The organism is Pseudomonas sp. PDM10, assembly GCF_014852295.1.
In the GTDB taxonomy this organism is placed as follows: Bacteria; Pseudomonadota; Gammaproteobacteria; order Pseudomonadales; family Pseudomonadaceae; genus Aquipseudomonas.
The window spans coordinates 115,344-173,014 of the sequence record NZ_JACVBJ010000006.1; the positions used below are offsets into that span (position 1 = coordinate 115,344).

Sequence of the window (57,671 nt, forward strand, 5' to 3'; positions counted from 1 at the left end):
TAGAAGTAGCGAATGTCTTTGGATTTCTTGATGGTGTTGCCGTAGCTGATGCGATCCGGGCCGACGCCCTGGTTCATCACTTTGTCGAGCTCGTAGATCGAAGCGATGTCGAAGTTCGAGCCTTTCTCTTTGAGCAGGTCGATGATTTCGACGGCCGGGTTGGCCTTGACTGCGTAGTAGACCTTGGCGAATTCGAAACCGGCGCGCAGGTCGTCATAGGCCTGGCTGATCATCGCGGTGTCGATCACCACGAACGGGGTTTCTTGTTTGTCGGCGAAGGCCTTCATTTTGTTGAAGGTATCGCGCGCGAAATAGTCTTCGACGTTGATCGACATGCTGGGAACTCCTACTGGCAAACTGAAATTAACAATGGGTGCAAATGAACGTCCTCCGTATCCCCACTTTGGTTCGCCTACTTCCCAAGGCATGTCGCCGAAAGCAAAAAGGCCATGGGAAGCGGTGCTTTCCCTTGGCCTTGCTGTCTCGTCGTCAGTACTTGAGCCGGATGGATCGTTTCCAGCATGGACGTTCGGCGCGAACTTTAGGGCGTGAGGGGCTTGAGATCAACAAAAAATGTCGCGTTTTTACACGCATCCGTCGTGCGGTCCCGGACAGCTACTGATGTAACCGACCTGCATGACAGTGTGATGTTCCCCGAATGGGTATGCACCGCGTCCATTGTGGCGAGGGGATTTATCCCCGTTGGGCTGCGAAGCTGCCCCAAAAACTGCAACTACGGTGTGCCTGATACACCGCATCAGTAGTTTTTGGGCTGCTTCGCAGCCCAACGGGGATAAATCCCCTCGCCACAGGTTTCATCAAGCCTCAGGCGACCGCAGTCTCAGCCGGCGAAACAATGCTGGTCTTGCCCCCACGGGACTTGCCGGAGCTCAAGTACTCGGCAATCGATTCCTGAGTCACTTCACCCAGGAACACCCGCTCCGCATCCATTACCGGCAACCACGAGCGGTTGAACTCGTACATGCGCGACAGCAGGATGCGCAAATGTTCGTCATAGACGGCGGTGGCGTTGAATTCGCGCAAATACTGCGCGCAAGTACCCGTCTGACGGTGCAGGTCGCGACGTCGTACGTAGCCCAGTGCTTTATTGTCGGCGCAAGTGACCACCACATAGCGACGGTCCAGTTCGTCCATCAACTCCAGGGCTTCAGCCACCGGCGTTTCCGGGCTCACCGACGGCGCGTTGTCCGCCGCGTCTTCGGCTTTCACCAGCAACAGACGCTTGAGCGTACTGTCCTGGCCGACGAAGTTGCTGACAAAGTCGTCCGCCGGGTGCGCCAGCAGCGTATCCGGGTGATCGATCTGCAACAGCTTGCCGGCGCGGAAGATCGCGATCTTGTCGCCGAGCTTGATCGCTTCGTCGATGTCATGGCTGACCATGATCACGGTCTTGTTCAGCGCACGCTGCATCTCGAAGAACTCGTTCTGGATCATCTCGCGGTTGATCGGGTCGACCGCGCCGAACGGTTCGTCCATCAACAACAGCGGTGCATCCGCCGCCAAGGCACGAATCACGCCGATCCGCTGCTGCTGACCACCGGACAATTCACGCGGGTAGCGATTCAGGTACTGCTTGGGTTCCAGCTTGATCATGCTCATCAACTCGCGGGCGCGGTCGTGGCATTTCTGTTTGTCCCAGCCCAGCAGGCGCGGAACGATGGTGATGTTTTCCTCGATGGTCATGTTCGGGAACAGACCGATCTGCTGGATCACATAACCGATGTTGCGGCGCAGGGTCACGGCGTCGAGGTCGGTGGTGTCTTCGCCGTTGATCAGGATCTTGCCGGAGGTCGGCTTGATCAGGCGGTTGATCATTTTCAGCGTGGTGCTTTTGCCGCAGCCCGATGGCCCGAGGAACACACAGATCTCGCCTTCATTGACGGTCAGGCTTACCGAGTCCACGGCTTTCACATCTTTGCCGTTGCTTTGGAAGGTCTTGCTGAGGTTTTGAAGTTCGATCATTTGAGGAGTCCTTTTGGAGTCAGCGTGCGTTGCAGCCATTGCAGAAGCAGGTCGGCGAAGATGGCCAGGAGACTGACCAGCACGGCGCCGACGATCAGCATCGACATGTCGCTGCGGCTGATTGAAGCGAGAATAAGTACACCCAGGCCACCGGCGCCGATGGTGGCGGCGATGGTCATTACACCAATGTTCATGACCACGGCGGTGCGCACACCGGCGAGGATTACTGGCACGGCGATCGGCAGTTCGACCATGCGCAGGCGTTGGCCGAAGGTCATGCCGATGCCGCGGGCGGCTTCGCGAATGCCGGGGTCGACGCCGGTCAGGGCGAGGTAGGTGTTACGCATGATCGGCAGCAGCGAGTACAAAAATACTGCGGTGATCGCCGGCATCGGGCCCAGGCCCTGGCCGAATTTGGAGTAGAACGGCAGCAGCAGGCCGAACAGGGCAATCGACGGAACGGTCAGCAGCACCGTGGCGCTGGCTTGCAACGGGCCGGCGAGGGTCGGGAAGCGCGTCATCAGGATGCCCAGCGGCACGCCGACCAGAATCGCCAGGGTCACGGCAATGCCGACCAAGGTGATGTGCTGCCCGGTCAATTGCAGGACCAACGGCCAGTCGAGATGGGAAAAGGCGTTCAGAAATTCCATGTCTTTTCCTCCTTATTTGATTGGATGCTGGCGCAGGAAATCGGCGGCAACGGATGAAGGACTTTCGTGATCGACATCGACCCGCGCATTGAGCTGACGCATGGTGGCGTCGTCGAACAGTTCGGCCAGCGGCTTGAGCTCTTCCGCGAGTTTCGGATGGGCGTCGAGGTAGACCTGACGCACCACCGGCGCAGCGGTGTAGTCCGGGAAGTAGTGTTTGTCGTCTTCCAGCAGTTTCAGCTTGAAGGCGTTCAAGCGACCGTCCGTGGTGTAGACCAGACCGGCGAACACCTGACCATTGCGCAGGGCGGTGTAGACCAAACCAGCATCCATCTGCCGGATGTTTTTGCGGGTCAGGTTCATGCCATAGAGGTCGACCATGCCGTCCAGACCGTCGGAGCGGTTGGCGAACTCGGTGTCTAGGGCGACGAGGTGATTGGTCTTCGCCTCAGCCTGCATCACCGTGTTCAGCTCGCTGATGGTGTTGATCTGCGGGTAAGCCTTGGCGGTGCTTTCTGGCAGGGCCAGGGCGTAGGTGTTGCTGAATTTCGACGGGGTAAGCCAGATCAGGCCTTTTTTCGCGTCGAGTTCTTTCACCTTGGCGTAGGACTGAGCGCTGTCGAGCTTGTCAGTGATGTGGTTGTAAGCCACCAGCGACACGCCGGTGTATTCCCACATCAGGTCCAGCTGACCACTTTCGTGGGCGCTGCGGGCCAGGTTACTGCCCAGACCGCCGGTCACTTGAGTGTCGTAACCCTTGGTGCGCAGGTATTGGGAGGTGATTTCCACCAGCAGGGTTTGTTCGGTGAACACCCGGGCGCCGATGCGGATTACCGGTTTTTCAGCGGCTTGGGCAAATCCTGCGAACAGCAGGGCGCAGCCTAGTAAAAAGCTAAATGTCTTCATAAAGATTCCTTTGCCGAGGCTTAAGACGGGCGCAAGCCGCGTTCGAGCCAGAGGCGGCTGGCGAGTGTCACCAGGCCGTCGAGCAGCAAGGCCAGCAGGGCGGTGCAGGCCGCGCCGAGCAGCAGTTGCGGCTGATTGTTCAAGGCGATGCCAGGGAAAATCAGGCTGCCCAGACTGTTGGCGCCAATCAGGAACGCCAGCGGTGCGGTACCGACGTTGATCGCCAGCGCCACGCGCACGCCACCGATGATGATCGGCACGGCGTTCGGCAGTTCGACCCGCCACAACACCTGAGTCGGTGTCATGCCGATGCCGACGGCCGCTTCCTTGAGCGAACCCTGGACGTTTTTCAGGCCTTCATAGGTGTTGCGCACGATCGGCAACAGCGAGGCGAGGAACAGGGCGAAAATCGCAGGGCCGCTGCCGATGCCGAGGATACCCAGGGCGATGGCCAGTACGGCAAGAGGCGGCACGGTGTTGCCGATGTTGAAGATCTGCATGAAGCGTTCAGCGCGGCCCACCATGGTCGGGCGGCTGAGAAAGATACCGGCGGGTATGCCCACAACAAGGGCGGCCAGCATGGAAGCGAGGACAAGAATCAAATGGGCTTGCAGGTAAAACAACAAATCGTCGCGGTAATGTTCGATCGTGTTGATGCCAATCCAGTGGACCAGCAGGGCCAGGAGGGCGACGACAACCGCACCTCCTATCAGCCCCTTGCCATAGCGAATAGCCACAGGCGGACTCCTTTTTTCTTTGTCGGCGAACGCAGTCCCGAGTGGCAAGGCCATTCCTGGCTGCCGGGATGATCAACGTTCGCGAGAAGCAGCTCTTCATGCTGATAAAACCGCATGAGATCGAGCCATAAGCGCAGCCTCGTCAGGCCAACTTGCTGATTTTTCAGCCCCTGGTACGAGTGCCGTAACAGGGGAGTGGACGTCTGCACCTTTTAAAAGGTTCCATATTTAGCAGCAATTAGCCACCCATGATCTCCCTTCTGGCCCATCCTTCGCCATTGGCGACAGGGCGAACGGTGGTCCGTAGAGGTCGGTTTGCGCTATACTCGCCGCCCTTTTTTGAATCACCTGCCAGGCGATTTCCCATGACCAAACAGGCCGCCGAAGTCGCGAAACGCCGCACTTTCGCCATTATTTCCCACCCCGATGCCGGTAAAACCACCATCACCGAGAAGCTCTTGCTGATGGGCAAGGCGATTGCGATTGCTGGCACGGTGAAATCTCGCAAATCTGACCGCCATGCCACCTCCGACTGGATGGAAATGGAAAAACAACGGGGTATTTCCATTACCACGTCGGTCATGCAGTTCCCGTATCGCGACCACATGATCAACCTGCTCGACACCCCGGGCCACGAAGACTTCTCCGAAGACACCTACCGCACCCTGACGGCAGTGGACTCGGCCTTGATGGTTCTCGATGGCGGTAAGGGCGTTGAGCCACGCACCATCGCGCTGATGGACGTCTGCCGTCTGCGTGACACGCCGATTGTCAGCTTCATCAACAAACTCGACCGTGACATCCGCGACCCGATCGAACTGCTCGACGAAATCGAAGCGGTCCTGAAGATCAAGGCGGCGCCGATCACCTGGCCGATCGGCTGCTACCGCGACTTCAAGGGCGTCTATCACCTCGCCGACGACTACATCATCGTGTACACAGCTGGCCACGGCCACGAGCGCACCGATGTGAAAATCATCGAGAAGCTCGACTCCGATGAAGCCCGCGCGCACCTCGGTGACGAATACGATCGCTTCGTCGATCAGCTGGAACTGGTGCAGGGCGCCTGTCACGAATTCAATCAACAGGAATTCCTCGACGGCCAACTGACTCCGGTGTTTTTCGGGACTGCATTGGGCAACTTCGGTGTCGATCACGTGCTTGACGCCGTGGTCAATTGGGCGCCGAAACCGCTGGCCCGTGTCGCCAACGAGCGCACCGTGGAACCGGTTGAAGAGAAATTCGCCGGCTTCGTGTTCAAGATCCAGGCGAACATGGACCCGAAACACCGCGACCGTATCGCCTTTATGCGTATCTGCTCCGGCAAGTACGAAAAAGGCATGAAGATGCGCCACGTGCGCACCGGCAAAGACGTGCGGATCGGCGATGCGCTGACCTTCTTCTCCTCCGAGCGTGAGCAACTGGAAGAAGCGTTTGCCGGCGACATCATCGGCCTGCACAACCACGGCACCATCCAGATCGGCGACACCTTCACCGAAGGCGAAGTCCTGGGCTTCACCGGTATCCCGCACTTCGCCCCGGAACTGTTCCGTCGCGTGCGCCTGCGTGATCCGCTGAAATCCAAGCAACTGCGTCAGGGCCTGCAGCAACTGGCGGAAGAGGGTGCCACTCAGGTGTTCTTCCCGACGCGCAGCAACGACATCATCCTCGGCGCCGTCGGTGTGCTGCAGTTCGATGTGGTCGCCAGCCGTTTGAAAGAGGAATACAAGGTCGAGTGCTCCTACGAGCCGATTACTGTGTATTCCGCGCGCTGGATCGATTGCAGCGATAAGAAGAAGCTCGAAGAGTTCAGCGTCAAGGCTGTGGAAAACCTCGCCATCGACGGCGGCGGTCACCTGACCTACCTGGCCCCGACGCGGGTCAACCTGGCGCTGATGGAAGAGCGCTGGCCGGACGTGAAATTCCGTGCGACGCGTGAGCATCATTAATTTGTAGGCGCCGGGGGCGGTTAGCCCTTGCTGGCGATGGCGGTTTTGAGATTGCCATCGCGAGCAAGCTTTGCTCCTACGGATTGTGTGGTGCACCCGAAAGCCCGTGGCGAAAGCTGCGGGTTTTTTTTGATTTTTTTTTAGCTCCAGGCGATCGGAGTGTGAGGTTTTTCTGTAGGTCTTTTTTCCTGACTTTGTAGCTTGCCTCTGTTTTTTCGTGACCAGGGTTTTTACCCGTGACAACGCAATTGTTGGGGGCTAGTGTTCGGAGGACCTTTCGCAAACAGCGATTTTCCACGGAGCAGGAGCACAAGGGATCAATGGAATGACCAGTCGGCTTACTCACCTGCTGCGGCTGGACGGCTATTTCTGCGTAATGGCCTGGGTGCTGGCGGCGCTGTTGTTCATCAATCGCTTGAGCACCATGGTCAAGCTGTTCATGGCGTTGTACTTGCGCCAGGAACTGGGGCTTGCGATTGAAACCGTTGGCTGGTTGTTATCCGGATACGGGGCCGGCTTGCTGATCGGGTCAATGGTCGGCGGACTGCTCAGTGATCATTTCTCCACGGCGCGGCTCACTGCCGCGTTGTTTTTTGTCTCGGCATGGGTATTGGTCTTGTTGGGGCTGGTGACTGACGTGCCTTTGCTGGCTGGGTTGCTGCTGTTCAGCGGTGTACTCGATGGAGCGATTCGCACCCTTCATCAGCGGTTGATCATGGAGTATTGCCAGGTTGCGCAGCGTGCTCGTGCGCAGTCTTTGAGTCGTGTTGCCAGAAACCTGGGCATGGCGGTCGCCGGGGTGGTGGGTGGGGTGCTGGCGCAGACTGATTTTCGCTGGGTATTTTTTGTCAGTGCAGCCATGACGCTGTTGGCGTTTTTGTGGTTTGTCCGAACGACATTTCATCGACCGGTCTTGATACCGGATGAGGTGCCTGAAATTGCTTCAGGTTCATGCGTACCGTATCGAAACAAACCGTTCCTGTGGTTGTTGGCGGCTGCCGTCGTGCTCGGCCTGGCCTTTGACCCGGTCTACAGCATGTTGGGCAACTATTTACTCGAGTATTACCGGTTGAGCACCGAGGTCATTGGGTGGCAATTTGCACTCAATGCGATGCTGGTGGTGCTGCTGCAAATACCGTTATCACATTGGAGTGAGCAATGGGGCGTACGTCGGCAACTGGTGGCGGGGAGCCTGTTATTGGCCTGCGGGCTCGGGATGTTGCCGTTGGGGGCCGGGGTGCTTTTTGTCTGCCTGTCGACCGTGATTTGGACGCTTGGCGAAGCTCTTTTCATGCCGCCCCTGAACGTGCTGGTCATGCAGCATGCGCAAGGAGGAAAAAGCGGGCATTACTTTGGTCTTTTTTTCATGTGCTGGAGTGCAAGTGCCCTGCTTTCGCCTGCGCTTGGAGGCCAGCTCTATGGTCATTTCGGTGGGCATAGCGTCTGGCTCGCCAGTGCGGCTCTGGCGGTCCTGTCCATACCGCTGATTTATCAAGCGACTCGCTTGTCAGGACAGCAAAAGGTTCTTCCAACAGCGCGCGCCGAGCCTGCTTCACTTAGCTGATCCGGTTATAGACGTTATTCAAAACCAATCTCCCCACCAAGGGCATTCCGTCCATCCGTTAGCGTCCTATCTGGAGAACCGAATCAATCGGAACTAGATTCTATTCAACGCCAGAGAAGGCATCGCTGTTTCACCTACAAATGGATGGAATCGGCTATGAACAGGTTGCTACGCGTTTTATTGATGTTGAAAGTATTGGTAATGCTGACCCTCGGCAGTTCGGCGGTCTGGGCCGAGTGCGAGAATCACGATACCCAGGCTTCGAGCGGGCAGGTCGGGCAGGGTGAATTGATGCTCGCCAAGTCCGAATCGGAGCCGGGCGATCAGGGGCAGGGCGGCAGCGCAGACGATGACGACTCGACCACTGACGAACCGGACGATGAGGATGAAGGGGCTTAAGTGACAGACAAAAGAAAACCCCTCCTGCCCGACTGATGCGCAGCCGAAGCAGAAGGGGTTAGTGAACAGGTCGTCTATCCCTGTGGGAGCGAGCAGGCTCACTCCCACATTTTTATGCCGCGCCGTCGAGGAATTGCTCGGCGTAGTGGCAAGCCACCTGGCGGCTGTCGAGCAGGCGCAGGGCCGGCTCTTCAGTGCTGCAACGCTCGGTCGCGTACGGGCAGCGCTTGTGGAAAGCGCAACCCGATGGCGGGTTCAACGGGTTGGGCAACTCGCCGACGATCTTGATTTTCGGCTTGTTCGGGTCCGGGTGAATGGTCGGGGTGGCCGACAGCAGCGCCTGGGTGTACGGGTGCAGAGGACGCTCGTAGATGTCGTTCTTCGGGCCCATTTCTACCGGGCGACCGAGGTACATCACCATCACGTCATCGGCGACGTGTTGCACCACCGCCAGGTTGTGGGAGATGAACACGTAAGCGGTGTTGAACTCTTGCTGCAAGTCCATGAACAGGTTCAGCACCTGCGCCTGAATGGACACGTCCAGCGCCGAGGTCGGTTCATCCGCTACCAGCACTTTAGGCTGCAACATCATCGCGCGGGCCAGGGCGATCCGCTGGCGCTGACCGCCGGAGAACATGTGCGGATAACGCTGGTAGTGCTCAGGACGCAAGCCCACCTGCTTCATCATCGCCTGCACTTTCTCACGACGTTCGGCGGCGCTCAGGTTGGTGTTGATCAGCAGCGGCTCGCCGAGCTGGTCACCGACCTTTTGCCGCGGGTTCAACGACGCGTAAGGGCTCTGGAACACCATCTGCACGTCTTTGCGCAATTGCTTGCGTTCAGCTTTGTTCGCGCCGGTGACTTCCTGCCCGGCGATTTTCAAGGAACCGGAGGACGGCTCTTCGATCAGCGTCAGGGCACGGGCCAGGGTGGATTTGCCGCAGCCCGATTCGCCGACGACAGCGAGGGTCTTGCCGGCTTCCAGTTCGAACGACACACCGTTCAGGGCGCGAACGGTCGCATGGCCCTTGAACAGGCCACGGGACACTTCGTAGTGACGGGTCAGGTCGCGGGCGGTAAGTACGACGGCCATTACGCCACCTCCTGATTCAACGGGTAGAAGCAGCGGGCGAGGCTGTTGCTTTTCGGGTCGAGGGTTGGACGTTGCTGACGGCAGGTCTCCTGCACGTACGGGCAACGCGGCGACAGCAGGCAACCCTGCGGACGGTCATAACGACCGGGAACGATGCCCGGCAGCGTGGCCAGGCGCGTGGCGCCGAGGCTGTGTTCCGGAATCGCCTTGAGCAGCGCTTCGCTGTACGGGTGCGCCGGAATGTCGAACAGCTGAGGCACCTGACCCACTTCGACCGCTTGGCCGGCGTACATCACGCACACGCGCTGGGCGGTTTCGGCCACGACCGCGAGGTCGTGTGTGATCAGCACCAGGCCCATGTTCTGCTCTTTCTGCAGGGCCAACAGCAGGTCCATGATCTGCGCCTGAATCGTTACGTCCAGTGCCGTGGTCGGTTCGTCGGCGATCAGCAGTTTCGGTTCGCCGGCAATCGCCATGGCGATCGCAACACGCTGGCTCATACCACCGGACAGTTGATGCGGGTAAGCATCCATACGGCTGGCGGCGCCCGGGATTTCAACTTTTTCCAGCAATTCGATGGCACGTTTGCGGGCTTGCTTGCCGGACATTTTCAGGTGCAGGCGCAGCACTTCTTCGATCTGGAAACCGACGGTGTAGCTCGGGTTCAGCGCGGTCATCGGGTCCTGGAAAACCATGGCCAGGTCTTTGCCGACGATCTGCCGACGCTGACGGTTGCTCAGTTTGAGCATGTTCTTGCCGTCGAAATTCAGGGCGTCGGCGGTGACGATCCCCGGATGTTCGATCAAGCCCATCAGCGCCATCATGGTCACGGACTTGCCGGAACCCGATTCGCCAACGATGGCCAGAACTTCGCCCTTGTCCACGGTAATGTCGAGACCGTCGACCACCGGAACGGCGTTCTTGTCGCCGAAGCGAACGTTGAGATTCTTGATTTCTAACAGTGACATTTGAATCTCCTCAGGCGGCGTTCTTGAGTTTCGGGTCCAGCGCATCGCGCAGGCCGTCGCCCATCAAGTTGATTGCCAGCACGCTGAGCAAAATGGTCAAACCAGGCAGACTGACGACCCACCAGGCGCGTTCGATGTAGTCACGAGCCGAAGCCAGCATGGTGCCCCACTCAGGGGTTGGCGGTTGAACGCCAAGGCCGAGGAAGCCCAGTGCGGCGGCATCGAGAATCGCCGAGGAGAAACTCAAGGTCGCCTGAACGATCAGCGGCGCCATGCAGTTAGGCAGCACGGTGACGAACATCAGGCGTGGCAGACCGGCACCGGCCAGGCGCGCGGCGGTCACGTAGTCGCGGTTCAGTTCGCCCATCACCGCGGCGCGGGTCAGACGAACATAGGACGGCAACGAAACCACGGCGATGGCAATAATGGTGTTGATCAGGCCAGGGCCGAGGATGGCGACAATCGCCACCGCCAGCAGCAGGGACGGCAGGGCCAGCATGATGTCCATCAGACGCATGATGGTCGGGCCGAGCAGGCGCGGGAAGAACCCGGCGAACAGACCCAAAAGGATGCCCGGAATCAGCGACATCACCACCGACGACAAGCCGATCAGCAGGGACAGGCGCGAACCGTGGATCAGCCGCGACAGCAGGTCGCGACCCAGTTCATCGGTGCCGAGCAGGAACTGGAGCTGCCCACCTTCCAGCCAGGACGGCGGGGTCAGCAGGAAGTCGCGAAATTGCTCGCTCGGGTTATGCGGTGCCACCCAAGGGGCGAACAGGGCGCAGAAGATCACCAGCAGCATGAACAGCAGGCCGGCGACGGCGCCTTTGTTCTTGGAGAACGCTTGCCAGAATTCTTTGTAGGGAGACGGATACAGCAGGCTTTGATCGACTGCTACCGGTGTAGTGAGAGTGGTCATGGTCTTGATCTCAGCGCTGATGACGGATGCGTGGGTTGGCAAAGCCGTAGAGGATGTCCACCACGAAGTTGACCAGAATCACCAGGCAGGCAATTAACAGGATGCCGTTTTGCACCACGGGATAGTCCCGTGCGCCAATGGCTTCGATCAGCCATTTGCCGATGCCGGGCCAGGAGAAGATGGTTTCGGTCAGGACCGCACCGGCCAGCAATGTGCCGACTTGCAGGCCGACCACGGTCAGCACCGGAATCAGCGCGTTACGCAGGCCGTGGACGAACACCACGCGCGAGGGCGACAGGCCTTTGGCGCGGGCGGTACGGATGTAGTCTTCACGCAGCACTTCGAGCATCGAAGAACGGGTCATCCGCGCGATCACTGCCAGCGGGATGGTGCCGAGCACAATGGCCGGCAGGATCAGGTGATGCAGGGCATCGAAGAACGCACCGACGTCATCGGCCAGCAGTGTGTCGATGAGCATGAAACCGGTCCGCGGCTCGATGTCGTAGAGCAGGTCGATCCGCCCGGACACCGGGGTCCAGCCCAGGGATACCGAGAAGAACATGATCAGGATCAGGCCCCACCAGAAGATCGGCATCGAGTATCCCGCCAGGGAGACGCCCATCACCCCGTGGTCGAACAGGGATCCTCGCTTGAGTGCCGCGATCACCCCGGCCAGAAGGCCCAGGATGCCGGCGAACAACAGGGCGGCCATGGACAGTTCCAGGGTCGCGGGGAATAGAGAAGTGAATTCGCTCCAGACACTTTCACGGGTACGCAGGGATTCGCCGAGATCGCCGTGGGCCAGTTTGCCAACGTAATCCAGGTATTGGGCATACAGGGGTTTGTTCAGACCTAGGCGTTCCATTGCCTGAGCGTGCATTTCGGGGTCGACTCGACGTTCGCCCATCATTACTTCCACGGGGTCGCCTGGAATCATGCGAATCAACGCGAAAGTCAGCAAGGTGATGCCGAAGAACGTGGGGATCAATAACCCCAATCGGCGGGCAATAAAACTAAACATCTTGTGGTGTACCTCATCAGCCGGTTAGGCGTGCCTGGCGTCCCTGGGGTCAGGGACGCCGGGAGTTTTCTTATCTACTTCACCTGGGTGGTGGCGAAGTTATTAGTGGTGAGCGGGCTAATGTGATAGCCCTCTACGTTGTTGCGCATTGCGGTGAACATACGGGTGTGCGCCATGCTGATCCATGGCTGGTCCTGATTGAAAACCTCTTGGGCTTGCTCATAGAGCGCTGCACGTTCCGCCGGGTTCACTTTAGCCCTGGCTTCATCGATCAGCGTCTGGAACTTCTCATTGCACCAGCGTGCGTAGTTTTCGCCGTTTTTGGCGGCCTCGCAACTGAGCATAGGCGTCAGGAAGTTATCCGGGTCGCCGTTATCGCCCGCCCATCCGGCAGAAACCATGTCGTGCTCGCCGTTTTTCGCGCGCTTGAGCATTTCGCCCCACTCCATGACGCGAATATCGACCTTGATCCCGACCTGGGCCAGATCGGCCTGCATCATCTGCGCGCCGAGCATCGGGTTCGGGTTGGTTGGACCGCCGCCGTTACGGGTGAACAGGGTAAACGTAGTGCCATCCGGTACGCCGGCTTCCTTGAGCAAGGCACGAGCCTTGTCCAGATCACGCGGCGGATTCTTCAGGGCATGGTTGTAGCCCAGCAGGGTGTCCGGGTACGGGTTGACCGCCACGGTCGCATTGCCTTTGCCGAACAGCGCGTTGACGTAGGCGGCTTTGTCGAAGGCGATATCGATGGCTTTACGTACGCGCACATCGCTCATGTACTTGTGCGAGGTGTTCATGGCGATGTACGAGACGGTCATCGCGTTCAGTTCATCGACACTCAGTTTGGCGTCTTTCTTGATGCTCGGAATGTCATCTGGCTTGGGATACAGCGCAATCTGGCATTCGTTGGCTTTCAGTTTTTGCAGGCGCACGTTGTTGTCGGTGGCGATGGCCAGGATCAGCGAATCAGCCGGTGGCTTGCCACGGAAGTAATCCGGGTTGGCCTTGAAGCGGACTTGAGCGTCCTTGTTGTAACGCTGGAAAACGAACGGGCCGGTGCCGACAGGCTTGTTGTTCAGGTCGCCAGTCTTGTTGGCCTTGAGCAACTGGTCCGCATATTCGGCGGAGTAGATCGAGGAGAAGGCCATGGCGATGTCGGCCAGGAACGGCGCTTCGCGGCGGGTCAGGGTGAAGGTGACCGTGTTGTCATCGATCTTCTCGACACTTTTGAGCAGTTCCTTGAAGCCCATGCTTTCAAAGTACGGGAAGCCCACGCTCGACAGTTTGTGCCATGGGTGATTCGGGTCCAGCTGACGCTGGAAGCTCCAGACCACGTCGTCGGCGTTCATGTCGCGGGTCGGCTTGAAGTAGTCGGTGGTGTGGAACTTGACGCCTTTGCGCAGGTGGAACGTGTAGGTCAGGCCGTCCTCACTGATGTCCCAGGAATCGGCCAGTGCCGGAATCACTTCAGTGGTGCCGGGCTTGAAGTCCGCCAGACGATTGAAGATGGTTTCGGCCACCGCATCGGCGGTGACTGCAGTCGTGTACTGGACCATGTCGAAGCCTTCCGGACTGGCTTCGGTGCAGACCACCAGGGGTTTGGCCGAGACGCCAACAGCGACACTCAGCAACGCGGCTGCAATGGCCGCACGTAGGGGAAGCATTTTCATCAAAGAACCCTCTGCAATCAGTTTAAGGATTAATGCCCCACGGCTGATTCGTCACTGAATCAGCCGTGGGGCAAGTGCATTACAGGATGTTGAATGGAATCGTGGTCACGAGACGGAACTCGTTGATGCTGCCATCACCCTGGTTTTCGCTGGCACGGTGAGCGGTGTAGGTCGCGCGCACAGTGGTGGCCTTGAGTGGGCCGCTCTGAATGGCGTACGTAGAACCGATGCCGTATTCGTAGTGGGTCTCGCCGTCCATGTTTTTCACGTCATAGGCGGTACCGGTGTAGTGAGTACCGTCGATGCCCCAGCCACGCGCCTGGTAGATGTTGAACTTCAGGCCTGGCACGCCGTATTCAGCCATGTTGAGGCCGTAGGCGATCTGGAATGATTTCTCGTTCGGGCCGTTGAAGTCCGACAGCAGGGAGTTGGCCAGGTAAATGCCGTTGGTTTCGTGCAGGTAGTCGAAGTACTCGTTACCGTTAATTTCCTGGTACGAGAAGCTCAGGGTGTGAGCCTGGTGAGTCAGGCCGAACGACAGGGAGCCAGCTTGGTTGTCGATTTCGCCCAGCAGTTTTTTGCCTTCGTCGACGGTTTTGTAGTAGTTCAGGCCAGTGGTCAGGCTCAGAACCGAGCTGTCACCCAACACGTGGCTGGCGCCGAAGTAGTACTGGTTCCACAGATCTTCAGCCTGGGTGCCCCAGAGGCTGGTGGTCAGGCTGGCGAACGGCTGGTAGGTGATGCCGCCGGTGTTGACGTGATCGGTTTCAGCGTTGGAGTCGCCGTATTCGGAGCGGAATTTGCTCAGGCTTTCTTCGGTACGCGGCGAAACGCGGTCAAAGGTCCCCAGATCGAAAGCCAGGTTATTCAGTTCTTCGCTGTGGATCGCGACACCTTCGAAGCTCGAAGGCAGTGGGCGGTTGCCGATCACATCGACTTGCGGGCTGCTGAAGTTCATGCGGCCGGCGGTCAGGGTGGTGTTGGAGACACGGGCCTTGATGTTGGCCAGGCCGATTTTGCTCCACTGACCTTGAGCGTCGCCGCCTTCTTTGGTCAGGGTACGGTTGTTGCCCGCGCCTGGGCGTGTGCCCGGTGCGCCGCCGTTGTTGGACGCCAGGTTCTCGCGGTCACGTTCCAGAGCAATGGCGTTGTAGGCCGCTACTTCTGTGCTGAAACCCACGGTGCCTTCGGTGAAGCCCGAGTTGTACTTGACGATGGTGCCCTGGAGCCAGTTGATACGACGATCAGTCGGGGTCGCTACACCGTCTTTACGGTAAGTGAACTTGCCACCACGTTTCAGTTGTTCGTTGGCGTACCAGTTACGCGTGCTGCCGGTGACCGTACTGCCTTCGATAAAGCCGGTTGCATCGGCTTGAGCGCTTTTGGTGTTGACCGTAACCGGGGTGAATTCCTGGCTCTGGGTTTCTGCGTACGCCGAGGCGGTTACGCTGCTGATGGCCAAGGCCAGTAACGCGGTGCTGCTCAGTTTCATGGGGTGACGCTCCTTTCTTTCTTTTTTTAATGCCGGTCTTTTTTGGTGATCCGGCTATTTGGTTTGGAACTCATACAAGGCATCGCAAACGTTTGCTGTAGGCCGGATTGACGAATTACGGCAATACGCTTGCGTGAGGGCGGAATCCGCCCCCAGCGTTTCTGGCTAATCGGTTATTTTTCTATGCTGACGCCCGAGAACACGTTACGACCGAAAGGACTGACCTTGAATCCTTCGATTTTGGCGCTCAACGGCTGGTTAACCGTCGAGTGGGCGACTGGCGTAATCGGCACCTGCTGCTTGAGGTACTGCTGCGCCTGTTTGTAAAGCACGGTGCGCTGGTCGCGGTCGGTGACGACCTTGGCCTGTTTGATCAGCTTGTCGTACGCCGGATCACACCACATGGAGTAGTTGTTGCCGCCAATAGCATCGCAGCTGTAAAGCGTGCCGAGCCAGTTGTCCGGGTCCCCGTTGTCACCGGTCCAGCCGATCAGGCTGACGTCGTGCTCGCCATTCTTGGTGCGCTTGATGTACTCGCCCCATTCGTAGCTGACGATCTTCACTTTGAGCCCGATCTTCGCCCAATCAGCCTGGAGCATTTCGGCCATCAATTTGGCATTGGGGTTGTAAGGGCGCTGAACGGGCATCGCCCACAAAGTAATTTCCGTGCCTTCCTTCACGCCGGCGGCCTTGAGCAGTTCCTTGGCTTTTTCCGGGTTGTAGGCGGCATCTTTAATGGTCTCGTCGTAGGACCATTGGGTCGGTGGCATGGCGTTGACCGCCAGTTGACCGGCACCTTGATAGACGGCGTTGAGAATCCCTTGCTTGTTCACCGCCATGTCCAGCGCCTGGCGCACTTCGAGCTGGTCGAAAGGCTTGTGGCGTACGTTGTAGGCGATGTAACCCAGGTTGAAACCGGGCTTCTCGATGAGCTTGAGTGTCGGGTCGTTTTTCAGCGCAGTCACGTCGGCAGGGCGCGGGTGCAGGGTGATCTGGCACTCGTTGGCCTTGAGCTTCTGCACCCGCACCGAGGCGTCGGTGTTGATGGCGAAAATCAGGTTCTCGAGCTTGACCCGACTCGGGTCCCAGTACTGCTTGTTGCCGGTGTAACGGATGTTGGAATCTTTCTGGTAACTCTTGAATACGAACGGCCCGGTGCCGATCGGCTTCTGATTAATGTCGCTTGGCTTGCCTTCGGCCAGCAGTTTGTCGGCGTACTCGGCGGACAGGATGGCGGCGAAGCTCATGGCGATGTTCTGGATGAACGCGGCGTCCACGCTGTTGAGCGTCATGACCACGGTCAGCGGCCCGGTCTTCTCGACCTTGGCGATGTTCTTGTTCAGGCTCATTCCGTTGAAATACGGGAATTCGGTCGGATAAGCCTTACGGAAAGGTTGCTGTGGATCGAGCATGCGATTGAACGTGAACAGCACGTCATCGGCGTTGAAATCACGGGTCGGCGTGAAGTATTTGGTTGTGTGAAATTTCACCCCTTCGCGCAGGTGAAAAGTGTACTTGAGACCGTCCTCGGAAATATCCCAGCGAGTGGCCAGGCCTGGTACGACGTTGGTGGCGCCTTTTTCGAACTCTGCCAGTCGGTTGTACAACGGCTCGGCGGCGTCGTTATCGGTCGCGGTCGTGTACTGCGCGGTGTCGAAGCCAGCCGGGCTGCCTTCGGAGCAGAACACCAGGCTGTTATTGGAGGCCTGGCTGATGGAAGTGGCGGCCAACAGGCCGGTGCCCAGCAATGCGGATAAAACCAAGGTATGGCGCATGACGCTCCCTTTTCTCGTTCTCTAAGTGTTTTCAATGACCCGCCGCCTCGTCCGGGGACGTGGAGGCATCACTGATCTCAAGCCATGACAGGCAGCAATAACCGAAAGCCCACGCACGAACTGGTCAGATCCCGACGGTAGGAGCCGTGGGTCTGGCAGTAAATACGTAGAGTCCTAAAGACTCGTAGGAAATGGCAACGCGTCCGACGCCGCTGTTGTAATACTCAGCAGAATTGGATGTAGGTGGTTTCCTACTTTCTCGGCAGATAAAGCAACGGCGACGTCAAAACGTCGCCGTTGCAAAACCTTATTTGCTGACGCTGACGCCGTAGAAGGAGTTCAAGCCAAACGGGCTGATCTTGAAGTCCTGCACGTTGTCGCGCATGGGTTGGAACACCGTCGAGTGAGCGATAGGTGTCATTGGAACGGCGTCTTTGAGGACGTGTTGCGCCTGTTTGTACAGTTCGGTGCGCTTGGACTGGTCGGTCGTGCGCTTGGCTTCTTTCACGATGCCGTCAAACTTCTTGTCGCACCACTTGGAGAAGTTGTTGCCTTGCAGCGAATCGCAGCCGAACAGCACGTTCAGCCAGTTGTCCGGGTCACCGTTGTCGCCGCTCCAGCCAATCAGCATCGCGCCGTTTTCGCCGCCTTTGGAGCGCTTGATGTACTCGCCCCACTCGTAGGTCACGATCTTGGCTTTGATACCGATCTTGGCCCAGTCGGACTGCAGCATTTCAGCCATCAGTTTGGCGTTCGGGTTGTACGGACGTTGTACCGGCATCGCCCACAGGTTGATCTCGGTGCCTTCCTTGATGCCGGCTTCCTTGAGCAGCTCTTTGGCTTTCTCAGGGTTGTACGGCGCATCCTTGATGGTGGTGTCGTAAGACCACTGGGTCGGCGGCATGGCGTTGACGGCCAGTTGACCTGCACCCTGGTAAACCGAGTCGATGATCTGCTGCTTGTTGACGGCCATGTCCAGCGCTTGACGCACTTTCAGTTGGGCCATCGGGTTCGGCTGGTCGCTGCCCTTGATCTTGTCCATCACGTTGTAGGCGATGTAACCCAGGTTGAAACCAGCCTGGTTAGGCACTTTCAGAGTCTTGTCTTCTTGCAGCGCCTTCAGGTCGGCCGGACGTGGGAACAGAGTGATCTGGCACTCGTTCTTCTTCAGCTTCTGGATACGCACCGACGGGTCGGTGGTGATGGCGAAGATCAGGTTGTCGATCTTGACGTCGTCAGGCTTCCAGTAGTCCTTGTTCCCGGTGTAGCGGATGTTGGAGTCTTTCTGGTAGCTCTTGAACACGAACGGACCCGTGCCGACCGGCTTCTGGTTGATGTCGGCGGCTTTGCCTTCTTTCAGCAGCTGCGCGGCGTACTCGGCGGACTGGACGGACGCGAAGCTCATGGCCATGTTCTGGATGAACGCGGCGTCGACTTCTTTCAGGGTGAACTTGACAGTTTTGTCGTCGACTTTATCGATCTTGGTGATGTTGGTGTCCATCCCCATGTCGGTGAAGTACGGGAATTCAGTCGGGTACGCCTTACGGAACGGATCATCCTTGTTAATCATGCGATTAAAGGTGAACAGCACGTCGTCGGCGTTGAACTCACGAGTCGGCTTGAAGTACGGGGTGGTGTGGAACTTCACGCCGTCGCGCAGGTGGAAGGTGTAAGTCAGGCCATCATCGGAGATGTCCCATTTGGTCGCCAAACCAGGAATAACGGCGGTGCCGCCGCGCTCGAACTGAGTCAGGCGGTTGAACATGGTTTCTGCAGAGGCGTCGAAGTCGGTTCCGGTGGTGTACTGACCAGGATCAAAACCGGCCGGGCTCCCTTCGGAGCAAAACACCAGGTTAGTCGCCGCTTGGGCGAAAGGTGCGCTGGCTAACAAGCTTGCGCCGACTAAAAACGGAATGACCGCGTGTTTAAGCATGGTGGCCTCATGATTTGTTGTCATTTTTGGAATTAGAGGACGACCTCGTGAGTCGACCTGCGGATACTTATGCAGGGGCCATACCCAATGCAAGATCCGGAGCGACCACAGGCGTTAAACAGTGGCACGAACGTACCTTAATGTCGCATTTGTATAAATTCGCGCGCATTTGACCGTTTGCGCAGGTTTTTTTCAGTGCAAATCGCGCACCTGTGCGGTGCGATCTGGACGTTTTGCGCACTCGATTGGAGCGCGGTGTTACTTATTTATACCCATCATTGAGGGGTGTGAACGGGGAGTGCGGGCGTGAATGAGATTGAGTTCTGGTTTGGTGGCCAGGTGGTTGTTGTTTAAAGGGTTGTTGTGTCTGTGGGGGCAGATTGTTTCGTTACTGTTTGTCAGTGGACATCTGTGGGGGATGCCTGGCTTCGGGATTTGGTGGGGGGGCTTGGGGGGTGTTGGTAGTACCGGGGGGTGCAACCTTTGCTGCTTGCGGTAGCGCTTTTGGTTTTTTCCAAATGTTGAGCCCGTAACGAGCATTTTCTGACCCGATTGATCGTTCCCGCGTTCCGGTTTTTGGTTTTGGTCGGGCATAAAAAAACGGCGATCACTTCGGTGATCGCCGTTTTTGTGTATGGGTTATCGAATCAAGGCATCAACACTTCAATCGAACCATCCGCCGTCATGCTGACCTGACTTGTACCAGCTTCGACTTCCGGCGTAACCGGCGCACTGTCCATGCTCGCCGCTTTCATCATCATTGGCGCGCGCATGTACGGTTGTGGATAACCGTTGCTGTTCAGGTTCAGGTTGACGATTTTGTAACCCTTGCCGCCCAGCGCGTCGGTGGCCAGTTGCGCACGGGCCTTGAAGGCAGTCACGGCGTCTTTGAGCAGCGCATCTTCGCTGGCCTTGCGGGTTGGTGTGGCGATGGCGAAGTCCATGCCGCCCATTTTCAGGTCGGTGAGCAGTTCGCCGGTCAGTTTCGACAGCGCCGCAAAGTCGGAGCTTTCCAGGCGCAGTTCGGCGCGTTCGCGCCAGCCGGTGATTTTCTGGCCCTTGGTATCGTAGATCGGGTAACTGTTGCGGCTGCCTTGGCGCAGGGTGACTTCCTTGACCTGTTTGGCCTGGCCCAGCGCTTTGTTCATGGTGGTGCTGACGTCGGCGGCGAGTTTGGCCGGATCGGTGTTTTGCTCTTCTGTATAGAGGGTCACGATCATCAAGTCGCGGGCCACTTCCTGACTGACTTCGGCGCGCAGGGCGATCTGGTTGTAGTGCAGCTCGTCGGCGGCCAGGGCCGGGAGGCTGGCGATAGTGCCAGCGCTAAGGGCGAGGAGGGCGGCGCTGCGGCGGAATGTGTGCATGAAAGCTCCTTGGGCAATGCGCAGGGGTAATGTCCGGGCCTGCGTGAAACCATCAGACTCTAGCTTTAATGATCCGGTTCGCACAGTTACAACTTCTATACAGATCGATCACAGGTGACCCTGTGGTGAGGGGATTTATCGGAACGCCGCACCGCCCCGTTCGGCTGCGAAGCAGTCGTAAATATCGCCATGAAGTAGGCAGGCAGGATTCGGTTGTGAATTTTGGGGCGGCTTCGCCACCCAACGGGGATAAATCCCCTCGCCACAAAGACCTTCAGCCATTCACAAGTGTGGCGGTTTGCCGCACTTTTGCCTGTCAGCCCCCGTGCTTGGTTATACTCCGTGCGATCCGCCTGGAGCGCTCATCAGGAGAGCTCATGCTCGCCCCCGTTCAAATCACTTCCGCAACTCGCCAGAATCTCTGGCGGCTGACGTTCATCCGCACATTGGTGTTGGCCGCTCAGGCCGGTTCCGTGGGCCTGGCCTACTGGCTCGACTTGCTGCCGCTGCCCTGGTTTCAACTGGCCGCGACCCTCGGTTGCTCGATGTTGCTGTGCGCGTTCACGGCCATTCGCTTGCGCACCACATGGCCGGTTACCGAACTCGAATACGCCGTGCAACTGGCCTGCGACCTGTTTATCCACAGTGCCTTGCTGTACTTCTCCGGCGGCTCGACCAACCCCTTCGTCTCTTATTACCTGGTACCGCTGACCATCGCCGCCGTGACGTTGCCGTGGCGTTATTCAGTGATTCTGTCCGGTATCGCGTTGACGATGTACACCCTGCTGCTGGCCCGCTTCTATCCGCTGCAAACCTTCCCGATCGCTCGGGAAAACCTGCAGGTATACGGGATGTGGCTGAGTTTCGCCCTGGCCGCGGCGGTCATCACTTTCTTCGCTGCACGCATGGCCGAAGAGCTGCGTCGTCAGGAAGAACTGCGTGCCATCCGTCGCGAAGAGGGCCTGCGCGATCAGCAACTGCTGGCCGTCGCCACCCAGGCCGCCGGTGCTGCCCATGAGCTGGGCACGCCGTTGGCGACCATGAGCGTGTTGCTCAAGGAAATGCGTCAGGACCACCATGACCCGATGTTGCAGGACGACCTGAGCGTGCTGCAGGATCAGGTCAAACTTTGCAAAGAAACCTTGCAGCAACTGGTGCGCGCCGCCGAGGCCAATCGCCGATTGGCCGTGGAGATGCAGGACGTCACCGATTGGCTCGACGAAGCCCTGAACCGCTGGCACCTGATGCGCCCGGAAGCCAGTTACCGCTTCCAGCGCTTGGGCCAAGGCGCCGTGCCGCGCATGGCGCCGCCGCCGGACCTGACCCAGGCGCTGCTGAATTTGCTCAACAACGCCGCCGACGCTTGTCCCGAAGGGCTGCAAGTGACGCTGGACTGGAATGCCGAGGACTTGACCATCAGCATCCGCGACCACGGTGCCGGTGTACCGCTGGCCATCGCCGAGCAGATCGGCAAGCCATTTTTTACCACCAAGGGCAAAGGTTTCGGCCTGGGCCTGTTTTTGAGCAAGGCCAGCGTGACACGCGCCGGCGGCTCAGTGAAACTCTACAGTCATGAGGAAGGCGGCACGCTCACCGAGCTGCGCCTGCCCCGTGTCGCCCGAGGAGACGAACATGAGTGACGAGATCCAAGTCGAAGGCGAAGAACTGCCGCATTTGCTGCTGGTAGACGACGACGCAACGTTTACCCGGGTGATGGCCCGTGCCATGGCCCGCCGCGGCTTTCGCGTCAGCACCGCCGGTTCCGCCGAAGAAGGCCTGACCATCGCTCAGGCGGACCTGCCAGACTACGCCGCGCTGGACCTGAAAATGGACGGCGATTCCGGCCTGGTGCTGTTGCCCAAGCTCCTTGAGCTGGACCCGGAAATGCGCGTGGTGATCCTCACCGGTTACTCGAGCATCGCCACCGCCGTCGAAGCGATCAAACGCGGCGCCTGCAATTACCTGTGCAAACCGGCGGACGCCGATGACGTGCTGGCCGCGTTGCTCTCCGAGCATGCCGACCTTGACACGCTGGTGCCGGAAAACCCGATGTCGGTCGATCGCCTGCAGTGGGAACACATCCAGCGCGTGCTGACCGAGCACGAAGGCAACATTTCCGCCACTGCCCGGGCCCTGGGCATGCACCGCCGCACGCTGCAGCGCAAACTGCAGAAGCGTCCCGTTCGTCGCTGAACCTGCGCTGAATGAATGCAGGCCGCTCCTCGCGGGGAACCGAACCGATCATCTATGATCGGTTCGTGTGTGTTCTTTTCTTTATCGAGCCTTATCCATGAATCAGAACGCTGAATATTCCGCGGTCAACGATGCTGTGCGCGGGCAGTTTTTTCGCAAAGTCTGGGCGATGACCACGCCTTATTGGCGCAGCGAAGAGAAGGGCAAGGCCTGGACGTTGCTCATTGCCGTGATCGCACTGTCGTTGTTCAGCGTGGCGATTTCGGTGTGGGTCAACAGTTGGTACAAGGATTTTTACAACGCCCTGCAAAAGAAGGACGAAGCGGCCTTCTGGCAGTTGATCCTGTATTTCTGCGGCATTGCGGCGGTGGCGATTCTCGGCGCGGTGTATCGGCTCTACCTGACCCAGATGCTGACCATCCGCTGGCGGGCCTGGCTCACCGAGAAGCACTTCACCCGCTGGCTCGACAACAAGAATTACTACCAGCTGGAGCAGGGCGGTTACACCGATAACCCGGACCAGCGCATTTCCGAAGACCTCAATAAATTCACCACCAACACCTTGCTCCTGGGCCTTGGTTTGATCCGCAACATCGTCAGCCTGGTGTCGTTCTCGATTATTCTGTGGGGCGTCTCAGGCAGCATTGAAGTGTTTGGCTATACGATTCCCGGCTACATGTTCTGGTGTGCACTGGTTTACGCCGCCGTCGGCAGTTGGCTGACGCATGTGATCGGTCGTCGCTTGATCGGCCTCAACAATAACCAGCAACGTTTCGAAGCCGACTTGCGTTTCTCCATGGTGCGGGTCCGCGAAAATGCCGAAAGCATTGCGCTGTACAACGGCGAGCCCAACGAGAATCGTCGCTTGAGCAGCCGTTTCGGGCTGGTCTGGCACAACTTCTGGGACATCATGAAAGTGTCCAAGCGCCTGACCTTCTTCACCTCCGGTTACGGCCAGATCGCGATCATCTTCCCGTTCATGGTCGCCGCGCCGCGTTACTTCGTCGGCAAGATCGAGCTCGGTGAGCTGATGCAAATCAACTCCGCGTTCGGCAACGTCCAGGAGAACTTCAGCTGGTTCATCAGCGCGTACCAGGATCTCGCCGAGTGGCGTGCCACGTGTGATCGTCTGCTGAGTTTCCGCCAGGCCATGACCGACAACGAAGAGCGGGCACCGGCCATCGATGTGCAGAACCAGGGCTCGGCGTTGAAGGTGCATAACCTTGGCCTTGACCTCGCTGACGGTCGTCACCTGCTGACCAACGCCGAGATGACCGTGGAGGAGGGCGAGCGCGTCATGCTCAGCGGTCGTTCCGGCAGCGGCAAGTCGACCTTGTTGCGGGCGATGGGGCATTTGTGGCCGGCTGGCCACGGCAGTATTCGTCTGCCCGCGGCGCGTTATTTGTTCCTGCCGCAAAAACCCTATCTGCCGATTGGCACGTTGCGTGAAGCGCTGAGTTATCCACAGCCGGGCGATACGTATTTGCACGAGCGCTACGTTCACGTGCTGGAGGCGTGCCGTTTGCCGCACCTCGTTGCTCGTCTGGACGAAGCCAATCATTGGCAGCGCATGTTGTCGCCGGGTGAGCAGCAACGTCTGGCCTTCGCTCGTGCGCTGCTTTACACACCGCAATGGCTGTACATGGACGAAGCGACCTCGGCGATGGACGAGGAGGACGAAGCGTCGCTGTATCAGAGCTTGATCGATGAGATTCCGGGATTGAGCATCGTCAGCGTCGGGCATCGCAGCAGCCTGAAGCGCTTCCATCCACGGCATGTTCGTATCGAGAATGGCCATCTGGTGGATCAAACAGTGACCGCCTGAACACCACAACCCCTGTGGGAGCGGGCTTGCTCGCGAAGGCGGGGTGTCAGACATCCTCATTCTGGATGTCAGACTGCTTTCGCGAGCAAGCCCGCTCCCACAGGGGTGATGTTCGCCGACGGTGATCGTACAACCGCGTTGAGCTATGATGCGGTTTCAGCCGCAACTTTCGAGAAAGATGTTCACCATGGAAAACCCGATCGACGCACCACGCCTCCCTCGCAAGCGCCGCAGCCTCGCTCAGGAACTGGTGACGGTGCTGTCCGAGCAGATCCGCGACGGTCACCTCAAGCGTGGCGACAAGTTGCCCACCGAGTCGGCGATCATGGATGCCCATGGCGTCAGCCGCACCGTGGTGCGTGAAGCGATTTCCCGTTTGCAGGCGGCCGGCCAGGTTGAAACCCGCCACGGCATCGGTACCTTCGTGCTCGACACCCCAAGCCCGAGCGGTTTCCGTATCGACCCGGCGACCGTGGTCACGCTGCGGGATGTACTGGCGATTCTGGAACTGCGCATCAGCCTTGAAGTGGAATCCGCCGGCCTCGCCGCGCAACGCCGCAGCCCCGAGCAACTGGCATTGATGCGAGCGGCGCTGGATGCATTGAATGAAAGTGTTTCCCATGCCAGCGATGCGGTGGCGTCCGACTTCCAGTTCCACCTGCAAATCGCCCTGGCGACGGGCAACCGCTATTTCACCGATATCATGACCCACCTGGGCACCAGCATCATTCCGCGCACGCGCCTCAACTCCGCGCGCCTGGCCCATGACGACCAACAGCACTACATGAATCGCCTGAGTCGTGAGCACGAAGAGATTTACGACGCGATTGCGCGTCAGGATTCGGATGCGGCGCGGGCGGCGATGCGGTTGCATCTGACGAACAGTCGCGAGCGGCTGCGCCATGCTCATGAAGAGGCTGAAGCTCAGCGCAGTTAGGGGTAAGGGTCTTCCACCTCGACGGCTTTGTAATCCACGCGCTCAATCGTGTTGTTCAGCAGAACCTTGAATATCTTCAGGGTGATTTTCCAGTACTGACCGGGCAGTGTTTCAAACTCGACGATGTCGTCGACGCTGACATTGAGGTCAAAGTCAGTTGGAATCTCTAAAGTTGCGTGTCTGGTTTTGGCAGGAAAGTTAAAGCGATGGATTGTGGGCATGAGCGCCTGGCCTGTGCAGTGACTGATCGTTCGATTAAGCGCCTGTGGTTTGGTGGGGCGAAACTGTGAGAAATACCAGTTTCGATGAACGGCCATTCTCCAATCTTTAGCAATTGCGGTGTCTCGCCGAATGCCATCGCGAGCAGGCTCGCTCCCACAGGGAATCTACAGTGAGCACACGATCAAATGTGGGAGCTAGCCTGCTAGCGATAGGGCCGTCAGCCTTGATGCTGAATTAACAGGCGGAACGCAGGATCGAACGATCCACCCTCACCGTCAATCCAGCTACCCCAGCCTTGGCATCGAATGCCACATACCCATGCTCATCCACCACCGCCCGAGCAATCGGCACTCCCTTGGCCAACAACTCCAACGGCGCACCCTTCAGCGATTGGCCCGAGGCCAGTTCCAGTTTCAATTTGATAGTCATCATTGATCTCCTTATCAGGCAACGTTGCCAGTGGGTTTGTAATCCTTGAGCAGCAAATAAGTGCTCCAGCCCCACCAGTCATCCACGGTGGCGGTGTCGTTCAGGTTGTTGACGTCCTTGCGCCGCAGCACCTTGTTGCCCTCGACCCTGAACAGCGGCGAGAAGTTGGTCGCCAGGTTCAGTACGGCTTGCAGATCAGGCAGCTTTTTCAAGGCGGCGAAATTGGCGGCCGACGGGGCGATTCCGCTGAGATAAGCAGCGAACACTTCATCCGCAGACACCTGAACCGCCTGATTCACCTGGGTGCGATTGGCGCTGGAAAGGTCGTCGAAGTAGCGTTTGTCCCCATACGCGCGCCATTGATCGCCGTTGCCATTGCGCACGTTGAGGCCGAATTTGCTGTCTTCGTCGTGCATGAACCGCGTGATCAACGAACCCAGATCGCTCGGCGTGACCACCGCTGCCAATTGTTTGCGCGGCACTCGCAGGTGGCCGGTGGAAAACAGGTCGGTCAGGTAGTGATCGGCAAAAGCGTTCATCGCATAGGCCAACTCCAACTGCTTTTCATCGCCGCTGGCGTGGGCCCGCACCGCTTGTTGCACCGCCGCGGTGTGCCCGGCGATATAGGCCAGCAGCGCCCATTCGGCGAAGTGATCGGCATTGTTGGCGGCCAGTTTCAGGTATCGCCCCAACGGGAGCAGCGCCGAGACGAAACTGCCGCCGCCGGTGATCTTGTTCCACTCTTCCGACAACGTATCACTGAGGGCGTCATAAGCCTCGTGAGGTTGTTTACCGTCCTTGATCGCCTGCTTGATCGCGGCGATTTCCTTTTGCATCACACCGAGGATCAGCTTGGCTTCAGCGTTAGCAGCAGGCAGCACGGCCAGCGAGTTGAAGGCATTGGTAAAACGCTGGATTCGGTCGGCGGCTGTTGCGCCTTCGCTGATCGGTTGATCGGGAATTCCATAGAAATCACCCCCCAGCGCGATGACCTGGCCATAGGTCAGCGCCAGCCCATTGGGCAGATGCAGTTCCACCTGCGAAGCGGGAATAGCCGGTGCGTCCTTGATGAAGCGCAGCAGCGTGCTGTCGCCGATGGCGGTGTGTTCGCCACCCTCGAACCTCAGCTGTGGCTTGCCTTTCAGGGCATTGCCGGAGGCTGTGGGCAGAGGCGCGGGAAGAGGAGTCGTAGAGCTGTGATGATCAGCAATCTGCAAGATCACATGTGGGTTATCCCCGATGATAGGGATGCCATGCTCGGTAAAAAGATCATCCAGTTCGGCGATGACCTGTTTCGGTTTTTCCTTCGGTTGTGCGTGTAGACCTGACATTTCTATCTCCTTGATATGTCGTCGGTACGATCAAAAAATAACTGTATGCATATACAGTCATCTGGATCATAGGTGAGAATTTTCCTACGTCAAGAAAATACCTTTCCGACTCAAAATCTGCGGTTGGCGATGAAATGCAGTTGACGGTTATTATTTAAGTTGTACGATGACCTACAACTTCGGCGAAGGCTGAACGGTTTTCTCACACACATACGTCGCTATCCAGGGTGTTCGAATAATGAATCCACAAGAACTGAAGTCCATCCTCTCTTCCGGTCTGCTGTCTTTCCCGGTTACCGATTTCAATGCTCAGGGCGATTTCCATCGCGCGGGCTACATCAAACGTCTCGAATGGCTGGCCCCATACGGCGCCTCGGCATTGTTCGCCGCGGGCGGCACCGGTGAGTTCTTCTCTCTGGCGGCCAGCGAATATTCGGAAATCATCAAGACTGCCGTCGACACCTGCGAAACCAGCGTGCCGATTCTGGCCGGCGTTGGCGGTTCGACTCGTCAAGCCATCGAATACGCACAGGAAGCCGAGCGTCTGGGCGCCAAAGGCCTGTTGCTGTTGCCGCACTACCTGACCGAAGCCAGCCAGGACGGCGTTGCCGCCCACGTTGAAGCCGTGTGCAAATCGGTGAAAATCGGCGTGGTGGTTTACAACCGCAACGTCTGCCGCCTGACCGCGCCGTTGCTGGAACGTCTGGCCGAGCGCTGCCCGAACCTGATCGGCTACAAGGATGGCCTGGGCGATATCGAGTTGATGGTGTCGATCCGTCGCCGCCTCGGTGATCGCTTCAGCTACCTGGGCGGTTTGCCGACCGCCGAAGTCTACGCCGCAGCCTACAAGGCACTGGGCGTACCGGTTTACTCCTCGGCGGTGTTCAACTTCATCCCGAAAACCGCGATGGATTTCTACCACGCCATTGCCCGCGAAGATCACGCCACCGTCGGCAAGATCATCGACGACTTCTTCCTGCCGTACCTGGACATCCGTAACCGCAAAGCCGGTTACGCGGTGAGCATCGTCAAGGCCGGGGCAAAAATTGTCGGCTATGACGCAGGTCCTGTGCGTGCGCCGCTGACCGATCTGACGGGCGAAGAGTACGAAATGCTCGCCGCGCTGATCGACAAGCAAGGTGCGCAGTAACACATCCGATTAAACAAGGCCGCTGAGTATTCAGCGGCCTTTTGCGTGAGGAGAACATTCCGTGGCAAATGCAAAGCGTTTTGATAACTACATCAACGGTGAATGGGTTGCGGGTAGCGAATACTCCAACAACATCAACCCGTCCGAACTGACCGATACCATCGGCGAGTACGCCAAGGCTGATCTGGCTCAGGTTCACGCCGCCATCGACGCCGCTCGCGCCGCGTTCCCGGCCTGGTCCACGTCGGGCATTCAGGCACGTCACGATTCGCTGGATAAAGTCGGCAGCGAAATACTCGCCCGTCGCGAAGAGCTCGGCACCTTGCTGGCCCGGGAAGAGGGCAAGACCCTGCCTGAAGCTATCGGCGAAGTGACCCGCGCCGGCAACATCTTCAAGTTCTTCGCCGGTGAATGCCTGCGTCTGTCCGGCGACTATCTGCCGTCGGTACGTCCGGGTGTGAACGTCGAAGTGACTCGTGAAGCGCTGGGCGTGGTCGGTCTGATCACGCCATGGAACTTCCCGATCGCAATTCCTGCGTGGAAAATCGCCCCGGCGTTGGCCTACGGTAACTGCGTCGTGCTGAAACCGGCGGATCTGGTGCCGGGTTGCGCTTGGGCGCTGGCCGAAATCATCTCCCGCGCAGGCTTCCCGGCCGGTGTGTTCAACCTGGTGATGGGCAGCGGTCGAGTGGTTGGCGATGCGCTGGTGCAGAGCCCGAAAGTCGACGGCATCAGCTTCACCGGTTCCGTGGGCGTCGGTCGTCAGATCGCGGTCAACTGCGTGTCGCGCCAGGCCAAGGTTCAGCTGGAAATGGGCGGCAAGAACCCGCAGATCATTCTCGACGACGCCGACCTCAAGCAAGCGGTCGAGCTGTCGGTACAGAGCGCGTTCTACTCCACCGGCCAGCGTTGCACCGCCTCGAGCCGCTTCATCGTCACCGCCGGGATTCACGACAAGTTCGTTGACGCCGTGGCTGAGCGCATGAAGTCGATCAAGGTCGGTCACGCGTTGAAAGCCGGCACCGACATTGGTCCCGTGGTCTCGCAAGCGCAGCTTGAACAGGACATGAAGTACATCGACATCGGCCAGTCCGAAGGTGCACGACTGGTCAGCGGCGGTGGTCTGGTGACTTGCGACACCGAAGGCTACTACCTCGCGCCAACCCTGTTTGCCGACAGCGAAGCCGCGATGCGCATCAGCCGTGAAGAGATCTTCGGCCCGGTGGCCAACGTGGTTCGCGTAGCGGATTACGAGGCTGCGCTGGCCATGGCCAACGACACCGAATTCGGTCTGTCGGCGGGCATCGCCACCACGTCGCTGAAGTACGCCAACCACTTCAAGCGCCACTCGCAGGCCGGGATGGTGATGGTCAACCTGCCGACGGCGGGCGTGGATTACCACGTTCCATTCGGTGGGCGGAAAGGTTCATCCTATGGCTCCCGCGAGCAAGGTCGCTACGCGCAAGAGTTCTACACCGTGGTGAAGACCTCTTACATCGGTTCCTGATACACCGCAATACCTGTGGGAGCTGGCCTGTCGGGTCGCCGCATCGCAGCGATGGCATCACCGCGGTATGACTGACATACCGAGGTGCCCGCATCGCCGGCAGGCCAGCTCCCACAAAAACAACACCGTTATTACCCGCATAAAAATAATCAGTGGGAGTACATCTACATGCAAGCGACCAAGCCGACCCACGTCCGCTATTTGATTTTGCTCATGCTTTTTCTGGTGACCACGATCAACTACGCCGACCGGGCTACCATCGCCATCGCGGGCTCCAGCCTGCAAAAAGACCTCGGCATCGACGCGGTCACTCTCGGTTATATCTTCTCCGCATTCGGTTGGGCCTACGTGGCCGGGCAAATTCCCGGCGGCTGGCTGCTGGACCGTTTCGGCTCGAAAAAAGTGTATGCGCTCAGCATCTTCACCTGGTCGCTGTTCACCGTGCTGCAGGGCTATGTCGGTGAGTTCGGCATGTCCACGGCGGTGGTTGCGCTGTTCATGCTGCGCTTCCTGGTGGGCCTGGCCGAAGCGCCATCCTTCCCCGGTAACGCGCGCATCGTAGCCGCCTGGTTCCCGACGGCTGAACGCGGCACCGCCTCGGCGATCTTCAACTCGGCGCAATACTTCGCCACGGTACTGTTTGCGCCGCTGATGGGTTGGATCGTCTACAGCTTCGGCTGGCAGCACGTGTTTATCGTCATGGGCGTGATCGGCATCATCTTCTCGGGGATCTGGCTGAAGGTTATCCACAGCCCGCGTCAGCATCCGATGATCAACGACGCCGAGTTCAAGCACATCGCCGACAACGGCGGCATGGTCGACATGGACCAGGACAAGGGCAAAGGCAAAAAAGTCGACGGTCCAAAGTGGGACTACATCCGCCAGTTGCTGACCAACCGCATGATGCTCGGCGTGTACCTGGGCCAATACTGCATCAACGGCATCACCTACTTCTTCCTGACCTGGTTCCCGGTGTACCTGGTGCAAGAACGCGGCATGACCATCCTCAAAGCCGGTTTCATCGCCTCGTTGCCGGCGATCTGCGGCTTCATCGGTGGTGTGCTCGGCGGGGTGATTTCCGACTACCTGCTGCGCAAAGGCCACTCGCTGACCTTCGCCCGCAAGGCACCGATCATTGCTGGCTTGCTGGTCTCCAGCAGCATCGTCGCGTGTAACTACGTGGACATCGAATGGATGGTGGTTGGTTTCATGGCCTTGGCGTTCTTTGGCAAAGGCGTCGGCGCATTGGGTTGGGCAGTGGTGTCCGACACCTCGCCAAAACAGATCGCCGGTTTGAGTGGCGGCCTGTTCAACATGTTCGGCAACATCGCCTCGATCACCACCCCGATTGTCATCGGCTACATCATCAGCTCCACCGGTTCGTTCAAATGGGCGCTGGTGTTTGTCGGTTGCAACGCCCTGGTCGCGGTGTTCAGCTATCTGGTGATCGTCGGTCCGATCAAACGTGTGGTACTCAAGGAACCGCCCGTCAGCGGTCCTGAAGCCAATAACAAATTGTCTCAAGCGCATTCCTGAGGAGCGGCGTCATGCAGTTGATTGAACATTCCGACTCGCCGCGCTACATCCGCCTGCACGAGCGGGACAACGTAGTGATCGTGGTCAATGATCAAGGCGTGCCGGCCGGTACCGAGTTTCCGGACGGCCTGGTCACCGTGGATTTCGTGCCACAGAGCCACAAGGTCACCCTGGAAGACATTCCCGTGGGTGGCCAGGTGATTCGTTACGGGCAGACCATCGGCTATGCGTTGCAGCCGATTCCGCGCGGCAGTTGGGTCAAGGAAGATCAACTGCGCATGCCCACCGCGCCACCGCTGGACAGCTTGCCGCTGTCCACCGAAGTGCCGGCGGCGCAGGCACCGCTGGAAGGCTTCACGTTCGAGGGTTATCGCAACGCCGATGGCACCGTCGGCACGCGCAACATTCTCGGGATCACCACGACGGTTCAGTGCGTCACTGGCGTGCTGGACCATGCGGTCAAACGCATCAAGGACGAGTTGCTGCCCAAGTATCCTCACGTTGATGACGTGGTCGCGCTGACTCACAGCTACGGCTGTGGTGTAGCGATTACCGCGACTGACGCGTACATCCCGATTCGTACCGTGCGCAACCTGGCGCGTAACCCGAACCTGGGTGGCGAAGCGTTGGTGGTCAGTCTGGGCTGCGAGAAACTGCAGGCCGGGCAGGTGATGCACGAGAACGACAGCTCGGTGGATTTGAGCGATCCGTGGTTGTACCGCTTGCAGGATTCCAGTCACGGTTTCACCGAGATGATCGAGCAGATCATGGCGTTGGCCGAGACCCGTTTGAAGAAGCTCGATCAACGTCGCCGGGAAACCGTGCCGGCGTCCGAGCTGATTCTGGGCATGCAGTGCGGCGGCAGCGATGCGTTTTCCGGGATCACCGCCAACCCGGCGCTGGGTTATGCCTCGGACCTGTTATTGCGGGCCGGTGCGACGGTGATGTTTTCCGAAGTCACCGAAGTGCGCGATGCGATTTACCTGCTGACTTCCCGTGCGGAAACCGAGGAAGTCGCTCAGGAACTGGTGCGCGAGATGGACTGGTACGACCGTTACCTGGCCAAGGGCGAAGCGGATCGCAGCGCCAACACCACGCCGGGCAACAAGAAGGGCGGGTTGTCGAACATTGTCGAGAAGTCGCTTGGGTCGATCGTCAAATCCGGCAGCAGCGCGATCAACGGGGTGCTGGGTCCTGGTGAGCGGTTCAAGCGCAAAGGGCTGATCTTCTGTGCGACCCCGGCCAGTGACTTTGTCTGCGGGACGTTGCAATTGGCGGCGGGGATGAACCTGCATGTGTTCACTACCGGGCGTGGTACGCCATATGGTTTGGCGATGGCGCCGGTGGTGAAGGTGTCGACCCGGACCGAGCTGGCGCAGCGTTGGCCGGACCTGATCGACATCGATGCCGGGCGGATCGCGACCGGGCGGGCCTCGATTGAGGACCTTGGCTGGGAGTTGTTCCATTACTACCTGGATGTGGCCAGCGGCAAGAAGCAAACCTGGGCCGAGAAGCACAAGCTGCATAACGACATCACCTTGTTCAACCCTGCACCCATCACCTGAGACCGCGTTATCGTTCATCGCGAGCAGGCTCGCTCCCACAATGGATCTTCTTCTTACACAGATTTTGTGTTCGACACTGGACAAATGTGGGAGCGAGCCTGCTCGCGATAGCGGTCTAACAGACGCCGGGGGACTTGGTGGCTTATCATTAGCCCCCTAACGACGCTCACCCAAGGTTATCCCCGGCATGCTGGCTATCTTCCTCGAAACCCTGAACATCACCGCGCCGGTGTTTGCCATGCTGTTTCTGGGGGTGCTGCTCAAGCGCATCGACTGGATCAACGACAACTTCATCCACACTGCGTCGGCCCTGGTGTTTAACGTCACCATGCCGGCGTTGCTGTTTCTGGGCATCCTGCATGCCGACCTGCACGCCGCGTTGCAACCGGCGCTGCTGATCTATTTCTCGCTCGCCACTCTGGTGTGTTTCGCCATCGCCTGGGGCTGGGCGATCTGGAAGTGTCCGCGGGAGGACCGGGGGATTTACACCCAGGGCGCCTTTCGCGGCAATAACGGGGTGATTGGCCTCGCACTGGCGGCGAGCATGTACGGCGACTACGGGATTTCCCTCGGAGCGATTCTCGCGGCGTTGGTGATCCTGTTTTACAACACGCTCTCGACCATTGTGCTGGCGGTGTACAGCCCGGTAATCAAGTCCGACCCCTGGAGCATCTGCAAAAGCGTGATGGCCAATCCGCTGATCATTAGCGTGTTTGCCGCGGCGCCGTTTGCCTACTTCAAGATCAGCTTGCCGGGATGGCTGGAGACGTCCGGCCAATACCTGGCGCAAACCACCTTGCCGTTGGCGTTGATCTGCATCGGCGGCACGCTGTCGCTGGCGGCACTGCGTAAAAGCGGCAACATGGCGCTGAGCTCAAGTCTGGTGAAGATGATCGGCCTGCCGGTTCTGGCGACGCTGGGTGCGTGGCTCTGGGGCTTTCGTGGTCCGGAGTTGGGGATTTTGTTTCTGTACTTCGGCAGCCCGACCGCCGCGGCCAGTTTTGTCATGGCCCGTCAGGCCAATGGCAATCATGAACTGGCGGCGGCGATCATCGTGATCACCACGCTGATGGCGGCGGTCACCACCAACATCGGGATCTTCCTGTTGCAGTGGGGCGGGTGGATTTAGCCTCGGGTTTTGCGGTGTTCTTCAGGGCCTCATCGCGAGCAGGCTCGCTCCCACAGGGGGAATGTATTCCCAATGTGGGAGTGAGCCTGCTCGCGATAGCAATATTTCTAACACCACAAACGCCAGCCGGTTACTCCGGCTTCTGGTAGGTATCAATCACTTCCTGTGCCGCCCGAAACGCATCGATTGCCGCCGGCACACCGGCATACACCGCGCAATGCAGCAGCGCTTCACGAATCTCTTCCACGGTGCAGCCATTGTTCAGCGCACCACGTACGTGGCCTTTCAATTCCTGCGGGCACTTCAACGCGGTCAGCGCGGCGAGGGTGATCAGGCTGCGGGTTTTCAACGGCAAACCTTCGCGGTTCCAGACGCCGCCCCAGGCGTGCTCGTTGACGAAATCCTGCAGCGGTTGAGTGAACTCGGTGGCATTGCCCAGCGCGCGGTCGACGAAGGCGTCGCCCATTACTTGGCGGCGGACTTCAACCCCAGGCTTTTTATCATCGGTCATGGCAATTCCTTATTGTGGTGTTGGCGACGCCAGGCGCGCAGCGACGTGAGCAGCAAAAACGCCATCAGCGCCGGCAGGACAAAAAACAGCATCAGGTGTTCAAGCTTGTCGGCCAGCGGCATGCCGGTGGTGAATGACACCACGTGCAGACCGTAAGCCAGATACAAACCCAAAAACAGCAGACCTTCGGCGCGGGTCACCCGGTAACCGGAATAGAACACCGGCAGGCACAGCACCGCGACGCCGAGCATCACCGGCAAGTCGAAATCCAGGGCGTTGGGCGACACCGACAGCGGCGATGGCGCGACCAACGCGGTGAGGCCCAGCACGCCCAAGAGGTTGAACAGGTTGCTGCCGATCACGTTGCCCACGGCGATGTCGCGCTGACCGCGCAACGCGGCGATCAACGAGGTGGCCAGTTCCGGCAGGGACGTGCCGACAGCGACGATGGTCAAGCCGATGATCCGTTCCGACAAACCCAGATCGGTTGCGACCGAAACCGCCGCGCCCAACAGCAAGTGCCCGGCATAGACCAGCATCGCCAATCCCGTGACGATCATCAGCAGGCTGCTGATCCATGGCGCTTGCGGGACTTCGTGGGTCGTCGATTGCGGGCGGGTCGAGTGCCGCGACTGGCGCAGCAGCAGGCCCAGATACAGCGCCAGCGCCGCCAGCAGCATCACGCCATCGGTGCGGGTCAGTTCTTCGTTCCACGCCAATACGAACACCAACAGGCTGGCGCCGATCATCAGCGGGATATCCAGGCGCACCAGTTGCCGTGAAACCCGCAGCGGGATGATCAGCGCCGAAAGCCCGAGGGTGACGAGGATGTTGAAGATGCCACTGCCGATCACGCTTCCGACGGCGATGTCGGCGTTCTGCGTCAGGGTGGCTTGCAGGCTGACCGCCATCTGCGGTGCGCTGCTGCCGAGGGCTACGATGGTCAAGCCGATAATCAGCGGTCGTACATGCAAGCGTGCGGCGAGGCGCACGGCGGCGCGCACCATCAGCTCGGCGCCGGCGATCAGCAACAGCAAGCCGCTGAGCAATTCAATCACGCTGATCAGGGGTAAATCGGCAAGTCCGAAAATGGTCGGCGCTCCATCGGTCAGTCGTCGAGGGCTTGCACGCGAACCCGTGCAGTGCCGCTTCTGAGCATACCCAGTTGTTCGGCGGCCTCATGTGAAACATCGATCAGGCGCCCACGGGTATGTGGCCCGCGATCGTTGATGCGAACCACACAGGACTTGTCGTTGTTCAGATTGGTGACCTTCACCCGCGTGCCAAAGGGCAACTGGCGATGGGCGGCGGTCAGGGAATTCTTGTTGAAACGCTCGCCACTGGCGGTGCGTTTACCTTGGTGTTTGGCGCCGTAATACGAGGCAACGCCGGTTTTGTCATAGCCGTGCGGATCGATGACATCGTTGCTGGCGCAACCGGCCAGCAGGGAGAGCAGGGCGCAGGCACTGAGGAAGCGTTTCATTCGAAGGTTTCCACATACAAATGTGGGAGCGGGCTTTTGTGGCGAGGGGACTTGTCCCCGTTGGACTGCGCAGCAGTCCCAAAACCTGAAAACTCGTTGTGTCAGATATAACCCGAATTCAGAAATTGGGGCCGCTTCGCGACCCAACGGGGACAAGTCCCCTCGCCACAAAAGCCCGCTCCCACAGGGGGTAGAGCCAGTTTTCAGTGCTGGCTCCATGCTCATCAGCCTTCGAGCTTGCTTTTCAGCAGTTCGTTAACCTGTTGCGGGTTGGCCTTGCCTTTGGAGGCTTTCATGGCCTGGCCGACGAAGAAGCCGAACATCTTGCCGCGTTTGGCTTCGTCTGCCGCGCGGTATTGTTCAACCTGTTCGGCGTTGGCCGCGAGCATTTCGTCCAACACTGCCGAAATCGCACCGGTGTCGGTCACTTGCTTCAGGCCGCGCTTGTCGATGATCTCGTCCGCGCTGCCTTCGCCGTTGGCCATGGCTTCAAACACCACTTTGGCGATTTTGCCGGAGATGGTGTTGTCGGTGATGCGCAGCAGCATGCCGCCCAGTTGTTCGGCCGAGACCGGTGACTGATCGATGTCCAGGCCCTGTTTGTTCAACAGGCTGCCCAATTCAACCATCACCCAGTTGGCCGCCAGCTTGGCGTCGCCGCCAATGCTCACGACTTTCTCGAAGTAATCGGCTTGCTCGCGGCTGGTGGCCAGGACGCTGGCGTCGTAGACCGACAGACCGAACTGCGCCTGGAAGCGCTCGCGTTTCTGCGGTGGCAATTCCGGCAGGGTGGCGCGCACGTCGTCGAGGAACGAGTCTTCGATGACCACCGGCAGCAGGTCCGGATCGGGGAAGTAACGGTAGTCGTTGGCTTCCTCTTTGCTGCGCATCGGACGGGTTTCGTCCTTGTTCGGATCGTACAGACGGGTCTGCTGGATCACCCGGCCGCCGTCTTCGATCAGCTCGATCTGACGTTGCACTTCGGTGTTGATCGCCTTCTCGATGAAACGGAACGAGTTGACGTTCTTGATCTCGCAGCGCGTACCGAATTCAACCTGGCCTTTCGGACGGATCGACACGTTGCAGTCGCAACGCAGCGAGCCCTCGGCCATGTTGCCGTCGCAGATGCCGAGGTAACGAACCAGCGCGTGGACAGCCTTGACGTAAGCCACGGCTTCCTTGGCGCTGCGCATGTCCGGCTCGGACACGATTTCCAGCAGCGGCGTGCCGGCACGGTTCAGGTCGATGCCGGTGGCGCCGCTGAATTCTTCGTGCAGGCTTTTACCGGCGTCTTCTTCCAGGTGCGCGCGGGTGATGCCGACGCGCTTGACCGTGCCGTCTTCCAGCGCGATGTCCAGGTGGCCTTTGCCAACGATCGGCAATTCCATCTGGCTGATCTGGTAGCCCTTGGGCAGGTCCGGGTAGAAATAGTTTTTACGGGCGAACACGTTGTGCTGGCCGATCTCGGCATCAATCGCCAGACCGAACATTACCGCCATGCGCACCGCTTCCTGGTTCAGCACCGGCAATACGCCAGGCATACCGAGGTCAACCAGGCTGGCCTGGGTGTTCGGCTCGGAACCGAATGTGGTGGAGCTACCGGAAAAGATTTTCGACCGGGTGGTGAGCTGGGTGTGAATCTCCAGCCCGATCACGACTTCCCATTGCATGTGTTTCTCCTCAGAAGCCGGTTGGGGTGCGGGTGTGCCAGTCAGTGTTCAACTGATACTGGTGCGCAACGTTGAGCAAACGGCCTTCCTGGAAATACGGGGCGAGCAATTGCACGCCGACCGGCAGACCATCGACAAAACCGGCTGGCATGGACAAGCCCGGCAGACCGGCGAGGTTGGCGGTGATGGTGTAGACGTCTTCCAAGTACGCAGCAACCGGGTCGCTGCTCTTGGCGCCAAGCTTCCAGGCCGGGTTTGGCGTGGTTGGGCCGAGGATGATGTCGACCTCATTAAAGGCTGCCATGAAGTCGTTCTTGATCAGGCGACGAATTTTCTGCGCCTTCAGGTAGTAGGCGTCGTAGTAACCGGCCGACAGCGCGTAGGCACCGACCATGATCCGGCGCTGCACTTCCGGGCCGAAACCTTCGCCACGGGAACGCTTGTACAGGTCGATCAGGTTTTTCGGGTCTTCGCAGCGATAGCCGAAACGTACGCCATCGAAACGCGACAGGTTGGAAGACGCCTCTGCCGGGGCGATCACGTAGTACGCAGGGATCGCGTGCTGCATGTTCGGCAGGCTGATTTCCTTGACCACGGCACCGAGCTTTTCGAGCTCCTTGACGCTGTTGTGGATCAGCTCGGCAATGCGCGGGTCGAGACCGGCGCTGAAATATTCCTTAGGAACGCCGATGCGCAGGCCTTGCAGCGAACCGTTGAGGCCGGCGCTGTAATCCGGCACGGGCTCGTCGATGCTGGTGGAGTCTTGCGGGTCGAAACCGGCCATACCTTGCAGCAGGATCGCGCAGTCTTCGGCCGTGCGCGCCAACGGGCCGCCCTGATCGAGACTGGATGCGTAGGCGATCATGCCCCAGCGCGAAACACGACCGTACGTCGGTTTCAGGCCGGTCAGGTTGGTCAGCGCGGCGGGCTGACGAATCGAACCGCCGGTGTCGGTGCCCGTTGCCGCTGGCAACAGACGAGCGGCAACCGCAGCAGCCGAACCACCAGACGAGCCGCCGGGCACGTATTCCAGGTTCCACGGGTTTTTCACTGCGCCGTAGTAGCTCGACTCGTTGGCCGACCCCATGGCGAATTCGTCCATGTTGGTCTTGCCCAGGGTCACGGCCCCGGCAGCAGCCAGTTTGGCGACCACGGTGGCGTCGTACGGTGCTTTAAAGTTGTCGAGCATCTTCGAGCCGCAACTGGTGCGGATGCCTTGGGTGCAGAACAGGTCTTTATGGGCGATCGGCGCACCGAGCAGGGCGCCGCTCTCACCATTGGCCCGGCGTGCGTCAGCGGCTTTCGCCTGCTGGAGCGCCAGGTCTTCGGTGAGGCTGATGAAACTGTTGAGCTGCGGATCGAGCTGGGCGATACGCGCCAGCAGGGTTTTGGTCAGCTCTTCGGAAGAAAACTTTTTATCGGCGAGACCGCGGGCGATCTCGGCCAGAGTCAATTGATGCATTGCAGGCTCTTTCCCTTTAGTCGATGACTTTCGGAACCAGGTACAGGCCGTTTTCGACCGCTGGTGCGATGGACTGATAGGCCTCGCGATGATTGGTCTCGGTCACGACGTCTGCGCGCAGGCGCTGGCTGGCTTCCAGTGGGTGGGCGAGCGGCTCGATACCGTCGGTATTGACCGCCTGCATTTCGTCGACCAGCCCCAGAATGCTGTTCAGGGCCGAAGTGATGTGTGGAAGATCGGCATCATTAAGGCCCAGACAGGCCAGATGAGCGATTTTTTCCACGTCGGAGCGTTCAAGCGTCATGGGATTCTCCAGTGGAAGGAAAACAGAACGGATGCTATCCGTGTGTTAGATTGTCGGAACACTACCGCATTTCTACGGTCATAAGGCCGCGATTGTGGGGGTTGGTGCACAGAAAAGCGGCCAATTTAACATATTGGCGCCTTGCCCAAAATCCCTGTCGTTGTTAGAGTTTGCCGCACTTTTTTACCCACGCGTTGCCTAGGGTCCTTTCCCCATGTTCAAGAAACTGCGTGGCATGTTTTCCAGCGATCTTTCCATTGACCTGGGCACTGCCAACACCCTTATTTACGTGCGCGAGCGCGGTATCGTCCTGAATGAGCCCTCGGTTGTGGCTATTCGGACACACGGTAACCAGAAAAGTGTCGTTGCTGTCGGCACCGAGGCAAAGCGCATGCTCGGCCGTACGCCGGGCAACATTGCTGCCATTCGTCCGATGAAGGATGGCGTGATCGCCGACTTCAGCGTTTGCGAAAAGATGCTGCAGTACTTTATCAACAAGGTTCACGAAAACAGCTTCCTGCAGCCTAGCCCTCGTGTGTTGATCTGCGTTCCATGCAAATCCACCCAGGTTGAGCGTCGTGCCATCCGTGAGTCGGCCCTCGGTGCCGGTGCCCGTGAAGTGTTCCTGATCGAAGAGCCAATGGCGGCTGCGATCGGTGCCGGCCTGCCGGTTGAAGAAGCTCGCGGTTCGATGGTTGTCGATATCGGTGGTGGTACCACTGAAATCGCGCTGATCTCCCTGAACGGTGTGGTTTACGCTGAATCCGTACGGGTTGGCGGCGACCGCTTCGACGAAGCGATCATCACTTACGTGCGTCGCAACTACGGCAGCCTGATCGGCGAATCCACTGCCGAGCGCATCAAGCAGGAAATCGGTACTGCCTACCCGGGCGGCGAAGTTCGTGAAGTCGACGTTCGTGGCCGTAACCTGGCCGAAGGCGTTCCGCGCGCATTCACCCTGAACTCCAATGAAGTGCTGGAAGCTCTGCAAGAGTCCCTGGCCACCATCGTTCAGGCTGTGAAAAGTGCACTGGAGCAATCGCCTCCGGAACTGGCTTCCGACATCGCCGAGCGTGGCCTGGTACTGACCGGTGGTGGCGCCTTGCTGCGTGACCTCGACAAGTTGCTGGCCCAGGAAACCGGTCTGCCGGTAATCGTTGCCGAAGACCCGCTGACCTGCGTTGCTCGCGGCGGTGGCCGTGCGTTGGAAATGATGGATAAGCACACCATGGACCTGCTGTCGAGCGAGTGATCTCGCCCGACGCATCTATGCTGTTGGCGCGCAGGCAGCACTTTGCAGTGCTGCCTGTTGGCGTTTATCTTCTGTCAGTCTGCATCCAGGCCGGTTTGATGCCGTATGAATAAAGAGAACATTTGCCTGGGAGGAGCGGCTTATTAAACCGCTTTTCACCAAAGGGCCTTCACTGGGCGTGCGCTTGTTGGTGCTGGTCGTGCTATCGGTCGCGCTGATGGTGGTCGATGCCCGCTTCACACTGCTCAAGCCAGTGCGTAGCCAAATGTCGCTGGTGCTGATGCAGTCTTACTGGATCACCGACCTGCCGCAGCGGCTATGGCAGGGTGTGGCCAGCCAATTTGGCAGCCGTACCGAGCTCGTCGCCGAAAACGAAAAACTCAAAACCGAAAACCTGCTGTTGCAGGGCCGCATGCAAAAGCTTGCCGCCCTCACCGAGCAGAACGTTCGGCTGCGCGAGTTGCTCAACTCCTCGGCGCTGGTCAACGAGAAAGTCGAAGTGGCCGAGCTGATAGGCATGGACCCCAATCCCTTCACCCACCGCATCATCATCAATAAAGGCGAGCGCGACGGTGTGATCCTCGGTCAGCCGGTACTCGATGCCCGTGGCTTGATGGGCCAGGTGGTCGAGTTGATGCCGTACACCTCTCGTGTGCTGTTGTTGACCGACACCACTCACAGCATTCCGGTGCAGGTGAACCGCAACGGCCTGCGGGCGATTGCCAGCGGCACCGGCAACCCGGAACGCCTGGAGTTGCGTCACGTAGCCGATACCGCCGATATCAAGGAAGGCGATCTGCTGGTCAGCTCGGGTCTGGGGCAGCGGTTCCCGGCGGGTTACCCGGTAGCGACGGTCAAGGAAGTTATTCACGATTCCGGTCAGCCGTTCGCGATTGTGCGCGCCGTGCCGACCGCCGCCTTGAACCGCAGCCGTTACCTGTTGCTGGTGTTCACCGACGGCCGCACAGCCGAAGAGCGCGCCAACGAAGCTGCCCAGGCTCAAGAAGCCTTGGATCAGCACGGTGGTGGCCCGATCATTCCAGCGACAGTACCGAAAACAGGCATCGTCCCGGCTGCTGTTGCTGCACCCGTGACTCCGGTTGCACCGACGGTTGCCCCTGCTGCCACAACCCCGCCCAAGCCTGCGGTAACTCATCCTGCTGCTGCGAAACCTGCCGCCAGCAAGCCGCCCGCGGCGCAACCTGCGGCCGCTAAACCGCCGGCCACGCAACCTGCTGCCGTGAAGCCTGCTGCCAAGCCGCCTGTCTCTGCGCCGGCTACCACTGGGGGACGAGAATAATGGTTGGTGCTACTGCCTCCCGAAACGGCTGGATGGTCTGGCTGACATTCGCCATAGGCATGCTGCTCAGCGTTTCGCCGCTGCCACAATTCATGGAAATCCTGCGTCCACTGTGGCTGGCCTTGCTGCTGGCATTCTGGGCGTTAGCCATGCCGCAGCAAGTCGGGATGGTCACCGCGTGGTGCCTGGGCCTGGCCGAAGACGTGCTCTACGGCACGCTGCTGGGGCAGAACGCATTGATCCTGACGCTGATCACGTACCTGGTGCTGGCGCTGCAACAGCGTCTGCGCATGTTTCCGATGTGGCAACAGAGCCTGGTGATCCTGGTGATTTTCGGCCTCGCGCAGCTTGTTCAACTATGGCTCAGCGCCCTGACCGGCAATCGTCAGCCGACACTGGCGCTGGTCTTGCCGGCACTGGTCAGCGCATTGCTCTGGCCATGGATCAGCTACGGTTTGCGCGGTTTGCGTCGACGCTACAAAATCAATTAATTCGGTCAGGCATTTGCCCGCACCTCGACAGGGAGATGTCTTGATGAAACAGCTGTACCTCGCCTCAGGCTCGCCGCGTCGGCGTGAACTGCTCACGCAGATCGGCGTGCCGTTCACCGCCATCAGCGCGGACATCGATGAAACCCCTTTAAACAATGAATCCCCGTCGGCCTATGTCGAACGCCTGGCGCGCGGCAAAGCCAAGGCCGGACGCGGCGCGGTCGTGTCCGACGCAGACTCTTGCGTGCTGGGTGCCGATACCGCCGTGGTGCTGGACGGGAAAATTCTCGGCAAGCCGGTGGACGAAGCCGAGGCGTGCGCCATGCTTATGATGTTGTCCGGGTGTGAACATGAAGTCCTGACGGCGATTGCGGTTCGAGACGGTGAGCGTTGCGAGTCTCGGGTGGTGCGCAGTCTGGTGCGCTTTCGCCACATCAGTCGCGACGAAGCGGTGGCCTACTGGGCCAGCGGCGAGCCGCAGGACAAGGCCGGCGGCTATGGCATTCAAGGGCTCGGCGCGGTGTTCGTCGCCGGACTCAATGGCAGTTACTCGGCGGTGGTCGGGTTACCGCTGTGCGAAACCGCTGAGCTGCTCGGCCATTTCGGCATACCCTGTTGGCAAACCCTTAACGCGCGTTGAGCGTCGTACTGACAAGATGCGGCCATTATCGTGAACATGCCTGAACGAGACCCTGCCATGAGTGAAGAGATCCTGATCAACATCACGCCGATGGAATCGCGCGTGGCGGTGGTTGAAAACGGTGTTCTGCAAGAGGTCCACGTCGAGCGCACGCAAAAGCGCGGGATCGTCGGCAACATCTATAAAGGCAAGGTCGTGCGGGTATTGCCCGGCATGCAGGCGGCCTTCGTCGACATCGGCCTGGACCGCGCCGCGTTCATTCATGCCTCGGAAATCTCCCTGCGCGAAGGCCCTGCGGTCGAGAGCATCAGCGCGCTGGTTCACGAAGGTCAGAGCCTGGTGGTGCAAGTCACCAAGGACCCGATCGGCTCAAAAGGCGCACGGCTGACGACTCAGTTGTCGATTCCATCGCGTTATCTGGTGTACATGCCGCGCACCGCACACGTTGGCATTTCGTTGAAGATCGAAGACGAAGCCGAGCGCGAACGTCTCAAACAAGTGGTCACTGATTGCGTGGCCAAAGAAGGCATTCAAGAGGCGGGTGGCTTCATCCTGCGTACCGCTGCCGAAGGTGCCGGTGCCGATGAAATCCTCATGGACATTCGCTACCTGCGTCGTCTCTGGGATCAGATCAACGAGCAGATCAAAACCATCAGCGCGCCGAGTGTGATCTACGAAGACCTTGGTCTGGCGCTGCGAACCTTGCGGGACCTGGTGAGCCCGAAGATCGAGAAGATCCGGATCGACTCCCGGGAAACCTTCCAGAAAACCACGCAGTTCGTCGCCGAGCTGATGCCAGAAATCGCCGATCGTCTTGAGCATTACCCGGGCGAGCGGCCGATCTTCGACCTGTACGGCGTCGAAGACGAAATCCAGAAAGCCCTGGAACGCAAAGTCCCGCTGAAATCCGGCGGTTACCTGGTGGTCGATCCGGCGGAAGCCATGAGCACCATCGACGTCAACACCGGGGCGTTCGTCGGTCATCGCAACCTCGAAGAAACCATTTTCAAGACCAACCTCGAAGCCGCGACCGCCATTGCTCGCCAGCTGCGCCTGCGCAACCTGGGCGGGATCATTATCATCGACTTCATCGACATGGAAGATGAAGAGCACCAGCGTCAGGTGCTGCGCACGCTCGAGAAGCAACTGGAACGCGATCACGCCAAGACCAATATCATCGGCATCACCGAGTTGGGCCTGGTGCAGATGACTCGCAAGCGCACCCGCGAAAGTCTTGAACAAGTACTGTGCGAACCGTGCAGCAGCTGTCAGGGCCGCGGCAAGCTCAAGACACCGGAAACCGTTTGCTACGAGATTTTCCGCGAAATCCTCCGAGAAGCTCGCGCCTATCAGGCTGAAGGCTATCGTGTATTGGCCAACCAGAAAGTGGTCGACCGATTGCTCGATGAAGAGTCGGGCAATGTCGCCGAGCTCGAAGGTTTTATCGGACGCACCATCCGATTCCAGGTGGAAACCATGTATTCCCAGGAACAATACGACGTGGTGCTGCTCTGAATCGGTATGTTTCAAACCCTGTTAGAACGGCTGGCCTCAGCTTTTTGCAGTATTTTTGCCATGGGAGCCAACTGACATGGAACGTCTGACACGCATTTTGGCCGCACTGACCCGCTGGGGGCTGGGGCTGTGTGCGTTGGTGTTGGTGTTGTTGGCGTTATACGTCAGCCTCGGCCGCGAGCTGACCCCGCTGGTGGCCGAGTACCGTGCCGAAGTCGAAGCCAAAGCCAGCGCTGCCTTGGGTATGCCGCTGAGTATCGGTGAACTGGAAGGTAACTGGAGCGGTTTTGCTCCGATCATGCTGGCTCACGACGTGATGGTTGGCGAGGGCGCCAATGCCTTGCGTCTGGATCAGGTGCGCGCGGTGCCGGATCTTTGGGCCAGTCTGATGGCGCGCGAAGTGCGCATCGCTCACCTGGAACTCAGCGGCCTGAAGATCAGCCTCAAGGAAAGCGAGGACGGTCATTGGGCGCTGGAAGGTTTGCCGGTGCAGCAGGATCAGCCGCTGGATCCTGAGCAATTGCTCAATCGCATGCAGATGGTTCAGCAACTGTCGGTACTCGATAGCCAAGTCACTTTGCAGCCGCTGCAAGAGCAGCCGCTGACCCTGACTTACGTCGGCTTGAATCTGAAAACCGGGGCCTCCCGTCAGCGACTCGACGCCCGCTTGACCCTGCCCGATGGACAACCGGTGGCCCTCAGTCTGCGTACCCGCCTGCGCGCCAGCGAATGGAAAGACGGCGAGGCTGAAGCTTATTTGAGCCTGCCGCAAAGCGACTGGTCGAAATGGTTGCCTGAGCGCCTGACCCAACAATGGAATTTTTCCGAGCTCAAGGCTGGCGGCGAGCTGTGGGTGAACTGGAACAAGGGCGACCTGCAGAGTGCTGCGATTCGCTTGAACGCGCCGCAACTCAAGGGTGCGTACGCCGAGCGCAAGCCGATCCAGATCAACAATCTGGCGCTCAATGGCTATTTCCAGCGCAGTTCCGAAGGCGCCCTGATCACCCTGGATTCGCTGGCCATGAGCCTTGGCGAGACCCGCTGGGAATCGCATCTGCAACTCAAACAAAACGCGGCGACCGACAAGACTGAAGAGCTTTGGCATCTGCAAGCCGACCGTCTCGACCTCACCCCGATCACCCCGATACTGAATGCCTTGGGGCCGCTGCCCGAAGAGATTGCTACGGCCGTCGAGCGACTCAAAGTGACCGGTGGCCTGCGCAATGTGCTGATCGACTTCCGGCCTAATGCCACCGACGACAGCAAGTTCAGCTTTGCCGCCAATCTGGATCGGGTCGGCTTCGATGCCTATCACGGCGCTCCGGCGGCGCGAAATGTCAGTGGCAGCATCAGCGGTGATCTGGGCGGTGGTGAGCTGCGCATGGACAGCAAGGATTTTTCCCTGCACCTGGACCCGATCTTCGCCAAGCCATGGCAGTACATTCAGGCCAATGCCCGGCTGACCTGGAAACTCGATAAAGAAGCCTTCACCTTGATCGCGCCGTACCTGAAGGTGCTGGGCGAGGAGGGCAAGATTGCTGGCGACTTCCTGATCCGCCTGCATTTCGACCACACCCAGGAAGACTACATGGACCTGCGGGTCGGTCTGGTGGACGGCGACGGTCGTTACACCGCCAAGTATTTGCCGACAATGCTCAGCCCGGGGCTGGACGAGTGGCTGCGTACGGCGATTCTCAAAGGTGCGGTGGACGAAGGTTTCTTCCAGTACCAGGGTTCGCTGAACCATGGGGCCGACGAGACTGCGCGCAGCATCAGCCTGTTCTTCAAGGTTCACGATGCCGAACTGGCCTTCCAGCCAGGCTGGCCACATGTCAGTAATGTCACCGGTGACGTGTTTGTTGAAGACAGCGGTGTACGGATCCTGGCCAGCAAGGGTCAACTGCTCAATACCCAGGTCAGCGACATTTACGTCAATATTCCCCATGTGCCAGCGGGGCAAAGCGTCCATCTGTTCCTTGACGGCGGATTCGCCGGCGGGTTGGGCGATGGCCTGAATATTCTCCAGGAAGCGCCGATCGGCACCGCAGCCACCTTTGCCGGTTGGGAAGGCGAGGGCGATCTGCGGGGCAAACTGAAACTGGACATTCCATTGGTCAAAGGCGAGCAGCCCAAGATCCTCGTCGACTTCAATACCGCCAAGGCTCGTCTGAAACTGGCCGAGCCAACGCTGGAGCTGACTCAACTCAAGGGCGATTTCCGTTTCGACAGCACCAAGGGGTTGAGCGGGCAAAACATCACCGCGCGCGCCTTTGATAAACCGGTTACCGCACAGATTTTCGCCGATGGCGGCCCCGGCAACCTCAAGACTCGCGTCGTCGGCTCCGGCCTGGTCGAGGTCAAGAAACTGACTGACTGGCTGAATGTTACTCAGCCGTTGCCAGTGTCCGGTGTGATCCCTTATCAGCTGCAACTGAACCTTTATGGGGCCGACAGTCAATTGATGGTCAGCTCCAACCTCAAGGGTGTAGCAATCGATTTGCCGGCACCGTTCGGCATGGCGGCCGACATTGGCCGCGACACCACGTTCCGCATGACCCTGCAGGGACCCGAGCGTCGCTACTGGGTCAACTACGGTGAGCTGGCGAACTTCACGTTTGCGGCGCCGCCCGGTAACTTTGCCGACGGTCGTGGCGAGTTGTTCCTGGGGGGCGGCAATGCCGTGCTACCCGGTGCCAAAGGCCTGCGGGTACGCGGTGTGCTGTCGGAACTGGATGTCGGCCCCTGGAAGGACCTGGTAGACAAGTACGCCGGCCAGGATCCGGGCGGTAACGCCAAACAGTTGCTCAGCAGCGCGGACCTCCAGGTCGGCAAACTCAGCGGTGTCGGCACCACGCTCGATCAGGCGTCGGTGCAGTTGAACCGCAAACCTGCCGCGTGGGCCTTGCAACTCGACAGTCAGCAGGTCAAGGGCAATGCCAGCATCCCCGATGCGAAAGCCGCTCCGATTGCGATCAATCTGCAATACGTGCGTTTGCCGGCGCCAGACCCGACGGTCCTGGCCGACGAAAACTCGCCGGATCCGCTGGCCTCGGTGGATCCGACGAAGATCCCGGCACTGGATATCACCATCAATCAGCTGTTCCAGGGCAAGGACCTCGTCGGGGCCTGGTATCTGAAAGTCCGTCCGACCGCCAAGGGCATTGCGCTTAATATGCTGGATCTGGGCCTCAAGGGCATTCTCCTGCAGGGCAGCGGCGGTTGGGAAGGTGTGCCCGGTTCCAGCAGCAGTTGGTACAAGGGCCGGATCAGCGGCAAGAATCTCGCCGATGTACTAAAGGGCTGGGGCTTTGCGCCGAGTGTCACCAGTGAAAATTTTCATATGGATGTTGATGGTCGCTGGCCGGGTTCTCCGGCTTGGCTGGCCAGCAAGCGGTTCTCCGGCACCCTCGATGCGTCGCTCAATAAAGGCCAGTTTGTTGAAGTCGAGGGCAGCGCCCAGGCCCTGCGGGTATTTGGCCTGCTCAACTTCAACTCCATCGGTCGCCGTCTGCGTCTGGACTTCTCTGACTTGTTTGGCAAAGGCCTGAGTTATGACCGGGTCAAGGGTTTGTTGGTCGCGACCAACGGCGTTTACGTGACCAAGGAGCCGATCCAGATGACCGGCCCGTCGAGCAATGTTGAGCTCAACGGCACTCTGAACCTGGTGGGTGACCAGATCGATGCCAAGTTGCTGGTGACGTTGCCTGTGACCAACAACCTGCCGATTGCCGCGCTGATCGTCGGTGCACCGGCTATTGGCGGCGCGCTGTTCCTGATCGATAAGCTGATCGGTGACCGTGTGGCGCGTTACGCCAGCGTCCAATACACCGTCAAGGGGCCGTGGAAAGAGCCGAAAATCACCTTCGACAAGCCTTTTTGACAACGCCACGCCTCAGGCCGATGGAGTAGCATGGCCGTAAGTCCCCTGTATATGTTGATTCCAGATCAGGAAAAGGCCATGTCTTTTGCGGTAATTCAAATGGTCAGCCAGAGCGATGTGCTGGTCAATCTGGCCCAGGCCCGTCGGCTGCTTGAGCAAGCGGCAGCCGGTGGCGCGCAGCTGGCTGTGCTTCCAGAAAACTTCGCCGCCATGGGCCGTCGCGACATCGCCGACATCGGCCGCGCCGAGGCGTTGGGCGAAGGCCCAATCCTGCCATGGTTGAAACAGACCGCCCGCGACCTCAAGTTATGGATAGTGGCCGGCACGTTGCCGTTGCCACCGGTGGATCAGCCGACGGCCAAAGTGCATGCCTGCTCGCTGCTGGTGGATGACCACGGCGAAACCGTTGCACGGTATGACAAGTTGCACCTCTTCGACGTTGATGTGGCGGACAATCGCGGGCGTTATCGCGAATCCGATGACTATGCTTATGGCAGTGGGGTCGTTGTGGCGGACACGCCCGTCGGTCGAGTCGGATTGACGGTGTGTTACGACCTGCGCTTCCCGGAGCTGTACAGTGAATTACGCGCTGCGGGTGCCGAGTTGATTACCGCGCCGTCGGCCTTTACCGCGGTGACCGGTGCGGCGCATTGGGAGGTGTTGATTCGCGCGCGGGCCATCGAAACCCAATGTTATGTGCTCGCGGCTGCCCAGGGTGGGACGCATCCGGGGCCGCGAGAAACCTTTGGCCATGCCGCGATTATCGACCCGTGGGGACGTGTGCTGGCGCAACAGGATCAAGGCGAGGCCGTGCTGCTGGCCGAACGCGATAGCAGCGAACAGGCGTCCATCAGGGCGCGGATGCCGGTGTCCAGTCACCGGCGTTTTTTCTCGCAGGGCGCACAGCGACCTGCCTCAGAACGATGAATTTAAGGCGTAAAGCATATGAGCGAGTTGTTGTCCTCAGTCAGTGAACACCTCCTGGCGCCCGGCGGCGTAACAATCGAGAGCCTGCAAGGTGTGCTCGGCGATCTGGCCGGCCCGGGCATCGATGCCGCCGACCTGTATTTCCAGGGGCAGATTTCCGAGTCCTGGGCGCTGGAGGACGGGATCGTCAAGGAAGGCAGCTTCAATCTCGACCAAGGTGTCGGCGTGCGAGCGCAATCGGGTGAGAAAACCGGTTTTGCCTACAGCAATGCCATTACCCTTGAAGCCCTCGGCGCCGCGGCCCGTGCTGCACGCTCGATCTCTCGTGCCGGTCAGAACGGCACGGTGCAAGCCTTCACGACTCAGGATGTCGCCCAGTTATACGGGCCGGACAACCCGTTGGAAGTGATGACCCGTGCCGAGAAGGTCGAACTGCTCAAGCGTATCGACGTCGCGACTCGCGCCCTCGACCCGCGTATTCAGCAAGTCACCGTGAGCATGGCCGGCGTCTGGGAACGAATCCTTGTGGCCTCCACTGACGGCGGCCTGGCCGCCGATGTACGGCCGCTGGTACGTTTTAACGTCAGCGTGATCGTCGAGCAGAATGGTCGCCGTGAACGCGGCGGTCATGGCGGTGGCGGTCGTACCGATTACCGTTATTTCCTCAGCGATGACCGCGCCATGAGTTACGCCCGTGAAGCGCTGCGTCAGGCGTTGGTGAATCTGGAAGCCATTCCTGCGCCGGCCGGTACGTTGCCGGTGGTATTGGGTTCCGGCTGGTCCGGCGTGCTGCTGCACGAAGCGGTCGGCCACGGTCTGGAAGGCGACTTCAACCGCAAGGGCAGTTCGGCCTACAGCGGGCGCATGGGCGAGATGGTTGCGTCCAAACTTTGCACCATCGTCGATGATGGCACGCTGGCCGGTCGTCGCGGTTCCCTGAGCGTCGATGATGAAGGCACCCCGACCGAGTGCACGACACTGATCGAAAACGGCGTACTCAAAGGCTACATGCAGGACAAACTCAACGCCCGTCTGATGGGCGTGGCCCGTACCGGTAACGGTCGTCGCGAATCCTACGCGCACCTGCCAATGCCGCGCATGACCAACACCTACATGCTGGCGGGCGAAAGCGATCCGGCAGAAATCATCGCCTCGGTGAAACGCGGCATCTACTGCGCCAACCTCGGCGGCGGTCAGGTGGACATCACCAGTGGCAAGTTCGTGTTCTCCACCAGCGAGGCGTACCTGATCGAAGACGGCAAGATTACGGCCCCGGTCAAAGGCGCGACGTTGATCGGCAATGGCCCTGAAGCCATGAGCAAGGTGTCGATGGTCGGTAACGATCTGGCGCTGGACAGCGGCGTGGGGACGTGTGGCAAGGATGGGCAGTCGGTGCCGGTGGGTGTCGGCCAGCCAACGCTGAAAATCGATGCGATCACTGTGGGTGGCACAGGATCTTGAGGGATGGAGCTTCGGGTGAATCGCGTAGCGACTCACCCGATTCGAGATTTAACGCAAACCGCGTTGAGTCTCGTCCAGCTCACGGATGTACTTGAAGATTTTACGGCTCGATGCCGGTGGCTTGTTGGTCGCCAGTTCGTGCTGGGCCTGACGGATCAGGGAGCGCAATTGTTGGCGATCAGCCTCCGGGAAGTCGACCACGAACTTCTCCAGGACCGCATCGTCTCCCGCGATCAAGCGATCGCGCCAGCGTTCCAGGCCATGGAACCGTTCGTTGTACTGCCGAGTGGAGGCATCGAGTTGATCGAGCAGCGTCAGAATGGCGTCAGTGTCCTGATCGCGCATCAGTTTGCCGATGAAGCCAAGGTGCCGTTTACGCGCGATATTCGCGGTGTGCTTGGGCGCATCAGCCAGTGCCCGGCGCATAGCGTCGGTCAACGGCAGTTTTGCCAGCAAGTCAGGCTTGAGCGTTGTAAGGCGCTCGCCGAGGTCAACCAGAGCATGAAGCTCGCGTTTAACCTGGGATTTGCTTTTTTCTCCCGTATCGAGGGAGTCGTCGTAAGAATCAACCATGGTGGCCGTCCGCAAAGAAACGCCGCCATGATAACCAGTCGGGGGCCGCTTGTCCGGCCCGGTCGCTCGAAGGCCCTAGCCGAAAGCAGAATTTGAGTGGAGAACAGCATGAGTGCAGTTGAAAGCGTCGGCCCACAAGCGTTGCCGGCACTGCAAGAACAAGTCGAGCAGATCATCGCTGAAGCCAAGTGTCAGGGCGCCAGTGCCTGTGAAGTGGCGGTGTCCCTGGAGCAGGGCCTTTCCACCTCCGTTCGTCAGCGTGAAGTCGAAACCGTCGAATTCAACCGCGATCAGGGTTTCGGCATCACCTTGTACGTTGGTCAGCGCAAGGGCTCGGCCAGCACGTCCGCCAGCGGTCCGGAGGCGATTCGCGAAACCGTCGCCGCCGCGCTGGCCATCGCCAGGCACACGTCTGAAGACGAAGCTTCGGGCCTGGCGGACGCTGCGCTGATGGCCAAGGATATGCAGGATTTCGACCTGTTCCACGAATGGGACATTACCCCGGAACAAGCCATCGAGCAGGCCCTGGCCTGTGAAGCGGCGGCGTTTGCCACCGACAGCCGGATCAAGAACGCCGATGGCACCACCCTCAGCACCCATCAGGGCTGCCGTGTCTACGGTAACAGCCACGGTTTTATCGGCAGTTACGCGTCGACCCGGCACAGCTTGAGCTGCGTGATGATCGCCGAGGCCGACGGCCAGATGCAGCGCGATTACTGGTACGACGTGAACCGCCAGGGCAACTTGCTGGCCGACCCGGTGAGCATCGGCCAGCGTGCCGCGCAACGGGCGGCGAGCCGTCTGGGCGCGCGTCCGGTGCCGACCTGCGAAGTGCCGGTGCTGTTTTCCGCGGAACTTGCCGGTGGATTGTTCGGCAGTTTCCTCTCGGCGATTTCCGGCGGCAGCCTGTATCGCAAATCCTCGTTCCTTGAGGGCACGCTGGGGCAGAAACTGTTCCCGGAATGGCTGACCATCGATGAGCGCCCGCACCTGATGCGCGCGCTGGGCAGTTCGGCGTTCGATGGCGATGGTCTGGCCACTTACGCCAAACCATTCGTCGAAAAAGGCGAGTTGGTCTCATACATTCTCGGCACATACTCCGGCCGTAAGCTCGGGATGCCGAGCACCGCCAACGCTGGTGGTGTGCACAACCTGTTTGTCACCCATGGTGACGAAGACCAGGCAGCCTTGCTACGCCGCATGGGTCGCGGCCTGCTGGTGACTGAATTGATGGGCCAGGGCCTGAACATGGTCACTGGCGATTACTCCCGCGGCGCGGCGGGGTACTGGGTCGAGAATGGCGAAATCCAGTTTGCGGTCCAGGAAGTGACCATCGCCGGCAACATGCGCGACATGTTCAAACAGATCGTTGCGGTCGGTAATGACCTGGAGCTGCGCAGCAACATTCGCACAGGTTCGGTGCTGATCGAGCGGATGACGGTGGCGGGTAGCTAAACCCTTACCGCTAAGCAAAAAAGGCGCGTCACCCACCAGGTGGCGCGCCTTTTTTAATGCGCCATGCACCATCCCTGTGGGAGCACGGCTTGCCGGCGATGGCGTCCCTGAGGTCGTTCTACAGCGTGATTGATTGGCCTGAAGTCGCTACGCGCTATCAGGCTGCGCTGGTTTAAGACTTCTGCCAAAACCATCCAGGGCTGGCTATGGGCACTGGCTGGTGAGCCTGGCTGAATTGTTGCTGCCCTTGGGGTTGGCGCTGGCGGCCGGAGCAATGTTGCTGGTGGTCACCCATGAAGTCATTCCCGAGTCGCGCCGCAATGGTCACGACAAGCTTGCAAGTCTTGGGCTGCTGATCGGGTTTTGCTTGATGATGGTGATGGATACGGCGTTGGCTTAGCGACTGAACACGAACTTTGTAGCAGCCTTCGGCAGCTGCTACAGGGCGAGTGTTACTCGCCTTCGCCGAAGTAGTCATTGATCAAATTCACCAATGCCTGCAGCGCCTCATCAGCCTGTTCGCCTTCGGTGCTCAGGTAGATTTTGGTGCCCTTGCCCGCAGCGAGCATCATCATTGCCATGATGCTTTTTCCGTCGACCGTGGATTCCGGCGTGCGTCCTACTCTGATCGTGCAATCCTTGAACTCACCGGCGACGCCAACGAATTTTGCAGAAGCGCGGGCATGCAGGCCCAGCTTGTTGATGATTTCAATTTCCAGAGCAGGCATCGCGGTGTGAATCCTTTAGCTGAGGTCGCGGTGGCGAACCTGGACGTTCTTCAGGGATTTTTGCAGGGCCTGGCCCAGACGTTCGGTCAGGTAGACGGAGCGGTGATGGCCGCCGGTGCAGCCAATGGCAATGGTGACATAAGCGCGGTTGCTGGCGGCAAAACGGGGTAGCCATTTTAACAAGTAGGTGGAGATGTCCTGGAACATCTCTTCGACGTCCGGCTGTGCCGCCAGGTAATCGGCAACCGGTTGGTCGAGCCCGGATTGATCGCGCAACTCTGGCTTCCAGTAAGGGTTCGGCAGGCAGCGCACGTCGAACACCAGATCAGCGTCCACCGGCATGCCACGCTTGAAACCGAAAGACTCCACCAGGAACGCCGTACCGGATTCCGGCTGGTTCAACAGCCGCAGCTTGATGGTATCTCGCAGCTGATACAGGTTCAGGTTGGTGGTGTTTACTTTGAGATCGGCGAGGTCTGCAATCGGCCCGAGCAGAGCAGTCTCATCGTTGATGGCCTCGGCCAGCGAGCGATTGGCATTGCTCAGCGGGTGACGACGGCGGGTTTCCGAGAAGCGTTTGAGCAAGGTTTCTTCGTCGGCGTCCAGATAAAGCACATCACACTGGATATGCCGGCTGCGCACTTCTTCCAGCAGTTCGGGAAACCGCGACAAGTGACTCGGCAAGTTACGCGCATCGATCGATACGGCAACCAGCGGTTGCGCCAGCTCAGTGTGGATTAACGCACGTTCGGCCAGTTCCGGCAGCAGACCGGCGGGCAGGTTGTCGATGCAGTAGTAGCCGTTGTCCTCGAGAACATCGAGTGCGGTACTTTTACCTGAGCCGGAGCGGCCACTGACGATGATCAAGCGCATGATTAATGACCGTTTTGCTCGTCCAGGACAACCTGATACAAGGCTTCATTGCTCGAGGCACTGCGCAGTTTTTCGCGCACTTCCTTGCGGTCGAGCATGCTGGCGATCTGGCGCAGTAACTCCAGGTGCGCATCGGTAGCGGCTTGCGGGACCAGCAGAACGAACAGCAGGTCAACCGGGGCGCCGTCGATGGCGTCGAAATCGATAGGTGCATCAAGGTGCATCAGGGCACTGATGGGCGAGGTGCAGCCCTTCAGGCGGCAATGGGGAATGGCGATGCCGTTGCCAAAACCGGTTGAGCCGAGCTTTTCACGGGCAATCAGAGCCTCGAAGACATCTTGCATCTCCAGATCCGGCACTTCTTTGTGGATAAGGTTGGCAATTTGCTCAAGGGCTTTCTTTTTACTGCCGCCCGGCACGTTCACGAGGGAACGGCCGGGGGTCAGGATGCTTTCAAGTCGGATCATGGGTTGGGAGTGTTAACGACCGGTCGCGCCCTGGAGGAGGCTTTGGGTCTTTTCCTTATGCTTTTTGAGTTGTTTATCCAGCTTGTCGGTCAGTGCGTCGATCGCCGCGTACATATCGGTATGCTCCGCGTTTGCGACCACTTCATTGCCGGGAATATGCAGCGTGGCTTCGATTTTCTGCTTGAGCTTTTCGACCGTCATCGTGACCTGCACGTTGGTGATCTTGTCGAAATGCCTCTCTAATCGTTCGAGTTTTTCGCCGATGTAGGTGCGAAGAGGTTCGGTCACTTCCAGTTGGTGTCCACTGATGTTGACTTGCATACAGCTTCTCCTTCGTTGCCAGTGCATAAAGCGGCAGGCAGAAATGCCTGCCACTGGAACGCTGTGGCGTGGCTCTACATCAACCGCTTGCGTTCGCTCGAAGGCGCGATCCCGAGGGATTCGCGGTACTTGGCGACGGTGCGGCGAGCCACCTGAATGCCTTGTGCCTCCAGTAAACCAGCGATCTTGCTGTCACTCAACGGCTTTTTCTGATTTTCCGCGGCAACCAGTTTTTTGATGATCGCGCGGATCGCCGTGGATGAGCATTCACCGCCCTCGGAGGTGCTGACGTGGCTGGAAAAAAAGTATTTCAGTTCATATATGCCCCGTGGGGTATGCATGAATTTCTGCGTGGTCACCCGTGAAATCGTCGACTCGTGCATGCCCACCGCTTCAGCGATGTCATGCAGGACCAGCGGTTTCATGGCTTCGTCGCCGTATTCAAGAAAACCACGCTGATGCTCGACGATCTGAGTGGCTACTTTCATCAGGGTTTCGTTGCGGCTTTGCAGGCTCTTGATGAACCAGCGGGCCTCTTGCAACTGATTGCGCATGAAGGTGTTGTCGGCGCTGGTGTCGGCGCGGCGCACGAAACCGGCGTATTGAGCGTTGACCCGCAGTCGTGGCACGGATTCCTGGTTCAGCTCCACCAGCCAGCGCTCGTTGTCCTTGCGTACGATCACGTCGGGAACGACGTATTCGGCTTCGCTGGACTCGATTTGCGAGCCTGGGCGCGGGTTGAGGCTCTGCACCAGTTCAATCACCTGGCGCAGTTCGTCTTCCTTGAGCTTCATGCGACGCATCAGCTGGCTGTAATCGCGGCTGCCGAGCAGGTCGATGTAATCGGTGACCAGGCGTTTGGCCTCGACCAGCCAAGGCGTCTTGGCGGGTAACTGGCGCAATTGCAGCAGCAGGCATTCGCCCAGGTTGCGGGCGCCGATGCCAGCGGGTTCGAATTGCTGGATGCGGTGCAGGACGGCTTCGATTTCGTCCAGTTCGATGTCCAGTTCCGGGTCGAAGGCTTCGAGAATCTCCTCGAGGGTTTCGTCCAGATAGCCCTGATTGTTGATGCAGTCGATCAGGGTCACGGCGATCAGGCGATCGGTGTCGGACATCGGGGCCAGGTTCAGCTGCCACAGCAGGTGGCTTTGCAGGCTTTCGCCGGCCGATGTCCGGGTGGTGAAGTCCCACTCGTCGTCATCGTTGCTTGGCAGGCTGCTGGCGCTGGTCTGGTAGACGTCTTCCCACGCGGTATCGACGGGCAGTTCGTTGGGGATGCGCTCGTTCCAGTCGCCTTCCTCGAGGTTATCAACCGTCGGGGCGGTTTCCTGGTAGGAGGGTTCCTGAATGTCGGCGTTAGGTTGCTGTTCGGCTTTATCGGCCAAGGGGTCGGCGTTATCGAAGTCGTCGCCTTCTTCCTGGCGTTCGAGCATCGGATTGGACTCCAGGGCCTCCTGGATTTCCTGTTGCAGGTCCAGGGTCGACAATTGGAGCAGGCGGATGGCCTGTTGCAGCTGCGGTGTCATCGTCAGCTGCTGGCCCATTCTCAAGACTAGCGATGGTTTCATGGCAGGGGCTTAACACCTTATTCGCCGGCGCACATGCGCCATCCACTACAGGGCGCCGGAGCGCCAAACATAAGCAAATTATATGCCCGAAACTGCAGCGTTTGCCTAGAGCGCTGTAACAATAAAAAAATGTTGATTTTTTATCGAGACGAGCGCCCGGGCAACCAGCCAGACACCTCAGTGCTTACAGGCGGAACTCATGGCCCAGATACACTTCCTTGACCAGGTCGTTGGCCAGGATGGTGGCAGAGTCACCTTCGGCGATCAGCTGGCCATCGTTGACGATGTAGGCGGTTTCGCAGATATCCAGGGTTTCACGGACGTTGTGGTCAGTGATCAGCACACCAATGCCCTTGGCCTTGAGGTGATAGATGATCTGCTTGATGTCGCCCACCGAAATCGGGTCCACGCCGGCGAACGGTTCGTCGAGCAGGATGAATTTCGGGTTGGTAGCCAGTGCCCGGGCGATTTCCACACGGCGGCGCTCACCACCGGACAGGCTCATCCCGAGGTTGTCGCGGATGTGGCTGATGTGGAATT

51 protein-coding genes and 1 pseudogene (2 of these 52 cut by a window edge) are annotated in these 57,671 nt (G+C 59.2%); 22 read left to right on the plus strand and 30 right to left on the minus strand.

Annotated features, from left to right (window positions below; genetic code table 11):
- From IB252_RS20960 to IB252_RS20980, 5 genes are all read right to left on the minus strand, one after another.
- Positions 1-335 carry the beginning of a type III PLP-dependent enzyme gene (locus tag IB252_RS20960; RefSeq protein WP_027924486.1) on the minus strand. The gene continues 829 nt to the left of window position 1, outside the view, so only the first 335 of its 1,164 coding nucleotides appear in the window; its start codon is at positions 333-335; its stop codon lies off the left edge, out of view.
- A gap of 490 nt (positions 336-825) precedes the next feature.
- Positions 826-1,983: a betaine/proline/choline family ABC transporter ATP-binding protein gene (locus IB252_RS20965; protein WP_192410135.1), complete on the minus strand. Its 1,158-nt coding sequence runs from the start codon at positions 1,981-1,983 to the stop codon at positions 826-828.
- Entirely contained in the window at positions 1,980-2,633 is a 654-nt protein-coding gene (locus IB252_RS20970) for an ABC transporter permease (RefSeq protein ID WP_008148960.1), read from the minus strand. Before IB252_RS20970 ends, IB252_RS20965 begins: the two co-directional genes overlap by 4 nt.
- A gap of 12 nt (positions 2,634-2,645) precedes the next feature.
- Positions 2,646-3,539 carry a glycine betaine ABC transporter substrate-binding protein gene (locus tag IB252_RS20975; protein ID WP_192410136.1) on the minus strand — a complete coding sequence of 298 codons (894 nt, stop codon included), beginning with the start codon at positions 3,537-3,539 and terminating at the stop codon, positions 2,646-2,648.
- Between the two features lie 20 nt (positions 3,540-3,559).
- Positions 3,560-4,276 carry an ABC transporter permease gene (locus tag IB252_RS20980; protein WP_008148956.1) on the minus strand — a complete coding sequence of 239 codons (717 nt, stop codon included), beginning with the start codon at positions 4,274-4,276 and terminating at the stop codon, positions 3,560-3,562.
- Positions 4,277-4,641: 365 nt separating this feature from the next.
- Between IB252_RS20980 and IB252_RS20985 the strand changes: the two genes are divergently transcribed.
- The 3 genes from IB252_RS20985 to IB252_RS20995 all read left to right on the plus strand — a co-directional run bounded on the left by IB252_RS20985 (position 4,642) and on the right by IB252_RS20995 (position 8,188).
- Positions 4,642-6,225 carry a peptide chain release factor 3 gene (locus tag IB252_RS20985; RefSeq protein ID WP_056742891.1) on the plus strand — a complete coding sequence of 528 codons (1,584 nt, stop codon included), beginning with the start codon at positions 4,642-4,644 and terminating at the stop codon, positions 6,223-6,225.
- Positions 6,226-6,550: 325 nt separating this feature from the next.
- Positions 6,551-7,789 carry an MFS transporter gene (locus tag IB252_RS20990; protein ID WP_192410137.1) on the plus strand — a complete coding sequence of 413 codons (1,239 nt, stop codon included), beginning with the start codon at positions 6,551-6,553 and terminating at the stop codon, positions 7,787-7,789.
- A gap of 156 nt (positions 7,790-7,945) precedes the next feature.
- A complete protein-coding gene (locus tag IB252_RS20995) occupies positions 7,946-8,188 on the plus strand; it encodes a hypothetical protein (RefSeq protein ID WP_192410138.1) in 243 nt (80 codons plus the stop codon).
- Between the two features lie 112 nt (positions 8,189-8,300).
- Here IB252_RS20995 and IB252_RS21000 read toward each other — a convergent pair whose 3' ends face one another.
- The 9 genes from IB252_RS21000 to IB252_RS21040 form a co-directional block, all read right to left on the minus strand.
- Entirely contained in the window at positions 8,301-9,281 is a 981-nt protein-coding gene (locus IB252_RS21000; protein WP_111450436.1) for a peptide ABC transporter ATP-binding protein, read from the minus strand.
- Positions 9,281-10,249, minus strand: coding sequence for an ABC transporter ATP-binding protein (locus IB252_RS21005; protein WP_111450435.1), 969 nt, complete (start codon positions 10,247-10,249; stop codon positions 9,281-9,283). Before IB252_RS21005 ends, IB252_RS21000 begins: the two co-directional genes overlap by 1 nt.
- Before the next feature lie 10 nt (positions 10,250-10,259).
- Positions 10,260-11,171: an ABC transporter permease subunit gene (locus IB252_RS21010; RefSeq protein ID WP_111450434.1), complete on the minus strand. Its 912-nt coding sequence runs from the start codon at positions 11,169-11,171 to the stop codon at positions 10,260-10,262.
- A 10-nt stretch (positions 11,172-11,181) separates the two neighbouring features.
- Entirely contained in the window at positions 11,182-12,192 is a 1,011-nt protein-coding gene (locus tag IB252_RS21015) for an ABC transporter permease subunit (protein ID WP_008148942.1), read from the minus strand.
- Positions 12,193-12,266: 74 nt separating this feature from the next.
- On the minus strand, positions 12,267-13,862 hold the full coding sequence (locus IB252_RS21020; RefSeq protein ID WP_192410139.1) for an ABC transporter substrate-binding protein: 1,596 nt from the start codon (positions 13,860-13,862) through the stop codon (positions 12,267-12,269).
- A gap of 79 nt (positions 13,863-13,941) precedes the next feature.
- Entirely contained in the window at positions 13,942-15,354 is a 1,413-nt protein-coding gene (locus IB252_RS21025) for an OprD family porin (RefSeq protein ID WP_111450432.1), read from the minus strand.
- A 173-nt stretch (positions 15,355-15,527) separates the two neighbouring features.
- Positions 15,528-17,129 (minus strand): ABC transporter substrate-binding protein, encoded by a 1,602-nt coding sequence (locus IB252_RS21030; protein WP_192410140.1) that lies wholly within the window; start codon positions 17,127-17,129, stop codon positions 15,528-15,530.
- Between the two features lie 307 nt (positions 17,130-17,436).
- Positions 17,437-19,062 (minus strand): ABC transporter substrate-binding protein, encoded by a 1,626-nt coding sequence (locus IB252_RS21035; protein ID WP_192410141.1) that lies wholly within the window; start codon positions 19,060-19,062, stop codon positions 17,437-17,439.
- 647 nt (positions 19,063-19,709) lie between these two features.
- A complete protein-coding gene (locus IB252_RS21040; RefSeq protein ID WP_192410142.1) occupies positions 19,710-20,426 on the minus strand; it encodes an SIMPL domain-containing protein in 717 nt (238 codons plus the stop codon).
- A gap of 377 nt (positions 20,427-20,803) precedes the next feature.
- Between IB252_RS21040 and IB252_RS21045 the strand changes: the two genes are divergently transcribed.
- From IB252_RS21045 to IB252_RS21060, 4 genes are all read left to right on the plus strand, one after another.
- Entirely contained in the window at positions 20,804-22,066 is a 1,263-nt protein-coding gene (locus IB252_RS21045; RefSeq protein ID WP_111450428.1) for an ATP-binding protein, read from the plus strand.
- Positions 22,059-22,619 carry a response regulator transcription factor gene (locus IB252_RS21050; protein WP_007942792.1) on the plus strand — a complete coding sequence of 187 codons (561 nt, stop codon included), beginning with the start codon at positions 22,059-22,061 and terminating at the stop codon, positions 22,617-22,619. The genes IB252_RS21045 and IB252_RS21050 overlap by 8 nt, the downstream gene beginning before the upstream one ends.
- Positions 22,620-22,716: 97 nt before the next feature.
- On the plus strand, positions 22,717-24,444 hold the full coding sequence (locus IB252_RS21055) for an ABC transporter ATP-binding protein/permease (RefSeq protein ID WP_192410143.1): 1,728 nt from the start codon (positions 22,717-22,719) through the stop codon (positions 24,442-24,444).
- A gap of 187 nt (positions 24,445-24,631) precedes the next feature.
- The gene (locus tag IB252_RS21060; protein ID WP_192410144.1) at positions 24,632-25,381 is read left to right on the plus strand and encodes a FadR/GntR family transcriptional regulator; all 750 of its coding nucleotides are present in this window, start codon (positions 24,632-24,634) and stop codon (positions 25,379-25,381) included.
- On the opposite strand, the gene IB252_RS21065 is transcribed toward IB252_RS21060, so the two are convergent.
- The 3 genes from IB252_RS21065 to IB252_RS21075 all read right to left on the minus strand — a co-directional run bounded on the left by IB252_RS21065 (position 25,378) and on the right by IB252_RS21075 (position 27,363).
- Positions 25,378-25,698, minus strand: a complete 321-nt coding sequence (locus IB252_RS21065) for a hypothetical protein (RefSeq protein ID WP_225607534.1) — start codon at positions 25,696-25,698, stop codon at positions 25,378-25,380. The genes IB252_RS21060 and IB252_RS21065 overlap by 4 nt on opposite strands.
- 139 nt (positions 25,699-25,837) lie before the next feature.
- Positions 25,838-26,032 carry a hypothetical protein gene (locus tag IB252_RS21070; protein ID WP_192410145.1) on the minus strand — a complete coding sequence of 65 codons (195 nt, stop codon included), beginning with the start codon at positions 26,030-26,032 and terminating at the stop codon, positions 25,838-25,840.
- 14 nt (positions 26,033-26,046) lie between these two features.
- Positions 26,047-27,363 carry a phospholipase gene (locus IB252_RS21075; protein ID WP_192410146.1) on the minus strand — a complete coding sequence of 439 codons (1,317 nt, stop codon included), beginning with the start codon at positions 27,361-27,363 and terminating at the stop codon, positions 26,047-26,049.
- Between the two features lie 238 nt (positions 27,364-27,601).
- On the opposite strand from IB252_RS21075, the gene kdgD reads away from it, so the two are divergent.
- From kdgD to IB252_RS21100, 5 genes are all read left to right on the plus strand, one after another.
- Positions 27,602-28,513, plus strand: a complete 912-nt coding sequence (gene kdgD, locus IB252_RS21080) for a 5-dehydro-4-deoxyglucarate dehydratase (RefSeq protein WP_046045831.1) — start codon at positions 27,602-27,604, stop codon at positions 28,511-28,513.
- Positions 28,514-28,574: 61 nt separating this feature from the next.
- Positions 28,575-30,020: an aldehyde dehydrogenase family protein gene (locus IB252_RS21085; RefSeq protein ID WP_192410147.1), complete on the plus strand. Its 1,446-nt coding sequence runs from the start codon at positions 28,575-28,577 to the stop codon at positions 30,018-30,020.
- Positions 30,021-30,188: 168 nt separating this feature from the next.
- The gene (locus IB252_RS21090) at positions 30,189-31,556 is read left to right on the plus strand and encodes an MFS transporter (protein WP_111450421.1); all 1,368 of its coding nucleotides are present in this window, start codon (positions 30,189-30,191) and stop codon (positions 31,554-31,556) included.
- An 11-nt stretch (positions 31,557-31,567) separates the two neighbouring features.
- The gene (gene garD / locus IB252_RS21095) at positions 31,568-33,121 is read left to right on the plus strand and encodes a galactarate dehydratase (RefSeq protein ID WP_192410148.1); all 1,554 of its coding nucleotides are present in this window, start codon (positions 31,568-31,570) and stop codon (positions 33,119-33,121) included.
- A gap of 187 nt (positions 33,122-33,308) precedes the next feature.
- A complete protein-coding gene (locus IB252_RS21100; protein WP_111450419.1) occupies positions 33,309-34,250 on the plus strand; it encodes an AEC family transporter in 942 nt (313 codons plus the stop codon).
- Between the two features lie 130 nt (positions 34,251-34,380).
- On the opposite strand, the gene IB252_RS21105 is transcribed toward IB252_RS21100, so the two are convergent.
- The 6 genes from IB252_RS21105 to gatC all read right to left on the minus strand — a co-directional run bounded on the left by IB252_RS21105 (position 34,381) and on the right by gatC (position 39,680).
- The gene (locus tag IB252_RS21105; protein ID WP_008148900.1) at positions 34,381-34,761 is read right to left on the minus strand and encodes a carboxymuconolactone decarboxylase family protein; all 381 of its coding nucleotides are present in this window, start codon (positions 34,759-34,761) and stop codon (positions 34,381-34,383) included.
- Positions 34,758-35,819 (minus strand): calcium/sodium antiporter, encoded by a 1,062-nt coding sequence (locus IB252_RS21110; RefSeq protein WP_192410149.1) that lies wholly within the window; start codon positions 35,817-35,819, stop codon positions 34,758-34,760. The genes IB252_RS21105 and IB252_RS21110 overlap by 4 nt, the downstream gene beginning before the upstream one ends.
- 50 nt (positions 35,820-35,869) lie before the next feature.
- Positions 35,870-36,244, minus strand: a complete 375-nt coding sequence (locus tag IB252_RS21115; RefSeq protein ID WP_192410150.1) for a septal ring lytic transglycosylase RlpA family protein — start codon at positions 36,242-36,244, stop codon at positions 35,870-35,872.
- Positions 36,245-36,468: 224 nt separating this feature from the next.
- A complete protein-coding gene (gene gatB / locus IB252_RS21120) occupies positions 36,469-37,914 on the minus strand; it encodes an Asp-tRNA(Asn)/Glu-tRNA(Gln) amidotransferase subunit GatB (RefSeq protein WP_111450415.1) in 1,446 nt (481 codons plus the stop codon).
- A gap of 10 nt (positions 37,915-37,924) precedes the next feature.
- Positions 37,925-39,376: an Asp-tRNA(Asn)/Glu-tRNA(Gln) amidotransferase subunit GatA gene (gatA, locus tag IB252_RS21125; protein ID WP_111450414.1), complete on the minus strand. Its 1,452-nt coding sequence runs from the start codon at positions 39,374-39,376 to the stop codon at positions 37,925-37,927.
- A gap of 16 nt (positions 39,377-39,392) precedes the next feature.
- Positions 39,393-39,680 (minus strand): Asp-tRNA(Asn)/Glu-tRNA(Gln) amidotransferase subunit GatC, encoded by a 288-nt coding sequence (gene gatC / locus IB252_RS21130; RefSeq protein WP_008026876.1) that lies wholly within the window; start codon positions 39,678-39,680, stop codon positions 39,393-39,395.
- Between the two features lie 214 nt (positions 39,681-39,894).
- Between gatC and mreB the strand changes: the two genes are divergently transcribed.
- From mreB to tldD, 8 genes are all read left to right on the plus strand, one after another.
- On the plus strand, positions 39,895-40,932 hold the full coding sequence (gene mreB, locus IB252_RS21135) for a rod shape-determining protein MreB (protein WP_002555108.1): 1,038 nt from the start codon (positions 39,895-39,897) through the stop codon (positions 40,930-40,932).
- A 142-nt stretch (positions 40,933-41,074) separates the two neighbouring features.
- On the plus strand, positions 41,075-42,232 hold the full coding sequence (mreC, locus tag IB252_RS21140; RefSeq protein ID WP_192410374.1) for a rod shape-determining protein MreC: 1,158 nt from the start codon (positions 41,075-41,077) through the stop codon (positions 42,230-42,232).
- On the plus strand, positions 42,232-42,723 hold the full coding sequence (gene mreD, locus IB252_RS21145; protein ID WP_111450412.1) for a rod shape-determining protein MreD: 492 nt from the start codon (positions 42,232-42,234) through the stop codon (positions 42,721-42,723). The genes mreC and mreD overlap by 1 nt, the downstream gene beginning before the upstream one ends.
- 43 nt (positions 42,724-42,766) lie before the next feature.
- A complete protein-coding gene (locus tag IB252_RS21150) occupies positions 42,767-43,363 on the plus strand; it encodes a Maf family protein (RefSeq protein WP_192410151.1) in 597 nt (198 codons plus the stop codon).
- A gap of 57 nt (positions 43,364-43,420) precedes the next feature.
- A complete protein-coding gene (gene rng, locus IB252_RS21155; RefSeq protein WP_033058026.1) occupies positions 43,421-44,878 on the plus strand; it encodes a ribonuclease G in 1,458 nt (485 codons plus the stop codon).
- Between the two features lie 76 nt (positions 44,879-44,954).
- Positions 44,955-48,758 carry a YhdP family protein gene (locus tag IB252_RS21160; RefSeq protein ID WP_192410152.1) on the plus strand — a complete coding sequence of 1,268 codons (3,804 nt, stop codon included), beginning with the start codon at positions 44,955-44,957 and terminating at the stop codon, positions 48,756-48,758.
- Positions 48,759-48,836: 78 nt separating this feature from the next.
- Positions 48,837-49,685 (plus strand): carbon-nitrogen hydrolase family protein, encoded by an 849-nt coding sequence (locus IB252_RS21165; protein ID WP_111450510.1) that lies wholly within the window; start codon positions 48,837-48,839, stop codon positions 49,683-49,685.
- A gap of 18 nt (positions 49,686-49,703) precedes the next feature.
- A complete protein-coding gene (gene tldD / locus IB252_RS21170; RefSeq protein WP_008148876.1) occupies positions 49,704-51,146 on the plus strand; it encodes a metalloprotease TldD in 1,443 nt (480 codons plus the stop codon).
- A gap of 48 nt (positions 51,147-51,194) precedes the next feature.
- Here tldD and yjgA read toward each other — a convergent pair whose 3' ends face one another.
- On the minus strand, positions 51,195-51,719 hold the full coding sequence (gene yjgA / locus IB252_RS21175; protein WP_192410153.1) for a ribosome biogenesis factor YjgA: 525 nt from the start codon (positions 51,717-51,719) through the stop codon (positions 51,195-51,197).
- Positions 51,720-51,827: 108 nt separating this feature from the next.
- Here yjgA and pmbA point away from each other — a divergent pair, with 108 nt between their 5' ends.
- Both pmbA and IB252_RS21185 read left to right on the plus strand, forming a co-directional pair.
- Positions 51,828-53,174 carry a metalloprotease PmbA gene (gene pmbA, locus IB252_RS21180; protein WP_192410154.1) on the plus strand — a complete coding sequence of 449 codons (1,347 nt, stop codon included), beginning with the start codon at positions 51,828-51,830 and terminating at the stop codon, positions 53,172-53,174.
- A 214-nt stretch (positions 53,175-53,388) separates the two neighbouring features.
- Positions 53,389-53,574, plus strand: a pseudogene (locus IB252_RS21185) (ZIP family metal transporter); the annotation flags it as partial.
- Between the two features lie 52 nt (positions 53,575-53,626).
- On the opposite strand, the gene IB252_RS21190 reads toward IB252_RS21185, so the two are convergent.
- From IB252_RS21190 to lptB, 6 genes are all read right to left on the minus strand, one after another.
- Entirely contained in the window at positions 53,627-53,902 is a 276-nt protein-coding gene (locus IB252_RS21190; protein WP_111450408.1) for an HPr family phosphocarrier protein, read from the minus strand.
- A 15-nt stretch (positions 53,903-53,917) separates the two neighbouring features.
- Positions 53,918-54,775 carry an RNase adapter RapZ gene (gene rapZ / locus IB252_RS21195; RefSeq protein ID WP_192410155.1) on the minus strand — a complete coding sequence of 286 codons (858 nt, stop codon included), beginning with the start codon at positions 54,773-54,775 and terminating at the stop codon, positions 53,918-53,920.
- Between the two features lie 2 nt (positions 54,776-54,777).
- Positions 54,778-55,242, minus strand: a complete 465-nt coding sequence (gene ptsN / locus IB252_RS21200) for a PTS IIA-like nitrogen regulatory protein PtsN (protein ID WP_111450406.1) — start codon at positions 55,240-55,242, stop codon at positions 54,778-54,780.
- 12 nt (positions 55,243-55,254) lie between these two features.
- Entirely contained in the window at positions 55,255-55,563 is a 309-nt protein-coding gene (hpf, locus tag IB252_RS21205; RefSeq protein ID WP_007941242.1) for a ribosome hibernation-promoting factor, HPF/YfiA family, read from the minus strand.
- 74 nt (positions 55,564-55,637) lie between these two features.
- Positions 55,638-57,131, minus strand: a complete 1,494-nt coding sequence (locus IB252_RS21210) for an RNA polymerase factor sigma-54 (RefSeq protein WP_033053633.1) — start codon at positions 57,129-57,131, stop codon at positions 55,638-55,640.
- Positions 57,132-57,315: 184 nt separating this feature from the next.
- A protein-coding gene (lptB, locus tag IB252_RS21215) for an LPS export ABC transporter ATP-binding protein (protein WP_008150757.1) crosses the window boundary here: on the minus strand, positions 57,316-57,671 show its final stretch. It continues 370 nt past the right edge of the window; the window shows 356 of its 726 coding nt (coding positions 371-726); its start codon lies off the right edge, out of view — the gene reads right to left on this strand; the stop codon is at positions 57,316-57,318.

Coding starts and splice junctions, on each gene's coding strand:
- yjgA (WP_192410153.1), bottom strand. CDS start 51,719: ATGGTTGATTCTTACGACGACTCCCTCGATACGGGAGAAAAAAGCAAA.
- IB252_RS20985 (WP_056742891.1), top strand. CDS start 4,642: ATGACCAAACAGGCCGCCGAAGTCGCGAAACGCCGCACTTTCGCCATT.
- rng (WP_033058026.1), top strand. CDS start 43,421: ATGAGTGAAGAGATCCTGATCAACATCACGCCGATGGAATCGCGCGTG.
- IB252_RS20975 (WP_192410136.1), bottom strand. CDS start 3,539: ATGAAGACATTTAGCTTTTTACTAGGCTGCGCCCTGCTGTTCGCAGGA.
- IB252_RS21035 (WP_192410141.1), bottom strand. CDS start 19,062: ATGCTTAAACACGCGGTCATTCCGTTTTTAGTCGGCGCAAGCTTGTTA.
- IB252_RS21015 (WP_008148942.1), bottom strand. CDS start 12,192: ATGTTTAGTTTTATTGCCCGCCGATTGGGGTTATTGATCCCCACGTTC.
- IB252_RS21210 (WP_033053633.1), bottom strand. CDS start 57,131: ATGAAACCATCGCTAGTCTTGAGAATGGGCCAGCAGCTGACGATGACA.
- IB252_RS21105 (WP_008148900.1), bottom strand. CDS start 34,761: ATGACCGATGATAAAAAGCCTGGGGTTGAAGTCCGCCGCCAAGTAATG.
- gatA (WP_111450414.1), bottom strand. CDS start 39,376: ATGCATCAATTGACTCTGGCCGAGATCGCCCGCGGTCTCGCCGATAAA.
- IB252_RS21160 (WP_192410152.1), top strand. CDS start 44,955: ATGGAACGTCTGACACGCATTTTGGCCGCACTGACCCGCTGGGGGCTG.
- IB252_RS21050 (WP_007942792.1), top strand. CDS start 22,059: ATGAGTGACGAGATCCAAGTCGAAGGCGAAGAACTGCCGCATTTGCTG.
- IB252_RS21090 (WP_111450421.1), top strand. CDS start 30,189: ATGCAAGCGACCAAGCCGACCCACGTCCGCTATTTGATTTTGCTCATG.
- IB252_RS21055 (WP_192410143.1), top strand. CDS start 22,717: ATGAATCAGAACGCTGAATATTCCGCGGTCAACGATGCTGTGCGCGGG.
- rapZ (WP_192410155.1), bottom strand. CDS start 54,775: ATGCGCTTGATCATCGTCAGTGGCCGCTCCGGCTCAGGTAAAAGTACC.
- IB252_RS21115 (WP_192410150.1), bottom strand. CDS start 36,244: ATGAAACGCTTCCTCAGTGCCTGCGCCCTGCTCTCCCTGCTGGCCGGT.
- IB252_RS21150 (WP_192410151.1), top strand. CDS start 42,767: ATGAAACAGCTGTACCTCGCCTCAGGCTCGCCGCGTCGGCGTGAACTG.
- ptsN (WP_111450406.1), bottom strand. CDS start 55,242: ATGATCCGACTTGAAAGCATCCTGACCCCCGGCCGTTCCCTCGTGAAC.
- IB252_RS21010 (WP_111450434.1), bottom strand. CDS start 11,171: ATGACCACTCTCACTACACCGGTAGCAGTCGATCAAAGCCTGCTGTAT.
- kdgD (WP_046045831.1), top strand. CDS start 27,602: ATGAATCCACAAGAACTGAAGTCCATCCTCTCTTCCGGTCTGCTGTCT.
- IB252_RS21075 (WP_192410146.1), bottom strand. CDS start 27,363: ATGTCAGGTCTACACGCACAACCGAAGGAAAAACCGAAACAGGTCATC.
- IB252_RS21190 (WP_111450408.1), bottom strand. CDS start 53,902: ATGCCTGCTCTGGAAATTGAAATCATCAACAAGCTGGGCCTGCATGCC.
- garD (WP_192410148.1), top strand. CDS start 31,568: ATGCAGTTGATTGAACATTCCGACTCGCCGCGCTACATCCGCCTGCAC.
- mreB (WP_002555108.1), top strand. CDS start 39,895: ATGTTCAAGAAACTGCGTGGCATGTTTTCCAGCGATCTTTCCATTGAC.
- IB252_RS21030 (WP_192410140.1), bottom strand. CDS start 17,129: ATGCGCCATACCTTGGTTTTATCCGCATTGCTGGGCACCGGCCTGTTG.
- pmbA (WP_192410154.1), top strand. CDS start 51,828: ATGAGTGCAGTTGAAAGCGTCGGCCCACAAGCGTTGCCGGCACTGCAA.
- hpf (WP_007941242.1), bottom strand. CDS start 55,563: ATGCAAGTCAACATCAGTGGACACCAACTGGAAGTGACCGAACCTCTT.
- IB252_RS21025 (WP_111450432.1), bottom strand. CDS start 15,354: ATGAAACTGAGCAGCACCGCGTTACTGGCCTTGGCCATCAGCAGCGTA.
- IB252_RS21040 (WP_192410142.1), bottom strand. CDS start 20,426: ATGCACACATTCCGCCGCAGCGCCGCCCTCCTCGCCCTTAGCGCTGGC.
- gatC (WP_008026876.1), bottom strand. CDS start 39,680: ATGACGCTTGAACGCTCCGACGTGGAAAAAATCGCTCATCTGGCCTGT.
- IB252_RS20995 (WP_192410138.1), top strand. CDS start 7,946: ATGAACAGGTTGCTACGCGTTTTATTGATGTTGAAAGTATTGGTAATG.
- IB252_RS21045 (WP_111450428.1), top strand. CDS start 20,804: ATGCTCGCCCCCGTTCAAATCACTTCCGCAACTCGCCAGAATCTCTGG.
- IB252_RS21070 (WP_192410145.1), bottom strand. CDS start 26,032: ATGACTATCAAATTGAAACTGGAACTGGCCTCGGGCCAATCGCTGAAG.
- IB252_RS21165 (WP_111450510.1), top strand. CDS start 48,837: ATGTCTTTTGCGGTAATTCAAATGGTCAGCCAGAGCGATGTGCTGGTC.
- IB252_RS21100 (WP_111450419.1), top strand. CDS start 33,309: ATGCTGGCTATCTTCCTCGAAACCCTGAACATCACCGCGCCGGTGTTT.
- IB252_RS20970 (WP_008148960.1), bottom strand. CDS start 2,633: ATGGAATTTCTGAACGCCTTTTCCCATCTCGACTGGCCGTTGGTCCTG.
- IB252_RS21000 (WP_111450436.1), bottom strand. CDS start 9,281: ATGGCCGTCGTACTTACCGCCCGCGACCTGACCCGTCACTACGAAGTG.
- tldD (WP_008148876.1), top strand. CDS start 49,704: ATGAGCGAGTTGTTGTCCTCAGTCAGTGAACACCTCCTGGCGCCCGGC.
- gatB (WP_111450415.1), bottom strand. CDS start 37,914: ATGCAATGGGAAGTCGTGATCGGGCTGGAGATTCACACCCAGCTCACC.
- IB252_RS20990 (WP_192410137.1), top strand. CDS start 6,551: ATGACCAGTCGGCTTACTCACCTGCTGCGGCTGGACGGCTATTTCTGC.
- IB252_RS21060 (WP_192410144.1), top strand. CDS start 24,632: ATGGAAAACCCGATCGACGCACCACGCCTCCCTCGCAAGCGCCGCAGC.
- mreD (WP_111450412.1), top strand. CDS start 42,232: ATGGTTGGTGCTACTGCCTCCCGAAACGGCTGGATGGTCTGGCTGACA.
- IB252_RS21005 (WP_111450435.1), bottom strand. CDS start 10,249: ATGTCACTGTTAGAAATCAAGAATCTCAACGTTCGCTTCGGCGACAAG.
- IB252_RS21065 (WP_225607534.1), bottom strand. CDS start 25,698: ATGGCCGTTCATCGAAACTGGTATTTCTCACAGTTTCGCCCCACCAAA.
- IB252_RS21020 (WP_192410139.1), bottom strand. CDS start 13,862: ATGAAAATGCTTCCCCTACGTGCGGCCATTGCAGCCGCGTTGCTGAGT.
- IB252_RS20965 (WP_192410135.1), bottom strand. CDS start 1,983: ATGATCGAACTTCAAAACCTCAGCAAGACCTTCCAAAGCAACGGCAAA.